This is a genomic window from Brachybacterium tyrofermentans, from assembly GCF_014897585.1.
Classification (GTDB): Bacteria; Actinomycetota; Actinomycetes; order Actinomycetales; family Dermabacteraceae; genus Brachybacterium; species Brachybacterium tyrofermentans.
The window spans coordinates 54000-94484 of sequence record NZ_JABUXW010000018.1 but is presented as its reverse complement, the minus strand read 5'-3'; the positions used below and the strand labels follow the sequence as shown (position 1 = coordinate 94484).

Here is a 40485-nt window from a genome sequence, read left to right as displayed (position 1 = left end):
AAGATCGGCAACGACGCCGACCGAGCGGACCTACCGACCCCATGAAAGATCGAGGCTAAGCGGGCGCGGGCGGCATACGTCCCCGGTGCGCAGTCGGACCGCTGGGACAACTTTCTCGCCTCCTCCCTGCCCGATACCGAGGTGCGCGGATTCCTCCAGCGCTACGCCGGTGTTGGACTGATCGGGCGGGTCCTGGAGCACGTACTAGTCGTTGCAACAGGGGAAGGGCGTAACGGCAAGGGCATCCTCGCCAACGCGCTATCCCACGCGCTCGGGAACTATGCGATCACGGCGTCGAACGACTTGCTGGTCGCATCACGCTACGGCGGGAAGTCCGCCGGAGAACTCGCCCAGATGATGCAGCTGCGCGGTGCCCGGTGGGCGGTCATGTCGGAGCTGGAGCGAGACGCGAAGCTAGCCGAATCGACCATGAAGTCGCTTACGTCCAGCGATCCGGTGAACGCGAAAAGCATGGGCCAGAACCCCATCAACTTTCCGCCGTCGCACAGCTTCATCATGCTCACCAATCACCTGCCGTCAGTCGATCCGAGAGCACAGGCGGTATGGGCGCGCATGCGGGTAGTCCCGTTCGATGTCTCATTCGAGGGGCGCGAGGACCTGACGCTGGAGATGGACCTGGAGACGCAGCTGGAGGCGATTCTCGCGTGGGCCGTCGAAGGTCTCCGGCAGTACCGGGCCGATGGTCGCCTGGTCACCCCGGAGCGCGTCAAGGCAACCACGGAGCGATACCGCGACGAGAACGACGTGCTCACCCGCTTCATCTCGGAAGAGTGCGTCCTCATTGACAGCGGCGAAGTACGGAAGTCCGATCTCGCCGACGCGTACTCCCGGTGGGCCATGGCGAACAAGAAGGAATCGCTCACCCAGGCAGCGGTCGGAAAGCAGATCAAGCACCTGATCGAGAACCGGCCCGAGACGTACGGGTCGCTCACGCCAGGCCGGACAGGCGCTGGTGAGACGTGGCGCGGAATCCGACTGCTGGAACCGCGAACCGCCGAAACTCCCTGACCAGCGGTTATGTAGTAAATGTAGTAATCACCCAGTCATCTCTACGGGAAGTAGTTCTAAGGAATGACCGGGAGACAACTGCATTTACTACATGGCACGCCCCGAGAGGACCACGCCCCATCACCTGGCAAACGCAATATCAGGGCAGAACCTACCTGCTCGCACCTAACGGACAACTCCACCCCGAACGAAAGGCGCACCCCATGAGCATTACCCCTAACACCGCAGCCGGAGTGCAGGCCCGCTACATCTGCCCGCACGTGAACGGTTTTGGCGAAACCGTAGATGACAGGTGGGACAGGTGGGGATTCCCTGTCGCGGCATGGGACGAGGAGGGCTACGCGCTTGTCCCGGCAGCGAACGGGCGACTTGTGCGCGCAGACCGTCGCTATCCGGACTCGGGCAACGTTGAATTCGTAGGCCTCTATGTTCCGCGCGATCAGGACTGACCCGCTAACACCCCGCTAGAAAACGCTACAGGTGCCCTCAGAAGCCCTGTAGCGACGAGCGCGACCACATATCGGGTTGCGCCACACGAAGCCCGTACAGGGCCACACAGAGAAGGGAGCAACCAATGCCCAGCATCAGCACGAAACGAATCGTAGAGGACGTGAAGCGGGAACTGCTCGCACCACCGATCCCCACCATCGATTTGATCGTCGCCCAGGAGTTGCACGAGCTTGCACTACGCCGAGAAGCACACCGACGAGCGCAGGAGAACCGATGACCGCTACCACGCCGGCCCCGCTCCGGTTTGCACGCCCCACCGTCTCCGGGATCAGGCTCCGCAACGGGGAACAGGGCGTGACCATCATCGCGGCGGATCAGCGCGTCATCGTCCGGCAGGAGCACCTGGCAGCACTGATCGACGACCTCACCGAGCACGAGGAGGACGAAAGCGCATGACGGAACCGCAGCCCGTGGGCGATCCCGTACGCGCCTTTAGAACGGCGCTCAGCAGGGCGCACAAGGCCGAGAACCGCGTCCGCGATCTACAGGCGCGCCTCGCAGAACTAGAGGCGCAGAGAGGCCAGGAATGACCGACGACAAGCACGCAGGCAGTCTCCGCGTCACAGCCCGCTACTCCGCGAACCACGGATGCTGGATTCTGCATTTCGCGCACGGAAGCAACGGCCCACGATTCGCGCTCCGAGCCGATCAAGGCGTAACGCTAGCCGATCGAGTCGTGGACCTGATCGAGCTAATCCGCGAAAAGAACCCCGACGTGGAACGCCTATGAGCACACCAGCACCGAGGTTCGAGCGCTACAGGTACGACGCTTCACGACCACTCCGAGGTTCAGGAATCAAGGTCGTCATCGGCAGCTCATACCTGCACATTCCGAACCACCACCTACGCGCCGTAGCCGATGCGCTCCACGACGCAGCAGACCAACACGAAAGCGAATGGACCCCATGACCGATGACGACAACCCGGACGACATGCCACTCAGTGAATGGCTGTTCTTCCGGAAGCGTGAACAGAAACGCTCACGAGCACGACACACGACACGAAGCACAACACGAGAGCAGGACGACCGATGAGCGATCAGCTCGCACAGGATTTCGCGGCAGCAGCCCAGGAAGCAGCACGACGCATCCGCGCCAAGCGTGAAGCGAAGGAACGACCGAAAGCAAACACGAAGGCAAACGGGGAACTGTTCGCCGCCGCAATGCAAGCCAAGCTCGACCAGCAGTCCCACGACACCGAAGCCATCTTCGGCTACAACATCTGACGAACAGGAATCACACCATGAGCTTCTACAACCACGCCCCCGCACACGCCAACAACGTCACCGCTCGCGTGTCCCGCGCTTACGTCGCGGCAGGACAGACTGCCCCCGCGTCTTTCGTGGACGCACTCAAGGCATTCACCCGCACGATCCCGGACGCCACCCAGGTCGCCGCGACACTCGCAGCAGAGGCCTACCAGGCACCCGCCGACACGGACATGACCACCTTCTGGGACGACGCTAAGGCCACCATGGCCGACGCGCTCGCAGCAGACGCGATCAAGGACCAGCTGACCAGCGCCCTGCACCACGAGCAGGCCCGCACCGCAGGCCGACAGATCGCCACCGCCCTCGGCGACGTGAAGCCCTGGGCCGACAAGCAGATCAAGGCCCTGGTGTCCTCCGGTAACGCACTGCCCAACGGCAGCACCGACCCCGAGACGGTACTCGCAGCCGATGCCGGGGCCGCGCTCGCCACCGCCCGCGCAGCCCTCGCCAACCTCGGCACCCTCGCCTCCGTTGTGGAGGTAGCCCACTACGCCAGCAGTGCACGCGGTCTCGTGTATCTCCTGCCCGTCCTCGACATTGGCAAGCCCACCACCGAGGTCGTGAAGCCGTTCGGTGACGGCCCGATCAACACTGCACAGCTCGGCGTCACGCTCGCAATCCGTGAGCTTGAAACCCTGGCACGTAAGGACCTGGACGCAGCCCTCATCCGGGTAGCACGCGGTGAGGTGGAGGGCATCACCCTGGCCCTGGCCACCAGTACCGGCGAGGTGGGCCAGCGTGCCGCCCATGTCCGCGAGGCGTACGAGCGCCGCACTGCCAGCGAGCGCGAGCAGTCGCAGCTCATGCACATGAGCTGATCACTAACCGCACATGAATGACGAGGTGAGCGTGATGGATAACGTCACGCTCACCTCACCTCTAATCGCATTCATAAACGACACGTCACGATGAATACGCGACACGACAATGCACGTTAAGGACATGCATCCGAGTGTCATTCCATGCATGACGATGATGACACGCGAGCATCGAGTCGTCACGACACCAGGGGGAGGACCCCTCTGACCTGCACTTTCCCGACCGCCGGGGAGGAGCGTATGGGGTCGACCAGGGCCAGAACCTCAATCGGGAACCACTCTCATCAAGCATATATGCAGGTCACACGCATATTTAGGAAGGGAACAACACCATGAATGCACGTCAAAATGCCGCTAAAACAGGCCTGGGAAGCTCTAAAGGGCTCACAATCCTACCGCTTTCGTGTGATTTGCCAGTGCCACCAGTGCCGCCTGGAGTCACTCTGGACGCTGACGAGCGCAAGCATTACCGCTCCATCTTCAAGGGTCCCATCGGTCATCTGCTCGACGATTCGCACGCGCACGAGATCGCCGTCTATATCAAGCTCACGAGCGCTGTCCTGTCCGGGAGTGCGTCGGCGTGGCAGGCAGCAGAGCGGGGGAAGCTCGCTATCCAGTTCGGCATGACTCCGGCATCGCTGCGTGCACTGGGCTATGCGTTGGAGGGTGCGTCGTGAGTGCCCGTCGTCGGAGCATGTCAGGTGAGGTAGAGCAGGGTGGCGCGCCCCGTGTCCTGCTGCGCGCTGGCCTCTCTGACCCGCTGTGGGAGTCTCCGGTGCAGGTTGCGGCCTGGTGCGAGCGTCACGGCCTGCCTGCCCCGCTGGACGAGTATGCGCCAGTTCCGCGTGCGCTCCGTGATCATGCGGCGTACTGGTGGGCTGTGAGGGAGCGGCCGCACCCTAGGTTCGCGGCACGTCCTGATGTTGGCGTGTGGGAGAAGCTCGGGATTCCTGGTCCGGGTCGTGCACGAATGCAGGCGCGGCTGAAGGCGCATGACGTACCGGGCGCATGGCAGTACGCAGACATACTCGACGCATGACCCCTTGCCCCCGCCTGATCTTCGGATCAGAGCGGGGGCATTTTCCGCGTTGTCGGACCCTCACCCTTGCCCGCTGTGACCATCTTGCGAACGTCCGCAAAATGGTCGTGACCTGGCAGGTGTACCAAATGAGACACCTGACGCCGAGCCGCGAACACTGTTCGCAAGGGTCTGCGGCAGGGGGGTGAATTTCACCCCCCTGCCGAGCCTCACGAGCAGCGGGGGGCGGACGGGAAGACGTACACGATCCCCGCACGCCCCACCGCCCCCGCGAACGTCAACACGGACACCGGCGTCAGGTGTTGCATCCGCAACAGGTGCGCGTCTACTGCTCGGAGCCTACGGCCAGAAGCTCAACCCCCTACCCCGGATTCTGCCCGTCGCCCCCTCACCGCCTACGACTGTTGGCACGACTACTAGGCCACCACCGTTGGGTGATCGCCTTTCGCCGCCCCTCGTCCCGACGCGCATCGGGTACGCCGCCCCGGCTCCGGGCGGTTCTGGTGGATCGTTCTCTAGCCGTCGCTGTCTGTTCGCCCGTGTACGCGGGTCAGGGGGAAGCGTGTAGAAGCCCCTGGGAGCGCCTGTAGCGCCCTAGAACGGCCACGGGTGCGGTGATGCCACCGTGGCCTATCTGGGGCGCTCAGTCGTCGCTGTAGGACTCGCTGATTGATCCGACGGGCACAACGTCGGACGCGGGGGAGTCCGAATGCGGAAATTCCGCATTCGCTCCGAGCAGGTAGCCGCCCATGCCGCCCCTGACGTGCACTGGGGGAGTAGGTGCGTCTGTAACATTTGATACAGACCCCGCTCCGAGCAGGTATCCGCCGATGCCGCCCGTGAGTGCCACGAGGGCGACACCGAGCACTGCGCGCCGCCTCATGCCTGCACCGGCTTGCAGCATCCGAGACGCTCGTGCATGTCGAACGCATCGCCAACGGTCGGGCCATACGGGCGGCTGAGAGCCTGCCCAACCTCGTCGGCTTCATCGGGGGACAGGATCAGTGCGACCTGTAGCCGCCCGCGCATCTTCACGGTGAGTTCGACGCGCCCTTCGATGTGCTCGATGTAGGCCACACCGTCACCGTCCAGGTTCACGGCACGCGTGGTCACGTCTCCGCTGGTGTCTGCCCTGGGTGTGCGGGTATCGTTCGTCATGGTGGTGCCTCTCAGGTAGGTGTTGCCCACGCCCGCAGATGTTGACGCATCGTGCGGGCACTTATCTCCCTGTTGCATGCCAGTCGCACGCACCGTTCCAAATCGTCCCTGACCTGCAATGGAGCTACTGGAATGCAGATCGTCCAGATCTTCGAGAACGCCATGGCGCCCTTCCTCGGCGGAAGCCTCTGAGCGCGAGAGTCCCGAGCCCATCGCCGTGATCAGCACCCCGCCTGCGCAGCGCGCTGCCCGTGCCCGTTCGGGCGGTCGCCGGCTCCGCGCACGTGGCGGCGCAGGGCGGCTCACCGGTGCCCTGCGACGTGACGACGGATCCGCCGTGGCGGAGTTCCCGATGATCGCGGTCCTGATCATCGTGATCGCGCTCGCCGTGGTGCAGGCGGCCCTGATCCTGCACACCCGCAACACCCTGATCGACGCGGCGGTGCAGGGCGCCCATCACGCGTCCCTGGTCGGAGCGACGCCCCAGGAGGGAGCCGCCCGTGCCGAGCAGCTGATCGAGGGCCGGTTCGGAGGCGCCTTCCAGGCCGAGGCGACGGCGACGCAGGGGGCGGACGGCACCATCGAGGTCGAGGTGAGCGCGACGCTCCCGCTGGTGGGACTCTTCGGGCCTGCCGGAGGCATCACGGTCGACGGCCGTGCACTGGATGAGGAGTCCTGGTGACCGGGACGCGCGGGGCGATGCTCACGACGCCTGATCTCCGGCAGGGGCGAGCACGGGGACGAGGTCGAGGACCGGGACGGCACCGGCCCCGGCCACCGATCTCGCCGCGCCACCGCCGCTCACCCGCGTTCCGGACGGGACTGCTGCGCCAGGACGCAGGGAACGCGCTCGTGGAGTTCGTGGTGCTCTCCGCGGCGCTGCTGATCCCGTCTCTGTACCTGGTGCTCACCTTGGGGTCCGTGCAGGCCGCCGTGTTCGCTGCGGACACCATCGCCCGCGACGCGGCCCGTATCCATGCCGTCGCCCCTGACCAGGTTGCCGCTGCCCAGCGGACGCAGCAGCACACGGCCATGATCCTCGAGGACTTCCAGCTCTCCGGAACCGATGTGGTGCAGATCAGCTGCAGCGAGACGCCCTGCTCGACCCCGGGAGGCATGGTCACGGCCGAGGTGCGCATCCCTGTTCCGGTCCCGGGGCTCGGCCCGATCCTCGGCGAGACCGGACCGGTCACCGTGGGAGCGGCGCACGCCGTCCAGGTCGATCAGTATCGGGCGGCCGGCTGATGCGTCTCCTTGTTCGACTTCGGGACTCCCGCGGGTCCATGACCATCCTGACCACCGGCGTCCTCGTGGTGATCCTCATGGTGATCGGCGTGGGCACCGCGGTGACGGGCGTCCACCTGGAGCGCACGGAGCTGCAGCACGCCGCAGACAGCGCCGCCCTGGCCGCGTCGCAGGCCATGGACCCCGCTCGTCTCTACGACTCCGCCGGGGGAGACGCCCTGCACGAGGGGTCCGCCCGCCGCGCGGCCGAGGACCACCTGCGCAGCTATCCGCTCGACACGACTCGCACCGAGAACCTCCACGTCCAGTCCGTCGAGGTCGACGAGGACCGCACCGTTCGCGTGGTCCTCTCTGCGCGCACACACCCACCCCTGGCAGGGTGGTTCACGCGAGGGACCGGCCTGTCGATCCCTCTGACCGTCTACGGAGAGGCCCGAGCCCGATGACCCCGACCGCCCCACCTGCTCCGAGAACTCCAGCGGCCCCGAGGACCACGCCGACCACCGTCCTGCTCGCTCCGGACAAGTTCAAAGGAACCCTCAGCGCCGCCGAGGTGATCGACGCCCTTGCCCGCGGCATCCGGGAGAGCGCGCCGCAGGTCGAGCTGCTGTCCTGCCCTATCGCCGACGGCGGCGACGGCACGGTCGACGCCGCGCTCGCCGCCGGTTCGGAACTCCGCTCGAGCACTGTCACCGGCCCGACGGGGGATCCGCGCACCGCGCGCTGGGCCCTCTCCGGCCAGACGGCGGTCCTCGAGCTCGCGGAGGTCGTCGGCCTGCGTGCGCTGCCGGGCAGGACCCTCGCCCCGGGGGCCGCCTCCACGCGCGGACTCGGCGAGCTGATCCTGGCCGCGGTCGAGGCCGGCGCGAGCACCGTCATGGTCGGGCTCGGCGGCAGCTCCTCCACCGATGCCGGAGCCGGGCTCCTGCAGGGACTCGGAGCCCACCTGCTCACCGCGGACGGCGCAGTCATCGCCCCCGGGCTCGACGGCCTCACCTCCCTCGCCTCCGTCGATCTCGCGCCGGCACGGACGGCGCTCGACGGCGTCGCCCTGATCGCGGCCAGCGACGTCACCAACCCGCTCGTGGGCCCGGACGGCGCCGCCGCGGTGTACGGACCGCAGAAGGGCATCCCGGAGGCGGATATCGACCACGCGGACGGCGTGCTCGCGGCCGCCGCCGAGGTGCTGGACCCCGACGCCGCCTTCCGGGACGCCCCGGGAGCAGGAGCCGCCGGAGGCACCGGCTTCGCGCTCTTCCTGCTCGGCGCCGAGCAGCGATCCGGCGCCGACGCCGTCTTCGAGCTGGCCGACGTCGACGCCCTCCTGGAGCGCGCGGACGTCGTCGTCACGGGGGAGGGGAAGCTCGACGAGCAGACCTTGCACGGCAAGGGCCCCGCCGAGATCGCCCGTCGGGCCCACGGCCGGGGCCTCCCGGTCGCCGCGGTGGCCGGCGCCGTCACCCTCGATGACGACCTGCTGCACGCGGCAGGCATCGTCCGTGCTTGGGATCTCACATCGCGCGCCGGCAGCGTGCAGGAGGCCATGGAGAACACCGGGACCTGGCTGACCGAGGTGGGCCGCGACCTCGGGGTCTGGCTCATGAGCGGGCCGACCGCCGAGGAGCTGGCCGCCGAGGAGCCGATCGCCGGGGCATCGAGCGCGCGGTAGCCGTTCGAGGATTCCGCTGCAGGCTGGGTCCCGGTGCGAGGAGGGCCGACGTGCTGCGCGAGCCCCCTGCGGCCGCGGCAGTCGGGCCGGATCTGTCGGCCCGTTCAGAGGACCTGCCGTAGACTCTGGCCTTGTGTCTTCCACCGACTTCTCCGTAGAGATCCCCCAGCTGCGCTCCACCCTGTCGTCGATCGAGCAGGTGACGGACGTCGAGGCGCTCGACGCCAAGATCGTCGACCTCGAGGCGCAGGCGTCGGCCCAGGACCTCTGGGATGACGTCGAGAACGCGCAGAAGGTCTCCTCCTCCCTGTCCCACGCGCAGTCGGAGCGTCGGCGGATCAGCGAGCTCTCCTCACGCATCGAGGACCTCGAGGTGATGGTCGAGCTCGCCGCCGAGGAGGACGACGCCGACACCCTCGCGGAGGCGGAGCGCGAGCTCATCTCCATCCACAAGACTCTCGACGAGCTCGAGGTGCGCACGCTGCTCGCCGGCGAGTACGACGAGCGCGACGCCGTGGTGACGATCCGCGCCGGAGCCGGCGGCGTCGACGCCGCGGACTTCTCCGAGATGCTCCTGCGCATGTACCTGCGCTGGGCCGAGCGCCACGGCTACGCCACCAAGGTCATGGACACCTCCTACGCGGAGGAGGCCGGGCTGAAGTCCGTCACCTTCGAGGTCTCCGCCTCGTACGCCTACGGCACCCTCTCGGTCGAGGGCGGCACCCACCGCCTGGTGCGCATCAGCCCCTTCGACAACCAGGGCCGTCGCCAGACCTCCTTCGCCGCGGTCGAGGTGATCCCGCTGATCGAGTCCACCGACGCGGTCGAGATCCCCGAGAACGACCTCAAGGTCGACGTGTTCCGCTCCTCGGGCCCCGGCGGCCAGTCCGTGAACACCACGGACTCCGCGGTGCGGATGACGCACCTCCCCACCGGCACCGTCGTCTCGATGCAGGACGAGAAGTCGCAGATCCAGAACCGCGCCGCGGCGCTGCGCGTCATGCAGTCCCGACTGCTGCTGCTGAAGAAGGCCGAGGAGGCCGCCGAGCGCAAGGAGCTCGCCGGTGACGTCAAGGCCAGCTGGGGTGACCAGATGCGCTCGTATGTGCTGAACCCGTACCAGATGGTCAAGGACCTGCGCACGGAGTACCAGGAGGGCAACCCCTCCTCCGTGTTCGACGGCGAGATCGACGAGTTCATCGACGCCGGGATCCGCTGGCGCGCGGAGCAGAACAAGATCCAGGACTGAACGCGATAGCCGGGCCGTCAGCCCGGCATGTCGACGTGAGCATCGGCACTCGGCCTTGACCAGGTTTTGACCAGGTCGGGGAGTGCTCCTCCAGAGAATCGCGCGGTATCGCCCCTACGCTGGGAACGCACGACTTCCCCGATGCGAACAGGCACCCGTGATCCGTTTCGACAACGTCACCAAGACGTACATGCGAGGCCAGCACCCCGCGGTGGAGAATCTCGACATCGAGTTCTCCCGTGGGGAGTTCGTGTTCCTCGTCGGAGCCTCCGGCTCCGGCAAGTCCACCATGATGCGCATGGTGCTCAAGGAGGTCGCCCCCACCCGCGGCACCGTGTACGTCGCCGGCCGCGATCTCTCCCGCATCCCGTCGTGGCGCGTCCCTGCGCTGCGCCGCGACATCGGCATGGTCTTCCAGGACTTCCGACTGCTGCCGTCCAAGACGGCCTATCAGAACATCGAGTTCGCCCTCGCGGTGATCGGCACCCCTCGCAAGGTGGTGCGGCGCCTGGTGCCCGAGATGCTCGAGATGGTCGGGCTCGAGGACAAGGGCAAGCGGCTCCCTCATGAGCTCTCCGGCGGCGAGCAGCAGCGTGTGGCCATCGCCCGCGCCTACGTCAACCGGCCCACGATCCTGCTGGCGGACGAGCCGACGGGAAACCTCGACCCGTCCACGGCCGAAGGGATCCTCGAGCTGCTCTCCGAGATCAACGAACGCGGAACCACCGTGGTCATGGCCACCCACGACCAATCAGCCGTGGACAGGATGCGCCGCCGCGTCGTCGAGATGGTCGGCGGCAAGGTGGTCCGGGACGAGCAGGACGGCCGCTACGAGACGGAAGGCGCGCTCAGCGTCATCTCCGGGAACCTGCCCGATGATTCGGCCCACCGCGAGGAGCACCCGCTGGACGATGTCGAGAGCCGAGACGGGTCCGGCGCCGGGCAGGACGTCTCCGCCCGGGAGGACGAGCCCGCCTCGGATGTCCTCGAGGAGGAGCTGATCGACGAACGGGAGGCGCGTCTCGCCCAGGAGGAGGACGCGTTCTCCGAGGACGAGGACGAGGAGGGTCTGCGATGAGAGCGCGGTACATCCTCGGCGAGATCCTGACCGGACTGTGGCGGAACGTCGCGATGGTCATCTCGGTCGTCATCGTCACCGCGGTGTCCCTGACCTTCGTGGGGGCCGGTCTGCTGATGCAGAAGCAGATCATGGATATGAAGGACACCCTGGTCGAGCAGTCCCAGGTGACGATCTTCCTGTGCTCACCGCATTCGACCGCGGCCTCGTGCGCGGGTGGGGCGGCGACCGACGCCCAGATCGACTCGGTGCAGCAGGCGCTCGAGGGCGACGTGCTCTCCCCGTACATCGCGTCCTACGAGGAACGCTCCCAGGAGGAGGCGCTCGCGATCTACCAGGAGCAGTTCGCGGGGGAGGGGTTCGTCTCGAACTTCACCGCCGAGGACATGCCCGTCTCCTTCCACATCACGCTGAAGAACGCCGATGAATCCGCTGCGGTGGTCGAGTTCTTCCAGGGCCGGGAAGGGGTCGACGAGGTCTCCGACCTGCTCAGCACCTTCGCGCCGTTCATCGACGTGCTCAACCAGTCCACGCTGTTCGCCCTCGGCCTCGCCGTGCTGATGCTCATCGCCGCCCTGCTCCTGGTGGCGACCACCATCCGGATGTCCGTGGCGGGTCGCCGCCGCGAGATCGCGATCATGCGGCTGGTCGGCGCGTCCAACCTCTTCATCCGCCTGCCGTTCCTGCTCGAGGGGGCGGTCGCCGCGATCATCGGCGGGGTGATCGCCTCGGGGATGCTCTGGATGGGACTGCACTACATTGTGCAGGGGTGGCTCGAGCCCACCCTCGGCGGGCAGCTGATCACCGTCGGGGTCGCCGACCTCCTCTGGGCGGCGCCCGTGCTGATCCTCCTGGGTGCCTTCCTCTCGATCGCCTCCTCGGTGGTCTCCCTGAACCGTTACCTGAAGGTGTGACCATGTCCCTGAGATCTCCGAGCGTCCTGCACCGGCCGCTGGCCATCGCCGCCACGGCGATGTTGGTGCTGACCACGATGGTGGCCGGGCCCCTCTCGCCGGCGACGGCCGACGGGGACAAGGATCAGAAGATCTCGGAGCGGGCCACCATCGACCAGCAGCTCGAGGATCTGCGCATCGACCTCGGCGGAGTCAACGACGACCTCGCGGACACCTACATGGCGCTGGCCGAGACCGAGCTCCTCATCCCGCAGGCCCAGCAGGACCTCGAGGACGCCCAGGCCGAGCTCGAGGCCGCGCAGGAGAACGACCGGGAGATCGGCGAGCGGCTCACCGCGGCGCAGGACGAGGAGGAGCTGCTCTCCGGCCAGGTCGAGAGCGGCCGGGACGAGGTGGACAGCAGCGACGAAGAGCTCTCGCAGATCGCGATGGATGCCTACAAGGGCGGCGGGATGCCCAGCCCGTCGAGCGTCTACATCGGTGGCGGATCCCCGCAGGACACCGTGGACCGGTCTATGAACTACCAGCTCACGCTCGAGTCCCAGGGCAGCAGGCTGGACACCCTGCGCTCTGATCAGGCCGTCACAGAGAACTCCGCCGACCGTCTCACCGCTGTCCGGGAGGAGATCGACGCCCTCAAGGCCGACGCCGAGGACGCCGTGGATCGCACCGCTGCGGCCGAGGATGCGGCGGCGACCGCGAAGCAGGACCTCGACGACCTCTACGCCACGCAGCAGACCCAGCGGGACGACCTCGAGGCCAAGAAGGCCACCTACGAGGAGGACGAGGAGAGCCTGGAGAGCCGCAGCTCGACCCTCGACGAGGAGATCCAGGAGCTCGCCCAGCAGGAGCGTGAGCGCGAAGAGGCGGAGCAGGCCAAGAAGGACAAGCCCAAGCCGGCGCCGGCACCGGCTCCCAACGGCGGCGGGGGCGGCTCCTCGAGCTCGAGCGGGGGATGGGTCTACCCGGTCAATGCCCGCCTGAACTCCAACTTCGGCTGGCGGTACCACCCGATCTACCACACCCGGAAGCTGCATGCCGGGGTCGATTTCCCGGTGGCCTGCGGGGTCCCGGTGGGTGCCGCACACTCCGGTCGTGTCCTCGCGCACACCTACAACAGCGGCGCCGGCAACAAGCTGATCCTCAGCCACGGCATCCAGAACGGCAAGCTCATCACGAGCTCGTACCACCACCTCCAGGGCTACGCGGCCCCGGTGGGCGCTGAGGTCTCCGCCGGCGACCCTGTCGGCTACGTGGGGACCACGGGCTCCTCGACCGGCTGCCATCTGCACTTCGAGATCCAGGAGGACGGCAACTCCGTCAACCCGGCCAACTATCTCTGATCCCCACCCATCTCCGATCCGCACCTAACTCCGTTCCCGCACGTGCCGGGACTGGACGGTCCGCAACTGGACGGGATGAGGCTGGACGGGGCGGCCGGGTCCCGGGAGCGTCGAGCAGGACATATTCGCTCGCCTGCCCCGGTGACCACGGCGTAAGCTGGGACATCGGCCGTGGCATGAGCCCGGCCTGCACACGAGCAGCAGAACCACTGCGGAGCGGAGGGACCCCATGGCGGCGAAGAAGTCGGCGGCGAAGAAGGCCGCCCCGGAGGACGGTCCTGCGAAGAAGCTCATCGCCTCGAACAAGCGCGCGCGTCACGACTACTACATCGACGCGACCTGGGAGGCGGGCATCGTGCTCACCGGCACCGAGGTGAAGTCGCTGCGCGACCGTGGTGCGTCCCTGATCGACGGCTACTGCTTCGTCGAAGGTCGTGAGGTGTGGATGGACGCCGTGCACATCGCGCCCTATGTGAAGGGCACCTGGACGAACCACGCTGCGCGACGCAAGCGCAAGCTGCTCCTGCACAAGTCGGAGATCGAGAAGCTCGCGAGCAAGTCCCGCGAGAAGGGCTTCACGATCGTGCCGCTGGAGATCTATTTCCTCGGATCGCATGCGAAGGTCGTCATCGGCCTGGCGCGCGGCAAGAAGGAATGGGACAAGCGTCAGACCCTGCGCGAGAAGCAGGACCTGCGGGAGACCCAGCGCGCGATCCGTCAGCGCGAACTGGTCTGAGTCGCGCGCGGTCAGCTCCTGCGCTCGAGCCGTGCCAGGGTCTGTCTGCTCGAGTCCAGGACGCTCTCGTCGTTCTCGCCGAGGCTCTCCCGCATGACCAGCGCCCTGCGAGCATCCTCGAGGGCGCTGTCCCACAGTGAGGCCGCGGTCCTGGGGGACCCGGCTTCCTGCGCGGCGAGGGCATGGTCGAACCGGCACTTCGCGCGGTGCTGGAAGACGGAGGCCAGCAGCGCCAGCGAGGACGGCGAGGTCGGGCCCTCGAGCCCGGTCTCCTCGGCTGCCAGGTCGAACTGCTCCTCGGCCGAGGTGAAGGCACCCTGCCACTGCAGGACATGGGCGTAACGGGTGCGCCGCACCGCGCGTACCAGTGCCGAGTGCTCCGCCTGCTCCAGGGACCTGCGAGCGGCGATCGCCGCCTCGTCGAGCCGCCCCAGCATGCGCAGGTAGGCGACGCTCCGGGGATCCTCCGGATTCTGCGCGCACCACCGGCTCAGCGCGTCGGGATCCTCGACGATCTCGCGCAGAGTGTCATCATCCAGGGTGACCTGCACGCCTGCAGCGGAGAATCCGACCATCCCCACATCATGCCATCTGTCATGGCGGGCAGTGGGGTGGGCTGACCAGGCCAGAGCCCGGAACAGGGCGTTCACCGTGAGCTGACGGATATTCGCTTCTGTTCGTGGGGCTGTCGCGGTAGAGTCGAGGACGACGCACGGGTTCGCCCGTCGTTCGTGGGTGTTTGACAACTGAAGAGTGAGTGCAAGGACGATCCCTCAGGATCGTCGATATCTGCTGCATACCCACGCTGGGGGCCGATCGGTTTCGACGGTAGTTGTCCAGCAAGGGGAAGCGGGCCGAGAACCCAGAGTCATCTCGTTAATGTCCTCTGGAAACCAATAAGTGCCGAAACCAAGCGCACTGACTTCGCTCTCGCTGCCTGATCAGCGATAGCAGTCTGGAACCCCGGGCTTGCTTCTGACCCGGATCGTTCCATCATCTAAGAAGCCACTGCTGCCGACCCTCGTCATCGGGGAAGGATGAACACCTCAGAGTGACTGAGTCCGTCGACGACGTGTCCGTGCGAACGTCGGGACTGAGAAAACGCTAATACGGACTGCGCCCGGAGAAGCCCTGGCTCCGCACTATCGGACGCGGGTTCGATTCCCGCCGGCTCCACCATTGCACTCACCACAAGAGGCCCCCTCACCTGCACTAACGTGCGGAGGAGGGGGCCTCTCTCGTGTCTGTACCCACATTTTACCCACACCTCGATTTGGACGCCCTCACACGTCAGCCCCCGGGAGGAGACTCCACGACATGAGCATCGATCTGGTCCGCACCCGCAACGGCTGGACCTACCCCGACCCCGGCCCCTGCGGCTGCGGGGAAACCGCGGCGTGGGTCAGCTTCCAGTTCTGCCAGTGCGACGGCGCGATCGGCGGCGGGCACCCGGCATGGCGGTGCAGAGCATGCGACACCGTGCGGACCCTCGGCTGCGTGGGCGCGATCGCGGTACCCAACGACTACGGCGGTCGGGCCGGAGCGCCCCGGACATGACGAAAGCGCCCCACCTCACATCGAGGCGGGGCGCTTTCTCTTGTCACCGTCACCGGTTCCATGTACACTAGTCAATGACAACAGAATAGAGAGGAGGAACCATCCACCACCCCCACTCCCCATGAGAGGAGGCGACGTGGACAAACGGACCAAGCAGCTCCTCAAAACCCTGGAAGCACAGGGCGCGAGGATCGAGCGAAGCAAGAACGGGTTCATCATCTACCCGCCGGACAAGAGCAAACCTCAGGTGTCGATTCACCTGACCTACTCCGACCGGCGATCCGAGAAGAACGAACGCGCTCAGCTCCGTCGCTCTGGATTCGACGTCTAGTCCAGAGGGGGCCGGGATACCACCCCGGCCCCCTCACCCTAGACCTCCTCTTCACACCCACCAAGGAGGACCATCATGGACACCTGGTACGTGCGGCTCGGCTGGACCGGGCCGACGACCGCCGAGCACCTCGGCACGATCATGGACGCGCTCACCCAGCACGCCCCCGCCGGCAGCATGCAGCAGGACGGCACCGGCGGCGACATTCGGTTCGTCGTCATGGGCGGCACGCTGCGCGACGCCGCGTTGGCAGCTCTCGACACCGGCACCCGGATCGTGCTCGACGCCATCCCCGGCGCCGTACTGGGCACGCTCTCGGTACAGGACGACGCTGCGATGAACGACGAGCTCGCAACCCCGCTCTACCCCGACGTCGTCGGTTATGCGGAGATCGCCGAACTCGCCGGCGTCTCCCGGCAGCGCGCGCGACAGTTCCGCGAACTGCCTGGATTCCCCACCCCGGTGATCGAGACCGGACAGGGACCGCTCTTCCACCGCGCCGCCATCGAAGTGTGGGTCGAACAGAGGAACCCCCGCCCGGGCCGGCCCCGGACCACCACCTGACCCACACCACGACGAAAGCGCCCCATCTCCCGAAGAAGATGGGGCGCTTTGCTGCGAGTCGTCAGGCTGGCTTGCCGGGGAGTCGCTCAGGGAAGGCATCGGCGGTGCGGTACGTCAGCTTCCCCTCGAGCCAGTCCGCGGCCGCGACCAGATCGCGGGCGACTGCCCGGGCTTCCTCGGCGGTCAGGATCGCGTCGCCCCCGTCGTACCCAGCTCCGAGCGAGATCATCCCGGACGCACCGCTCCCGGACGCACTGATCTCGACGGCGGCGACCCCCTCGAAGTCCTTAGCTCTCATGCGCTCACCATACCTGCGGCACACGACGAAAGCGCCCCGCCCTCCCGAAGGAGAGCGGGGCGCTTCGCTGCGCTTCGCTGCGCGACGTCAGTCGCCGTACTGGCGGTCGATCTGCTCGACGGTCGCGCGCATCGCGCAGTCCTTCGCCTCGAGCAGCTTGCGGAGCGCGGTGGTCTTCTCCGGCCCTGCCGGGAGGTCGGCGTCCAGCTCGGCGGCGAGGCCCGCGAACTGCTCGAAGCAGTCCATGAGCGGGCCGGGCCGGAGATGACCGGAGTCGAAGTGGCGCATGATCGGGCTGGTGTGCTGGTCCACGGCGGGACCTCCTTCGGGATTGAGTGATGCGGTGGTCAGCGTCGTCGTGCTTCGCGGTCAGCCTCGGCGCACTCGCGGCGGCATTCGTTCGCGGCCCACTGGGAGTTGAACGCGGACCCGCACAGGTCGCACTGCCAGTCGAGGCCGTCGGCCCAGTCATCCATCGGTCGGGGTGTCCCGTCCGTCCATGACGCCGTCGCGGTCGGCGCGGCGGCCGCTCAGCTCCGTGCTGAGGGCGCGGGTGATCGCTTCGGGATCGCCCGTGGTGTTCACGACGATCCTGGTGGGCCCGCCGGTCGGCTGCTCGGTTCCGTCGGGTATCACGTAGCCGAGCACGCCGTAGAGCGCCTTCGCGAGCACAGCGACTGCGGCGATCGACAGCAGCGCGGAGGAGATGATCTGGATGACGCTGTCGGGGATCCCGCCGATCAGGCCGAGCACCAGTGCAGCGAGCGCGCCGAGCACGGTGGCGACGGCGGCCGCGACCTGCTGGGTGCGGGCCTTGGACCACTGCTGCTGCTTCGCGAGCTGGGTGATGCCGACGGTCAGGATCGAGGCAATGACGAGCACCGCGCCGATCGGGGTGAGGTCTGTGAGGGATGCGATGGCTTCGGTCATGAGAGGTTCTCCTCCTCGGGAGCTGTGGGGGTGGGTGGTGGTGCGGGTGCTTCGGCGGTGGCGATGCAGGTGCCGCCGTCGCTGGTGGTGTCGTCGCTGTACCGGATGGTCCAGCGGCCGGTCTCGGCGGAGCAGGTCGCGGAGTCGATGCCGCGGCCGTCGGTGCCGTCCTCGCCCGCGGGCCCGGCCGGGCCGACGGGTCCGGTGTCTCCGGTGGCACCCTTCTCACCGGGCGGCCCGGCCTTGCCATCGGAGCCGTCCTTGCCTGCCGGGCCGGTGGCGCCCTGGTTGCCCTTCGCGCCCGTGGCCCCGGTGTCGCCCTTCGTGCCGGAGGGCCCGGACTTGCCGGGTTCGCCGGCGGCGCCCGCGCTTCCCGGTTCGCCGTTCACCCCGGGCTCGCCGTTCGTGCCTGGCTCCCCGTCGGTTCCGGGATCCCCGTCGGTTCCGGGGTCGCCTTCGCTGCCATCCGTTCCCGGGGCTCCTGGTGCGCCCTCGGGTCCGGTCGCGCCGGGTTCACCGTTCTCGCCCGGGGCTCCGGTGGCACCATCGGTCCCGTCCGTTCCGGCTGCGCCCGTTGGGCCGGCCGGGCCACGCGCGCCCTCGGGTCCGCGGTCGCCCTTCGCCGCGGCGACCGTCTCGGACGGGTCCTGCTCGGCCGCGCGCTGGGCGTCGTCGCACACTGCCTGCCCGGTCGCGTCCTGTTCGATCGCGCCGGACTCGCACAGCTCCCGGATCGTGCGGGCCTGCTGCTGGCGCTGCTCGGCGACCTCGACGGCCGCCGTGTCCGACTCGACCTTCTCGCCCCGGATCGTCGAGACCTGGTACTGGGTGAACCCTGCGACGGCGAGCGCGATCACCGCGAGGAGGATGACTACCACGCGGGTCTTGTACGCGCGGCGGTCGGCCCGCGAGGATTCCATCGCGGCGCTGCGCAGGGCGGGGTCCTTGATGCTCTGAGGGTCAGACATAGTCGGCCTCCCGCCATCCCGGATCGGGGTCGATCTTGTTGTCGCGCAGCTGCCAGTACCAGGCGTGCCGCTCCGCGTTCGCGGAGCGGAGCTCGGCGGTGAGGTGGGCGATCTTGTTGTCCCGCTCGGCGATGTCCTGGTCCTTCTCAGCGAGCCGTTCGTCGGCTGCCTTGAGGACTTCGTCGCGCTTCGCTTGCCGGGCCTTCTCGACTCGGTTCACGATCCACACCACCCCGCCGGCGAGCGTGGTGAGGAAGACGCCGAGCGGGCCGAGGAAGTTCCAGTCCATGCCATGTCCTCACCTCCACGGTTCCTCGTGGGCATCGCTCAGCCCTGGATCTTGTCCGGGACCTTCGCCTCGGTGGCGTCGACGTCGGCCTCGTCGAGGGACTTCTGGATCGCGGTGATCCCGCCGGCGTTCGCGATGGTGACGGTCTTTGCGTCGGCGAGCTCCTGGCGGAGGGAGATCTCCTTGCCGTGTCGGGTGATCGGGCCGGTCTGCGCGTTGCCCTTGTCGATGCGCTTCTGGTTCGCCTCCGCGACGCGGCGCACCCAGTCGAGCTCCTTGCGCAGCTCGAGGACGGTGGTCTTCGTGTCGGCGAGCTCCTGGCGGAGGGAGACCTGCTTGTCGTCCCGCGTGATCGAGGAGGTGTTCTTCTTGATCTCGGCGATGTCGCTCTTGATGGTCATGACTGCCTTCTCCGTTCCGGGTCCGTAGATCCCGTCTGTGGGGGTGATGTGGAGTTCTGCCTGCAGGGTCTGGACGGCCTCGCCGGTGGTGTCGCCGTACTTGCCGTCCGCTCCCCAGTGCCCGAGGTCGAGATCGAACCCGAGGAGCACGTTCTGGATGGACGTGATCTCTGCCTTCGAGAACCCGTTCACGCGGGGGCTCTCGGTCCAGGCCTTCCCGGCGCTGCCGGTCACGAGCGGAGACCCGCCCGAGAGGGGCTTGGATCCGCCGGCGAGCTTGAGCAGCCGGGCGATGGGGAACGCGCCCGGGTCCCAGTGGTCGTTCTCCGGGACGTGGGTGTGGCCCAGGACGCCGCGGTACTCGTTCCACGCCTTGTAGGAGAGGCGCTGCGGGGCGGTCCGGTAGGCGGCGTTCGTGGTGGGCCAGTCGAGGTTGCCGTCGATGACGAGGGGGACGCCGTGCTCGTCGTGGATCCACGCGAGGACGGCGGCGAGCGATGCGAGGTCGTCGTCGTCCGCGTCCTCGGTGAAGAACAGGCCGTGCTTCTTCGCGTACGCGCGGTCGCAGGAGCCGACGAACTCGATCTGGACGCATCCACCGTTGTTGGTCTCGACGCCGCCGGAGCGGTTCACGAGCGCCTTCGCCGAGTAGGCCGTGTCGATGTGCTGGCGGATGTTCGCCTTCGTCGCCTTCCCCGGCTTCACCGTGAAGTGCGGAGCGGAGCCGCCGCCGCCGTACCCCGGCCAGGACGAGCCTTCGGTGGTGTGGAGGACGATCTTCGTGACGGTCCGCTTGTGGCGGTTGCCGCTGAACTTCTGGACGCGCGAGGCGCCGGGCATGATCGCCATCAGTTCTCCTCCTCCTGGTCGTCCTCGCCGTTGTCGAGGTAGTCGAAATGGTCAGCAGACGTGGGCATGTGGTTCCTCCTCTGGGGCATGACGAAGGCCCCGACCAGGTAGTGCTGGACGGGGCCTTCGAGGGGTGTGGGGTCAGGCGGTGGGCTGAGGTTCGGCGTCGGGGAAGACCGTCGCCGCGACCTCATCCCAGGCTTGGGTGACGACGTACACGATCGCGTCGTCGCCCTCCGTGGAGTGCCCGCAGTCGGGGCACGCTGCCGCCGCGACGGCGGCGTTCACGGCGATGCGCGCCAGGAAGTGCGGCACCAGCGACGCCGGGTCGATGAGCGCCTGCGCGGCGAGCCGCCCCGCAGCACCACTGTCCTGGGACTTGCCGGGGGCGGTCTGGCGGATCGCGGCCGACGTCCTGGCCTGCATGGTGCGGTTGTCGATCGTGCGAGACGATCCGATCAGACTGGTCATCATTCCTCCTGGATAGACGCGGTCAGCTGGCCTTCGTGTAGGTGATCCGGATCTTCGCGCCGGATCCGTTGAACCGGGCGTACTGCTCGGCGAACGAGTTCGTCGGCTTCACGCCGATGCCGGCGATCGACCCGGACTTGAACCCGTTGAAGTACGACGAGTTCACGTTGATCCACTTCCCGGTGTTTCGCTTCCAGCCGGTGATGGTTCCGATGACGTTGAGGTTGTCCTTCATCACCCCGCCCCACCAGCAGACGTTCACGGTCGCGCCGGCGTAGTAGTTCGAGTGGTTCATGTACATGTAGACCTCGACCTTTTCGATGGTCGCGCCGGCCAGATCGCCCGTCATGGAGGGGAACGTCCAGCCGCCCTTGCGGAGCAAGCGCGACGGCCCGCCCGCGTAGAGACCCTGGACGACGTCCGGGTCGCTCCTGAGGTTCCCGTTGTTGTCGTAGGTGCGGAACCCGTTCGAGGAGTACGTATTCGTGTACCGCTTGATGACCGGTTCCGGGTCAGGGGTCGGTGTCGACCCGCCGCCGCCATTGCCCTCGTTCCACCGCTTCAGGATCCCGTCCTGCGCGGGCCCGAGGTCCTCCACCGTCATCGTGACGGGAAAGTTGTTCGCCGCATACAGGCGGACCGGGGTACCCGCGTTGTGGCAGGTGATCGAGTACATGACCCAGAACGTGCGGTTGTCCACGTACCCGCCCGTGGTCACGATGAACTCCATCGGCGGCGCCGTATAGAACGTCCCCGCCGGCAGATAGTGCCGCCCGGAGTTCGCCTGTGCGCTGCCTGCGACGGGCGCTTCGGGGAAGATCGGGGTGCCGTCCCACGAGTAGTGCAGTGCGTCGGTGACGTACGTGGTGGCGGTCCCGCTGTGCTGCAGGTACCGGTCCGAGATACGGATGCGGTAGGTGCGGTCCTTCTGCAGCGTAGTCTGCAGCTCCGCACGGCGGCGGGGCACATCGACCGTCGAGTCGTAGTCGCTGGACTGGCGGATCTGACCCCAGGCACGGACGCCACGGGGGAGGGCGGCGAGGATCGTCGACAGGTCGTCGCCGCCGACGGCGAGCTCGTCGAACGCTCCCGACGGTGCCTGGACACCGGCCGGTGAGATCGTTGTGTCACCGAGCGTGATGAGGTTGTCCCCGGAGGGGCCGATCCGCACCATCTCGTACTCGATGCCGTCAGCGTCGAGACCGATCATCACCATGCCGTTGGAGTCGATCTCCAGGCGCTGGCCCTCGTCGGCCGTGCGGAACAGGCCGGACGTGATGAGGTTCGCGGCGAGCTCACCGATCACGGCCTCGTCGATCACCGCGCCGTTCGTGCGGAGGTTCTGGATGTACGCGGTCTGGAACTCCGCGGTGGCCGAGGCGATCGACAGAGCCACGAGCTCGTTGATCGTGGCGCCCTCGGTCACGACCAGATTCTCCACGGACAGCTCGAGGATCTGAGCGACCCGCGCGACGAACTCATTCGTGACGATGAGGCGGTCGGCGGTGAGGTCGCCGGCGGTGCCGGTGCCGATCTGGATGATCGGGATCATCACCGGATCCATCGGCAGCTCTTCCCAGGCCTGCCCGGTCCAGCGCCACATCTGCTTCAGCAGCTGCGTCGCGGGGTCGTACTCGAGCCAGCCCGCCCCGGGTGCCTTCCCCTCCGCGTCCGCGGCGACCGGGGGACGGTTCGCGATCCTGGGCGCGTACTGCGCCATCGCGAACGCCTCGTTGGCCTTCTCCCGTGCTTCGAGCGCGTCCTGCGCTGCCTGGATCGCGGCGGGATCGGTGACGAGCTTCCAACACTCCCCATCGATCTGCACGTACTCGGGCGCCGGGGCATCAGGTTCCAGCGCGCGGCCCAGGATGGCCTGCCCCAGCTGGAGGGGAAGGATCGACGTGCTCGCCACGAGTCACCTCCCTCTCATCATCGAGCGTGCAGGATCAGGCGGTGGGGGACCAGCCGCCGGGATAGTTCGACGGGCGCGGCCCGTCGACGGTGGACATCGCGGTCCAGATCTGGCCGGCGTCTCGCGCCTGCTCGCCGGCGGCGTACTCCCGGTCCTCCCAGAAGTCGACCAGAGCGGTGTCGGCGTCGACCTCGACCCAGCCCGGGCCGGGCGGTTCCGCGGCCGCGCCGGGCACGATCGCCTCGTACGTGCCGCCGTTGTGCGTGACGCGCCAGCCTCGCGGGTACGCGCCGAGGAACCCCATCGGGGTCTCGAACGGCCCGCCGTTGATCCGGCCCGATGCCTGCAGGTACTCCAGGCACATCGTGTCGGTGCGCTGCTCGGCGTCGGTGATGACCGCGCGCCGGGAGCGTTCGGCCTCGATCTTCGCGCCCTGTGCGGCGAGCTCGGCGTCGGTCATGGTGGTCACGTCCTCTTCGGTCACGGCATCCATCGGGGCTTCTCCTTCGGGGTGGTCTTGGCGAGGTCGTGGGGGAAGGCCGCGACGGTGGTGAACTCGAAGCCGCCGCGCAGCTGCGCGGGCCTGGTGACGCCGATGCCGCCCTTGATCACCTGCCCCGTCCAGTAGAGGGTCCGGCCACAGTGCAGCGCGCACACGGACGGGTGGATGCTCGAGGCGTGGTCGTTGACCCAGTGGTACTGCTGGGGGATCGCGGCGGCCGCCCAGTCGGGCAGCTGGCCCAGGTTCGCCAGACCCGCCTTCTCGGTGTCGAGACGGAGGCCGGCGAGGTCGACGAGGATCGTCGAGTCGATGCGGCGGACGCGGAAGAACTGGATCGGGTCCATCGGGCCCTGCGGGGCGAGGCCCGCCGCTGCGGTCTGGATGACCTGCCAGTCGGTATCCATGGTCATCAGCTCACTCCCGGGTACGTCGAGGGCCAGGCCGAGTTCACGGCGTAGCAGTCGGCGACGAGGACGACATCGCTGGCCTGGTAGCCGATCACGGACAGTCGCGACGCGTAGTAGTTCAGCCGACGGATCTTCGGGGTCGTCTCCTCGGTCCACGCGAGCGCGGCCCCGTAGTCGTACGCCCCCTCGTGTGCCAGCGGCGGGGCGTTGAACCCCGCCGGCATGGACCAGGCCCCGGCTGCGGTCGCTCCCGCAGCGTTCAGCTTCCCTCGGAAGAACACGAGGGTGCCGACGCGGCGGACGAACAGCGTCCCCGTCCACCCGTTGGTGAGCTCGGCGGAGACATTGAGCCAGCCGGTGTCGGTCGGGGTGCTGCGCTTCAGCCAGGCCATCACGCGGCTCCCTTCGGCATCGGGTCGGCGGTGATGAATGTGAAGTGCAGGTAGTCCACGGAGAGCCCGGGTGCGTCCACGGCGAGCGCACCGCCGGTCAGGCACCGCGTGCGGTACCCGCGGAACGAGGTGCCGTACAGGTTCGCGGCAGGCCGGTACCCCAGTGGCAGGGCCAAGATCGAGACGGTCCCCGTGCCCACCTCAGTGCGGCTGATCGCCTGCACGTCGACCGTGACCACGTTGCCGGCGCGGCGCGCGGTCACGGTGCCGGGCTGCCATCCCGGCTCGATCACCGACGTGAGGTCCTGCGTGGCCGCTGCGGGCTTTCGGATCCATGCCATCACGCGACTCCCTTCGGGACGTAGGTGACGTTGAAGTGATCCAGGACGGTGCCGGGATCCATGACCTGCACGGCGCCGGCCGTGGTGATCCGTACGTTGTTCCCGCGGTAGCTCTTCGCTCCGTACAGCAGGAACGGCGGCCGCAGCTCTGCGGGGAGCGTCAGCGCGGTGACCGCTCCCGTGGCGGGGTCGGTCCGGGCGAGGTTCCATACCGAGAGGGTCACGGCCCCGCCCGCGGTGGTCGCCAGCTGGGCTGTCCCGCCGGACCAGGAGGAGTCGAGCTGGCCGGTGAGGTCTTGCACGGTCGCGGTGCGGGCGCGCTTCATCCAGCCCATCTCAGGTTCCCTTCGGCATCGGCGACGTCACCGGGTAGGTGACGGTGAAGTAGTCCAGCGCGGTCCCCGGCGAGGACACCTGCACGGTGCCGTTCGCCAGGATGCGCGCCTTCACGCCGCGCCAGGTCGTGAAGTACTGGTCCAGCGGGGGCCGGAAACCCGCCGGCAGCACGAGCACCGTGCGATACCCGGTGTGGGCCTCGGGCCGCATCAGGTCGATGACCGACACGGAGACGACGGACGCCTGCCGGAGCACCTGCACTCGGGTGCCCGCGGCCCAGCCCTGATCGGCGAGCACGGTGTCGTCGAGGCTGATCACGCCTGACGAGCCACGGCCGAGAAGATTCCATGCCATCAGAGCTGCACCTCGATCCCGGGGTAGGTCGACGGCCACACCTCGAGGCAGTCGAACGTCATGCGGGCCGTCATGGGCAGGCCCGCCGCCAGCTGATAGCCGACGACGTACCCCGATGCGGAGATGTTCAGGGTGCCGCCTGCGCTGTTGGCTGCCGCGTTCGGCTGCCACCAGGCGTCTCGCTCCACATGGAACGGACGGAATCCCGTGCCCAGCCGGAACAGCGTCGTGGTGCCGACCTTGTCGACGACCAGCTCGTCGAGGATCAGCGTGAGCTCGTCGTCACGGCGGCGGAGCAGCATCCGGCCGGAGACGTAGTTCGCGCCGGTCTCGATGCCCGCCGTGACGTCGAGGAAGCGGGTGTCGCGGGTCTTCTTGATCCAACCCATCAGAACCCCTTCCTGACTGCCTGCGGCCACGAGAGCGTGAAGTACATCGGCACGGTGTGCGCTGATCCCTGACGGAGCGTGAGCGCGCCGCCTGGAGTCGTGAGGGAGAAGTGAGCGAACAGGCCCGAGCCGGTCCGGCCGATCAGCCCGTAGAGCGGGGAGTACACCGGGCGTGCCTCCTCCGGGAGGACCGCGACCACACCGTTCCCAGACGGCACCGTGATCTCGCGGCCGTTGAGGAACACCCAGCCCGACGCGATCGACAGCTGCACGGACCCCGTCACGCCAGCAGCGAGCGGAATCTCTTGGTAGGTCTGAGGGGTCTTGCGGAGGCTCCAGGCCATCACGGCACCGCCTTCCCCATCGGATCGACCCAGCCACGCCAGGAGCCCTGGTAGTAGGTCCGCTTCGCGATCCCACCGGTCCAGGTGGTGAACACGGCGATCACGGCACCGTTCGCGGGGTTCCACGGCAGGATCTCCATGTGGCCGGCGATGCCCTCGAACGGGTACCCCTGAGCCTTCGTCGCACGAGACGCGAAGATCTGCGTGTACTCGTCGGGCGTGACCACCTCGTCGAGGTGCGTCGTGCCGAGATCGATCGGCGCGCGTCGCGGCCGCTTCAGCCAAGCCATCACGCACCTCCTGTCGGGGTCGGGTCGAGGGTGTCCCACGACGCGGATCCGTAGACCGGCGAGGACACGGCCACCGGGCTCGAGAACGCATCGCCCGAGCACCACCAGCGCGAGACTGCGGATGCGGTCGTGTGGAGCAGTCCGCGCTCGTTCACCGTGCCCTCGGCGCGGAAGCCCGACGGCACGATCGCGACCACCGTCGACGTCGCCGACGCACCGTTGAGCGCTTCGGCCTTCACGAACACTGTGGAGCCGACGCGCTTGATGAGCAGCCGCCCCGTCCACCCATTCGAGAGCGGGAGCTCCTGCCAGCTGGTGCGCTGCCGCCGCTTGATCTGCCAGGCCATCACGCCTCCATCCGGTAGTGGTCGCCCGTGGCGAGATCGATGTACCGCCACCCGACAGGTGCGGCACCCGCCGGGGCACCCTCGCCCGCCGAGACGTTCGCCAGCTTGATGTTGTCGACAGTCGCCGCCGTGGACGCACCGGCCGCGGTGGTGGCCGCGAGGTCCGTCTCGACACCGTCGACGCGGGTCGCCGTGCCCTCCGCGAGCTCGGACGTCGCCTGTAGGCCCTGCTCGATGCGGGTCAGGTCCTCAGCGGTGACGAGCTCACCGTCAGCCCACTGCCTGGATTCATACGCCATCAGGCACCTCCTCACACGGGACACGGACGTACAGGTGGTCCTGCGGAGTCACCCACTGCGTACCCATCGGGGCACCCTTCGGCGGGGCCGCGCCCCGCGTCGTGAACGGACGATCGACCACGTCATCGACCCGCATGTCCAGCGAGTCGAGCAGCTCGCGCGCCGCATCCAGCCGCTCCTGCTCCTGCTCGATGAGCTCCTCCGCCAGCCGGAGCTTCTCGGCGAGCGCTTCGGCCTGTGCGGTGGTGTCGTCGAGCTCGACCTGGAACCGCTTCACCGACTTCTGGGCAGGTTGGCCGTTCTCGTCGATCGTGTCCCAGACGACGTCGCCGTTCTCGCCGAGGTCCTTCACGCCGGCGGCGCCGGTCTTCGACGCCTCGGCCTGCTCGCGCAGCTGCCGGACGATGTCGGCCATCTTCCGGCCCGGTGGGGCGTTGAGGTCACGGCGCTGAACCATCAGGCTCCTCCTCGTATTCGATCGGGCCGTCGTCCTGGAATTCCAGGTCGACGAGGTTGGAGTCCCAGGAGCCCTTCGCGGCGATGATCCGCTTCGTGGTGGTGCCGGCGGGGACGGTCAGCCACTCGTCACCGAGGGTGAGGAGAGCGGCGTCGCCGACCCGCCACCGGCCGATCTCGCACCGCTGGTCGGAGCCGTCGATCTTCACCGAGATCTGGGTGATCGACGAGCGGCCGTCGTCGAGCTGCGCCTGCGCGTGGGAGAGCAGCAGGTCGGGGTTGTCGGAGTCGGAGGTGGAGCCGACCGATTCGAGCAGCGGCATGTGGTCCGCGAGCCGGGGCTCGTCCTGGACCATGCGGATCAGCGTCCCTGCGCCTTCGCCGGCGCCCGTCCAGTACACCCGGTTGGTGACCTCGCTGGCATCGGTCGACACGGACGTCGAGGCGACCGGCGACGTGGACGACGTGGTGTCGAGGTCCATCGTCCACGCTTGCTCGATCGCGGGCTGCGCACGGGTGCCGTGGACCATCACCCACTCGAGCATCCCGCCGTCGGTCCACGCCGGCCGGAACGCGATGTCCGGTCCGCCGCGGACCCCGGTCAGCTCGGTGAGCCGCTTCCACGTGACGTTGTTCGCGAGGTTGTACCCGTAGTAGGTGCGCTGGTTCAGCTTCGACCCGGTCTCGCGGGGAGACCCGTACCGGATCGGGAGGTACCCGCCCAGCTTCCGGGTGGTGGACAGCTCGACGATGTCCTGCGCGATCGACCCGAGCGACATACCGGTCCGGGTGACGTTCGCATGGGCCAGCTGCCACATGTCGCCCTGGTAGTCGCCCGGCATGCCGTAGTCGCGGGAGAGAGTGACCCTCGCGGAGAGGATCGCGCCGATGCCCTTACAGGTCAGCGTCGCGGTCGACGGCGTCTCCGACGGCGGGCCCATGATCGGGCCAGCCACCCAAGCGTCCAGGGTGCCGTCCTCGTGCCGCCACGACACCGCGATCGAGGTGCGGTGGTGGCCCCACCACTCCGGCTCGAGGCCCCGCAGCTGTGCCTTGTCGACGGTGACCGTGAAGTCCTCGAGGCCGTTGAGGGGGATCGACCACGTCCCGGACGCGGCGAGCTTCAGCTGCGCGCCGCGCTCCCCGGTCATGGTGCGGACGAGGTGAGCTACCCACGTCACCGGAGGATCCCCGCATCCCAGAGGTTCATCTGCGTCACGTAGGACGAGTCCGAGGAGTACGTCCACGTCCCGCCGGAGTAGGCGCGAGATCGGACGGTCACGGTCCAATCGCCCTCGGATGCGACGAACGACCACGTGGTGCCCCACGAGTTCCAGTCCTTCGTGTGGGAGCACAGCATGCGCCGTGTCGAGCCGGGGCCCGAGGAGTGGACGAACTGGACGGACAGCTCGGACACACCCGGCTCGGACGCCACGGTCGACTTCAGCGTGGTGGTCATGTCGAGGCGGAGCAGCCGATCGGACGGCAGGAAGAACCGCGACACGTTGCGGACCGTCTCGTTGCCGCCCACGTTCCCGACCGAGGAGTTGTTCCACTGGGCGAGGCGTCCGAGGGTCCCGCCCGTCGCGATCGCGAAGTTCCGGTCGATGGACTGCTGCGCCGCCGTGGTCGCCGTGATTCCCGCGGGGACCGTGAAGCGAGCGATCGCGACACCGCTGGGAATCGCAGTGCCCTGCACGACCCGAACAGCACCGTCACCGTCGACGTACACGGTGTCGATCCGGGAGCCGGTCGACGGGGCCGCCACCGTGTTGACGGTCGTGGCATCGACCGGGACCAGCATCCCCAGCCGCGACGCGTACGACGTCCACATGAAGCACGCACCGGAGTTGACCTTGTACGCCATCCCCGAGGTGCCCTCGACGGTGAGACCACCGTTGGGCAGCACCCCGGAGGACATGTACTGCGAGCCGATGATGCGCTGCATGTCGGTGGACGTGGTGCCGGTTCCGTCGGCGAGGGGGGCCTTCGGCCAGGGGTAGCCCATCAGGGGGCCTCCTTCACATGTAGGTGTCGCGGTGCTGGACGGTCGCCCAGCCGGTGCCGCCCTGCAGGAACTCGAAGTGGGGCGTCTCGATGGACTGCGGGGGGATGCTCGCCCAGCCCCGTTCTCCGAGGAGATGGGATTGGTCGAAGCCGCCGACGGTGACTGCGCCGGCCATGTCGACGGTGACGGGGATGTCGGGGAAGGTGGGCCACGGATAGGTGACCCGCTTGTCGCCGAGGGCGACTGCGAACCCGCTGGGCGCGTTCGCGGTCACCGTGAAGCGAGGCCAGGAGTGAGCTGTGCCGTCGTTCCACACCCACTCGTCGGTCGAGATCGCAGTCCCGAACGTGGCGACTGGACCCTTGCCGAGGTCCCGCGAGAACGGCGGAAACTCGAAACCGACTCCCGCCCCGATCGGCCGCAGTGTCGACTCGCGCCACGGCGCGTACTTCCGAGGATCCGGGGCGAGCAGGGGTATCGAGAAGTCGAACGTGAAGGGATTGACCCGAGCGAACAGCACCTCGCCGTTGCGCTGCACACCCATCGACAGCGGGGGCATGCTGTACGACTGCACGGTCAGGGTTCCGAGCTCCCCGTCGGCGAGCGCTGCGGACAGCAGGACCTTCTCCCACTCCGCGGCTTCGACGTTGTCGAGGTGGATGCGGACGCGCAGCTCGAGCGAGCGGCCGCCGGGGTGCCGCTTCTGGAAGAACAGCCCTTCGCTCTCGCGTTCCTCCAGGCTTCCTTTCTGGGAAGTTCCTCCGTTCCATCCGGTGGGGCTGTCGCCGGAGAGCCAGTACTCGCGAGACACATCGGTCTCGCGAGTACTGGCCGCGATGAGCAGCGATCCGTCCGGGCCGTCGAGGGTGACGTGCCTTGAATCCATCGGTGCTCCTCTCAGGCCATGGCCATGTCGAGACGGCGGAGGACCTCGTCCGCGAGGCGGTCCACCTCGTCGTCGGACAGCTGAGCCTTCTCGAACGTGAGGTTGTTGCCCCCACGGTTGCCGCCGCCGGACTCGAGCATCTGGATGATGCTCTGGCCCTGCTTGCCGGTGAACACCGGCTCCGGGACCCCGGACTTGTTGTGCACGAGGGACAGGCCCGGCTTCAGCCAGCCGCCGTCGTCGTACACCAGCGGCGAGACGATCCCGCCGTCGGCGTATCCGCCCTTGCGATCCCAGCCCTTCTGCAGGTCGCCGTAGGTGGCCCTGGTGTACCGGATCGAGGCCAGCATGTTCGACAGCGGATCCCAGATATTGGTGTCATACCCGGGGCGGGCGTACGCCCGGAACGTCGGGTCGATGACCTGCATCAGTCCCTTGGACGGGGTGCCCTTCGCCGCGTTGCTGTCCCAGGTGTTCTTCGCCTGGGGGTTGAAGCTCGATTCCTGACCCATTCGGTTCAGCATCGAGTTCAGGCGCAGCGGCCCCGCCTCGCCCTCCATCGCGAGCGCTGTGCCGGCGAGGCCTGCCCAGCGGGCGCGGCCGCCGACTCCGGTAGCCACATCCGATGCGAAGTCGCCGACGGCGGCCAGCTTGTCGGTCACCCACGTCATGGCGCCGCTGATCAGCTTGTTCGGCATCTCGTAGGCGAGATCACCGAACTTGCTGTCACCGACACCCGCACGCACGGTGTCCTTGATGGTGGACCAGAGGTCGGCGAACGGATTCCATCCGCCGCCGCCACCGGATCCCGCCTCACCACCAGCACCCAGGTACGGCGCCGGGTTCACGTAGCTCCCGTCCTTCTTGAGCGAGAAGTGAAGGTGAGGTCCACTGGACCGACCAGTGGAACCGACGTAACCGACGGTCGACCCGGGGCCGACCTGAGCCCCGGTCTGCGCTGCGAACCGCGACAGGTGGTGGTAGCCCGCCACGAGCCCATTGCCCAGCGACAGCTCGAGCTTGTTGCCCGCAGCCGAGTTGCTGGTGCGATTGGCTGTGCCGGCACCCACAGCGACCAGCGCCGTCCCCGAGGGGATGGGCCAGTCGATGCCCTTGTGCTTTCCTCCGCGAGCTCCGAAGCCATCGCCGCGCGGGTACGAACCCGTGAACGGCATGCCGAGCTTCACCAACCCGCCGCCGGCGTAGCCGGTGCCGAGGAAGTCCGCGAAGCTGGTGCCGCGCTTGGCGGCCTCGTTCGCACCGAGGAAGGCCTGCTGAGACCTCCGGTCCCGGAGACCCTCGGAGACGAGCACGCCTTCGCCCGATCGCATCGGGGTGAGCACGTCGTCGCCCTGGTGCCTCGGCGTGTAGCCGGGGAGGATGCCACCGCCCGCGTACCCCTTCAGAGCTGCAGGCATGGACACCGGATCGACCGGGTCGATATCGAACCAGCCCGCGACGGTATTGAACGGGTCGATGATCGACTTGTTGATCACGTCTTCGATCACGAACTTCACCGGCTTGGCGGCAGCTGACTTCAGCTTGTCCCAGGCCGTGCCGATCGCATCGACACCCTTGGAAAATCCGGGCGCGACGCTGTCGGTGATGAAGTTCTTCAGGGGGATGAACACCTTGTCCCGGACGAAGACCCAGCCCGCCTGCAGGACGTCCTGCACGTTCTTCCACACCGGCTTCACGATTTTCTCGTACAGCCAGGAGAAGACCGGGCCGACCACATTTCGGACGGTCCAGTCGATGATCGCGAAGATGACCTGGATGACCTTCCAGGCTGTATCGATCGCCCAGGAGATGCCGTTAAATGCCGGACTCACGACGTTCTTCCACAGCCACACCACGGTCGGCGCGAGGACGTTGAGCAGGAACCACTTGAAGGCGTCCAGGGCCGGGAAGATGACGCTGTTCCATGCCCAGCCGATGAACGATCCGATGGCCGAAAACGCCGGAGAGACGACGTTCTGCCAGAGCCACACGATGGTCGGCGCCAGGGTCTCCGTCATGAAGAGGAAGAAGGCACCCAACGCGGGCTTGATCGCGTTGTTCCAGGCCCAGACCACGAACGCGCCGATGGCAGCGAACACGGGCTGGACGTAATCGGTCCAGAGCCGCTGGATGATCGGGAACATCGTGTCGCGGACGTAGCCGACGAACTGCTGGATCGCAGGGATCACGACGCCCATGACGATCTGCGACCAGTAGTCTCCCAGCGCCTGCACGTACTGGATCACGACCGGGATCACGGCGCCGGCCACGGCCGACAGGATGCTCCAGCCGGTCTGCAGCGCGGGCCACAGGGTGGTCGTGAACCAGTCGCCGACCGCGCTTGCTGCGGCCTGCAGCCACTGGAACCCGGTGATGAGAAGCGGCAGTGCCGTGGTGGTGAACCACTCGGACACAGCTGCGATCGCGATCTGGATCCCGGACCACACGGTCTGCAGGACCTGTCCGCCGAGCTCCGTCTCGGTGAAGAACCACGTGAGAGCACCCACGGCCGCGCCGACCGCGAACGGGATCCACCCGATCGCGCCCAGTGCGGTGCCGATGACGCCGCCGAGGGCGACGATCGCGCCGACCACGGCGCTGCCGCCGAGGTACAGCAGGAACCCGCCCACGCCCGAGAGGATGGGGATCAGGTTGTCCCGCAGCCAGCCGCCGACGCTGATCGCCGTATCGCGCAGCGTGAGAAGCATGCCGACGGCGGGGGAGTCCTCCTCCCAGCCGAAGACGTCGCGCAGCGCGCTGGTGAAGTCGCCGCCGACGAGGAGGTCCCAGAGGCCCTTCACGCCCTCGCGGACGTCGAACAGGAAGTCGACGATCGGGGCGTCTTCCTCCCAGCCGAACACCTCGGTCAGCGCACCGGTGAAGTCGCCACCGACGAGGAGGTCGTAGATACCCTTCGCGCCCTTGGTGAACGCCTCGATGGCAGGGGTCGCCTTCGACGCGATGCCGTCGACGAACCCGGTCACGCCGCGCAGCGCGGGGGCGATCAGGGGGTAGAAGCTCTCCAGTGCTCCAGCACCGAGGCGGGAGACTGCGGCCTTGAGGTTCGCGAAGGAGCCGCGGACGGTCTCGCCTGACTTCAGTGCGGCGCCACCGAGGTTCTCCTCCATCGCCTTCGCGAAGACGTCGAAGCCAACCTCGCCATCGGAGCCGAGCTTCTGGGCCTCTGCGGCAGTGACGCCCATGACGTCGCCGATCATCTGCCAGATCGGGATGCCCGATTCGAGCAGCTGCATCGCGTCGTCGCCCTGGAGCTTGCCCTTCGATGCCACCGAGGACCAGATGAGGCCCATGTCGCCGAGGTCGCGCTTCGCGATCGTCGCGGAGTCCGCCACGAGGGACAGCGTCTTCGTGAGGTCCTCGCCGGGCTTGATCCCGGCTGCGGTCATCGTGGCCGCGACGGAGGCCGCGTCACCCATGCCGAAGGCGGTGCCCTTGACCGAGGCGAGCGCAGACTCCATCACGCCGTCGACTTCGGCGCCCGACATCTTCAGACCCTCGAGCGATGCCCGAGCGTCCTCGATGTCAGCGAGCCGGGTGAAGCCCCCATACAGGGCCCCGCCGGCGAGCGCCGCGCCGCCGGCTGCGACGCCGGCTGCTCCCCACTTGATGCCGGAGCCGATACCGGAAAGCAGTGCGTCGCCGCGGGAGCGGATCCGGCCGGCTTCCTTCTCGATCTCCTTGCCGATGCCCTTCATGCCGCGGACGATCTTGTTCTTCAGACCGCCGGTGCCGTCCATGCCCTCCCAGAGGCGCTTCCACGCCGGGGTGGCCTTCTCGGCTTCCTTGGCAGCGACTCCGGTCTCGCGTGCGAGGTCTTCCTGCGCGCGGGCGTGGTCTGCCGCTGCGTCGCGTGCCTCCTGGTGTGCGACCTTCGATTCGGTGATCGCGGCGCGCAGCGCGGTGTCTTCGTCTTCGACCTTCCCGGTGGCCTGGCCCAGCTTGGTGCGGGCCGTCTCGAGCTTGGCGGAGGACGCAGTGACCTCGGCGTCGGCCTTTGCGGCGTCCGCGCGCTTCGCGGCGAGGTCCTGCTCAGCCTTGGCGAGCTCGTCGGCAGACAGCTCACCCTTGGTGCGCTTGTCGGTGATGTCGCGCTCGGCGCGCTCGACCTCGCTGGACTTGCCGGCGGCGGTGGTGCGGCGCTTCTCCAGGTCGGCCTCGGCGCGCTCAACCTGCGCGGCCGAGGAGCGGGCCTTGTCGCGGGCGTCGATGATACGGGTCTGGGACTTCCCGACCTCGGAGGCGGCCTTCTTCGCGGAGCTGGCCTGCTCGTCGGCGGTCTTGCGTGCGGCACGCTCGACGTCCTCGAGCTGCTTCACGACGGGGGAAGTGTTGACCTTCTTCGCCTCGGCGTTCATGCCGTCGACGAGTGCGCGGCCGCCCTCGGTGCCGGCCTTCTTCGAGGCTTCCTTCACGTCCTTCATGAGGGGGGCGGCGAAGCCCTTCATCTGCGGGAGAACATCCACCCAAGCGGCATCTGAGCGCGCCATCGCCGCCCCCTCTCTATGAAGTTGTGCTCGGGGGTCAGGACCCCCAGAGGCGCTCCATGTTGGAGCGGATTTCTTGCTGTTCGACCTCGTCGAGAACGTCGCCGTCCTCGTACCCGCCATCCACGCCCGGGGCGGGGAGGAAGTCGGGTGTTACGGGGTTGGCACCCTTCTCACGGAAGAGGTTCGCCAGGGCCGCATTCAGGGCGCGCAGCTGCGAGGAGATGTCCCACTGCAGGAGCGTCTCGTCGGTCCACGCGTGCCCAGCGGCGGCTCGGTATGCCGGTGCGTTCAGGGGCAGCCACTCGACCATCAGTCTCAGCTGGCGGAGAGTGAGCTGTCCCCGGAAGTACTCGCGCAGAGGATCCCTGGGTGCATAGGTCTGCAGCAGGGACGCCTCGACCGCTTCGGGGTGCTCCCCGAGGAGGCTCAGCGCCGAGTAAGACGCACCTTCTGGGCTTTTTCCTGCGCCTCCCGGGAGACCATCCCGAACAGCATCCCGAGGTCATCGAGGCTGTTGCCGGCGGCCACGAAGTCCTCGTACTGGTCACCCAGGAGGACCTCGCTGATCTCGTACTTCGTCGACGCGCCGTCCATTGCTTCCTGCTGGTCATCGTCCATGAACAGCGGATGCGGGAACGTGTAGGTCTTTCCGTCCGTCCCCTCGAACTCGACGACTCCGCCTTCGGAGCCGACGGCCTCTTCGTACGCGGGGCGGACCTCGGCGAGCTTGTACACCTTGCGGGTGTTCTTCTTCGACATGCTGGGATTCCTCCTGGAGCTGGTGTGCTGGTTGGAGAGTCGGCGCGCGCCGCACCAGCGAACGACGCGCGCCGACGATCAGGGGCGGCTCAGCCGCCGACGGGGGGCTCGACGGGCAGGTAGAACGGACCGTTCTGCGCGCGGCGGTAGGTCATGTTCGTGGCCGGGTCCTTGTAGAGCCCGAACGTGAACTGGAACCCTTCAGCGTCCGCACGCGAGAGGGTGCGCTCACCGAGGTTGGTGACCTTGGCGCGGTACGCCTGCTCGACGCGGTACTTCGTCTGCGAGCCGGTCCCGTCCTGGGTCAGCAACAGCAGACGGTAGAACGGCGGGTCGGAGACCTCACCGAACGTGTAGTCCCAGGCGGCGGACTTGGAGGCCGCCCACTCTGCGACGGGCAGGCCGTGGTAGAGGCCGTTCACCCAGGCGTTCGCCTCACCGAAGGTGACGGCGAGGGTGCGGGCGATCGACTCGATGTCCGAGCGGACCGGCTCGACGTCCTGGTCCATGTTGGTGTCGGTCGAGGAGACGTCGTTGCCCTGGGTCGCACCATCGGTGGTGATGTAGCCCATCTGCCGGAAGTAGGCCGGCAGCGGCGAGGGCTCACCCTCGGCCGTGAAGAGCTCCTCGACAGGAGGCTCGTCGTAGTCGGCGAGCGCCAGGATCTTGTTGCCATGCTTGAGGACGAGCCGGTTGTCGGTCTCGATGTTGTCGGTCACGAATGCCATGACGGGGGTTTCCTTCCATCAGAAACAGCCCGCCACGGAGTCGTGACGGGCCGGAGCGCACGGGGCGCGCGGGGGGATTACAGGGCGGGCTGGGGGCGGACGGTGATGTCGAACGAGCCGACGGACCGTTCGAGGTCGATGTCGTCCGCGGGGACGTCAGCGAACTCGGCCGTGCACTGCACGTCGTCGACCTGGTGTCGGGTGTCGGACTCCGACGGCAGGGTGAACAGGTACACCTCGAGCATCTGCACCAGCGATCCGAGGTCGTCGGGATCGGTGTGCATCGCCTCGATGTCGAAGGTGTACGTCTTCGAGTAGCCGTCCGAGGGTGGGCCCGGGAGGCGGTCCACCCAGATGCACGGGGCGGCACTCATCCACCCATCCTCGGGACGACGGGAGTACACCGGCAGACCGGTGCGGTCGGTCAGGTACGCGATCAGCAAGCGCGTGGTGTTCGGCCACACGCCGATCACCTGGCTCATCGTCTGCTCACCGCCCTGGACGCGCGCAGCATCAGCCGGTACTTGTTGAACCGGCTGGTGCCCATCTCGTACTTCGCGGCCCCCGGAGCGACGACCCTGGCGTACGGGCGGCGGAAGCCCTGCGCCTTCGTGCCGGGACGAGTGCCCTCGACGACACGAATGTCAGCCGACAGCTCCCGCAGCCCTTCACGGGCCGCCATCGCCTTCGCCCGGGCCGCGACCTGGTTCGCTCGGGCCCGCAGCCGCCGGCGGACAGCCGGTGAGTGCGAGGCCTGCTGCACGATGTCTCGGACGTCCATGCCTCACCCCCGATCCAGCTGTAGAAAGAACTCGGTGTGCGGGAACGCCCCGTAGAACGACCGCGGGTGGCCGTCCACCTTGTACTCGTCGCCGCGCCAGAGGACTCGATCGTGTGCACGCACAAGATCAGTCGACGGGCCAGAGACCCGGTACCGGGAGGTGATGACCTTCTCGTTGCCGACCGACTCCTCCGAGCCGACAGGTACCACCGAGAAGCCCGACAGGACATGGTCGACGGGAGTCTCCGTCGCTCGCCCGTTCGCATCCGGCTTCCCGGACGTGATCTGGCGGACGGTGATCTCCTCGCCATGGATCTGCTCGTCGAACCACATCATCGGCGCCCCTCCGGCCAGCGGGGGAACAGATCGTCGTACGGGCCTGCCGGAGGGAATGACCCCTGCGGTGTGGCCTGTCGAGCATCCGGGACACCGTCGAGGATCTCGAGCATCCACTGGGCGTAGACCCACGGAGCTCGAGGATCCGACGACTGGTCCAGCGTGATCGCCCGCGACTCCGACCCAGACGTCACCTGCCACGACTTCGCGCCCGGCGCCGGCGGGCCGCCGAGCACTGGAAGCACCAGCCAGGTGATGACGTCCGCGATGTCCGCCTTCATGACCGACCCGGCAGCAACCCGAGCACGCAGCCCTGGCCAGCGCCGGTCGATGTCGCGCGAGACCGACGCGATCAGGGCGGTCGCCCGCTGCTTCTCAGCAGCGGTCAGGGGGCGCCACGGTGCCGAGACATCGTCGGGACTCACCCAGGATTCCTCGTCAGCCATGACGCCCCCTCTCGATCACTTCTGCGCCGGAGCGCCACCGTTGCCGGCGGCCTTGTCGGCCTTGCCCTGATCGGCCGCAGCCTTCGCGGCCGCTGCCTTCTCAGCGGCGGCCTTCTCGGCAGCGGCCTTCTCGGCCGCCGCCACGTCGGCCGCGGAATCAGCCTCGGGGACTGCGACCTCGACCTCGGCGACGAGGCCGGTGTTCTTCAGCCGCGTGATGTCCTTGCGCTCGACGCTGGACGGAAGCACGGCCCCCTTGTAGAGGTAGCGCTCCTGTCCACCGACGTTCACGACGACGCACGCCGCGATGACCTTGAGCTGCTTCGCCATGTTCAGACTCCCGTTCCGGTGATGCGGATTCCCGCGTTCGGCTCCAGCACCACCGGGACGGTGATGCGGCGCGCCTGGATGACGTACTTGTCGGCGCTGTTCTCGCGGTCCGAGCGGACCTCGAGACCGTCGTAGCCGACGTATCCGGGCGACTGGATCTTCTCGTCGGCCATGCCGCCGAGCTGGTCGCGATCGACCAGGATCGGGTCCGAGAAGGGGACGTGGTTCGACGTCACCCAGGTCAGACCGAGGTACGAGGGGATGACCCCCGAGAGCGCGAAGTTCTGCGACTCGCGCGGCACCAGATCGGACTTGATGAGCGCGGCCGCGACCTTCGCGAACTGGGTCGGCTTCAGCACGACGGTGGAGTAGTCGAAGTTCTCCTCGACGTGGGTCTCCTCCGCCTTCGCCTTCACCGCGAGCACGGTGTCGACGATCGCGCCCGCATCAGCCCACGCGGCCGAAGCCGCCTCGGACTGCGTGACCTTCGAGGCGATGACGCCGAGCGCCACGCCGTCGATGTAGCGGATCATCGAGTTCGCGAGCTTGCGCAGGCCGCTGTCGACGGGGTTGATCAGCAGACGGCTGATCGCCTCGTCGGTGACCTCGGTCCCGCGACCGAACTTCGTGGTGCGCGCGGTGGCGAGCTCACCCGAGGTCATGACCGAGCGCGGGTACTCCCCGCCGGGGGCGATGGCCTCCGGGTCGTCGGCCGAGAAGATCGTCTCGCCCGTCTCGTACAGGATCGCGCCGCCCTCGGCGGTGAAGCGCCCTGCGAGCAGGTAATCGGAGATGAACTTGTGGTCCAGGATGGTGCCCAGGCGCTTCCGCAGAAGCGACGGGGTCTTCATCAGGTGGTGGATCTCGGTGGTGGTCAGGTCAGACCCGACCCTCACCGGCGCACCGGGGTAGGTGAACGACATGAGCGGACCTCCTTTCAGGCCAGGTGGAAGCGGACCTGGGCGGTCTCGCCATCTGCGGCAGCCGCGAGCGCGACGCCGATCGTGCCGGTCTCCGCAGTGGAGACCTTGCCGTCGGCGGCGGCCGCGACACGGTCACCCGCGGCGATCGCACCCGAAGCGGTCGGGAGCTGCACACCGCCGGAGTACACAGTCACGAGCTCTCCCGCGGCAGTGTTGAAACCGGCGACACCGGCGACCTTTCCGGAGCCGATTGCCGCGTGCGCGACGCTGCGATCTCCGGTGATCTCGACCAGGCGGCCACCGATCAGGTCGTCCGACGCCGTGAACGTGACAGCGGTGCCGGGGTTGAACAGGGGCAGGTAGTCAGCCATCTCAGGCCTCCTTCTCGGTGGTCGGCCAGTACTTGGCGTACACGGCGTCCTCGTCGTTGGACTCGTCGACGCCGCCCGTGAAGCCCGCAGGGGCGAGGGGGATGGTGCCGGCGGTCAGGGAGGCGAGCACCTCGGTGGCGCCCTCCTCGTCGGCGTTCAGCTGCGCGACCCAGTGGTCGCGCCGGGCCGGAGCGATCCGGCCATCGGTGATCGCGGCGTCGACGATGCCGGCGCGGCGGTCGGAGATCTGCTGGGCGCGCGCGTCGGCGCCGGCCCGGGCGTCAGCACGCAGCTGCTCGACCTGGTCGGAGTCCATGAGCACCGTGCCCTCGGGCGGGGAGAACTTCGGGGCGGGCTCGGCACGCTCGGCGAGCGCCTCGTCGACGGCGGCGAGGATGGTGTCCTCGGTCGCCTCGGCGTCGGTGATGCCGAGCCTGTCGATCAGCCCCTTCTTGATGGTGTCCGACATGAGGTCGGCTCCTTCCTTCTGGGTGTGGGTGGGTTCCACCGGCTCGGCCGGAGGTCTGTGGTCGCCGGCGGCGAGCGCCGCGGCGAAGCTCTCGGGGATGACCTGCATGAGGCCGCCCCGTTGGTAGTCGGTCTGGCGGTTCAGCCAACCGCCCTTGTCGTACGGCGGTGAGTTGCCGAGGTTCGGTGCGGGGGCGTCGGCGCGGCCGGCGTGGGCGAAGATCGAGAGGTCCAGGCTGTTCTTCGCCTCGGACTTGTCACGGTCGCCGTCGACGCGGTCGGCGAGGCCCGCGGTCACGGCCTCGTCTGCCGTGTACCAGGTTTCGGCGAGCATGGCCTCGCGCCAGGTGGAGGCGTCGCCGCCCGCCTTCTCGGCGTAGATCGAGGCGATGTTGTCGCTGATCCGGGCGAGGTCGTCGGACATCTTCTGCATGTCTTCGGCGGGTCCCCAGCAGAGGCCGGAGGCGTCGTGGATCATCAGCTCGCTGTTGCGGCCCATCACGAGCTCGTCGGCGCCCATAGCGATGAACGACGCTGCGGACGCTGCGATCCCGTCGACGTGCGCGACCACGCGGGCCTCGGTGCGCCGGATGACGTTCAGGATCGCCAGGGCGTCGAAGACGTCGCCGCCGGGGGAGTTGATGAACAGATCGATCTGGTCGACGTCCAGCGCGTTCCAGTCGCGCGCGAAGTCCTTCGCGGTGACACCGAACCAGCCGGAGATCGCGTCGTAGAGGTAGACCTGCGCGGTGCGGGTCTCCTCGTCGGCTGCCATGCGGAACCAGCGGTCCGTCTGCGGCAGCGGGGGAGTGCGGCGGGTGTCGGTCATGTTCCCTCCTCGGGGTCGGCCAGAGTG

At 67.9% G+C, this 40485-nt stretch carries 56 protein-coding genes and 1 other RNA gene (1 of these 57 cut by a window edge); 19 read left to right on the top strand and 38 right to left on the bottom strand.

The window, feature by feature from the left end:
* Nucleotides 1–48 precede the first annotated feature (48 nt).
* From INT49_RS14190 to INT49_RS14165, 6 genes are all read left to right on the top strand, one after another.
* A complete protein-coding gene (locus INT49_RS14190; RefSeq protein ID WP_193118404.1) occupies nucleotides 49–1029 on the top strand; it encodes a DNA primase family protein in 981 nt (326 codons plus the stop codon).
* Nucleotides 1030–1232: 203 nt separating this feature from the next.
* Complete coding sequence (locus INT49_RS14185) at nucleotides 1233–1478, top strand: hypothetical protein (RefSeq protein ID WP_193118396.1); 246 nt, start codon at nucleotides 1233–1235, stop codon at nucleotides 1476–1478.
* A gap of 274 nt (nucleotides 1479–1752) precedes the next feature.
* Nucleotides 1753–1935 (top strand): hypothetical protein, encoded by a 183-nt coding sequence (locus INT49_RS14180; protein ID WP_193118395.1) that lies wholly within the window; start codon nucleotides 1753–1755, stop codon nucleotides 1933–1935.
* A 634-nt stretch (nucleotides 1936–2569) separates the two neighbouring features.
* Nucleotides 2570–2764, top strand: coding sequence for a hypothetical protein (locus tag INT49_RS14175; RefSeq protein ID WP_193118394.1), 195 nt, complete (start codon nucleotides 2570–2572; stop codon nucleotides 2762–2764).
* A gap of 17 nt (nucleotides 2765–2781) precedes the next feature.
* The gene (locus INT49_RS14170) at nucleotides 2782–3627 is read left to right on the top strand and encodes a hypothetical protein (protein ID WP_193118393.1); all 846 of its coding nucleotides are present in this window, start codon (nucleotides 2782–2784) and stop codon (nucleotides 3625–3627) included.
* A gap of 332 nt (nucleotides 3628–3959) precedes the next feature.
* On the top strand, nucleotides 3960–4304 hold the full coding sequence (locus INT49_RS14165; protein ID WP_193118392.1) for a hypothetical protein: 345 nt from the start codon (nucleotides 3960–3962) through the stop codon (nucleotides 4302–4304).
* A gap of 1241 nt (nucleotides 4305–5545) precedes the next feature.
* Here INT49_RS14165 and INT49_RS14160 read toward each other — a convergent pair.
* Nucleotides 5546–6052, bottom strand: coding sequence for a hypothetical protein (locus tag INT49_RS14160; RefSeq protein WP_193118405.1), 507 nt, complete (start codon nucleotides 6050–6052; stop codon nucleotides 5546–5548).
* Here INT49_RS14160 and INT49_RS14155 point away from each other — a divergent pair.
* From INT49_RS14155 to smpB, 9 genes are all read left to right on the top strand, one after another.
* A complete protein-coding gene (locus tag INT49_RS14155; RefSeq protein WP_319021629.1) occupies nucleotides 6042–6506 on the top strand; it encodes a TadE family protein in 465 nt (154 codons plus the stop codon). The genes INT49_RS14160 and INT49_RS14155 overlap by 11 nt on opposite strands.
* A 170-nt stretch (nucleotides 6507–6676) precedes the next feature.
* Nucleotides 6677–7069: a hypothetical protein gene (locus INT49_RS14150; protein WP_319021628.1), complete on the top strand. Its 393-nt coding sequence runs from the start codon at nucleotides 6677–6679 to the stop codon at nucleotides 7067–7069.
* Nucleotides 7070–7107: 38 nt separating this feature from the next.
* Nucleotides 7108–7515, top strand: a complete 408-nt coding sequence (locus tag INT49_RS14145; protein WP_264298768.1) for a pilus assembly protein TadG-related protein — start codon at nucleotides 7108–7110, stop codon at nucleotides 7513–7515.
* Entirely contained in the window at nucleotides 7512–8738 is a 1227-nt protein-coding gene (locus tag INT49_RS14140) for a glycerate kinase (RefSeq protein WP_193118389.1), read from the top strand. Before INT49_RS14145 ends, INT49_RS14140 begins: the two co-directional genes overlap by 4 nt.
* A gap of 133 nt (nucleotides 8739–8871) precedes the next feature.
* On the top strand, nucleotides 8872–9987 hold the full coding sequence (gene prfB, locus INT49_RS14135) for a peptide chain release factor 2 (protein ID WP_193118388.1): 1116 nt from the start codon (nucleotides 8872–8874) through the stop codon (nucleotides 9985–9987).
* A gap of 157 nt (nucleotides 9988–10144) precedes the next feature.
* Nucleotides 10145–11065, top strand: coding sequence for a cell division ATP-binding protein FtsE (ftsE, locus tag INT49_RS14130; RefSeq protein ID WP_193118387.1), 921 nt, complete (start codon nucleotides 10145–10147; stop codon nucleotides 11063–11065).
* Nucleotides 11062–11979: a permease-like cell division protein FtsX gene (gene ftsX, locus INT49_RS14125; protein ID WP_193118386.1), complete on the top strand. Its 918-nt coding sequence runs from the start codon at nucleotides 11062–11064 to the stop codon at nucleotides 11977–11979. Before ftsE ends, ftsX begins: the two co-directional genes overlap by 4 nt.
* A gap of 2 nt (nucleotides 11980–11981) precedes the next feature.
* A complete protein-coding gene (locus tag INT49_RS14120; protein WP_193118385.1) occupies nucleotides 11982–13322 on the top strand; it encodes a M23 family metallopeptidase in 1341 nt (446 codons plus the stop codon).
* A gap of 229 nt (nucleotides 13323–13551) precedes the next feature.
* Nucleotides 13552–14058 (top strand): SsrA-binding protein SmpB, encoded by a 507-nt coding sequence (smpB, locus tag INT49_RS14115; RefSeq protein WP_193118384.1) that lies wholly within the window; start codon nucleotides 13552–13554, stop codon nucleotides 14056–14058.
* An 11-nt stretch (nucleotides 14059–14069) separates the two neighbouring features.
* On the opposite strand, the gene INT49_RS14110 is transcribed toward smpB, so the two are convergent.
* Nucleotides 14070–14633 (bottom strand): hypothetical protein, encoded by a 564-nt coding sequence (locus INT49_RS14110; protein WP_193118383.1) that lies wholly within the window; start codon nucleotides 14631–14633, stop codon nucleotides 14070–14072.
* 233 nt (nucleotides 14634–14866) lie between these two features.
* On the opposite strand from INT49_RS14110, the gene ssrA reads away from it, so the two are divergent.
* The 4 genes from ssrA to INT49_RS14090 all read left to right on the top strand — a co-directional run bounded on the left by ssrA (nucleotide 14867) and on the right by INT49_RS14090 (nucleotide 16510).
* Nucleotides 14867–15237, top strand: a transfer-messenger RNA (tmRNA) gene (ssrA, locus tag INT49_RS14105).
* Between the two features lie 138 nt (nucleotides 15238–15375).
* Nucleotides 15376–15615 carry a hypothetical protein gene (locus INT49_RS14100; RefSeq protein WP_193118382.1) on the top strand — a complete coding sequence of 80 codons (240 nt, stop codon included), beginning with the start codon at nucleotides 15376–15378 and terminating at the stop codon, nucleotides 15613–15615.
* 136 nt (nucleotides 15616–15751) lie between these two features.
* Nucleotides 15752–15946, top strand: coding sequence for a hypothetical protein (locus tag INT49_RS14095; RefSeq protein ID WP_226850565.1), 195 nt, complete (start codon nucleotides 15752–15754; stop codon nucleotides 15944–15946).
* A 75-nt stretch (nucleotides 15947–16021) separates the two neighbouring features.
* Entirely contained in the window at nucleotides 16022–16510 is a 489-nt protein-coding gene (locus tag INT49_RS14090; RefSeq protein WP_193118380.1) for a hypothetical protein, read from the top strand.
* A 61-nt stretch (nucleotides 16511–16571) separates the two neighbouring features.
* Here INT49_RS14090 and INT49_RS14085 read toward each other — a convergent pair whose 3' ends face one another.
* The 36 genes from INT49_RS14085 to INT49_RS21580 all read right to left on the bottom strand — a co-directional run.
* Nucleotides 16572–16808, bottom strand: a complete 237-nt coding sequence (locus tag INT49_RS14085) for a hypothetical protein (protein WP_193118379.1) — start codon at nucleotides 16806–16808, stop codon at nucleotides 16572–16574.
* An 87-nt stretch (nucleotides 16809–16895) separates the two neighbouring features.
* The gene (locus INT49_RS14080; protein ID WP_319021627.1) at nucleotides 16896–17120 is read right to left on the bottom strand and encodes a ferritin family protein; all 225 of its coding nucleotides are present in this window, start codon (nucleotides 17118–17120) and stop codon (nucleotides 16896–16898) included.
* Between the two features lie 156 nt (nucleotides 17121–17276).
* Nucleotides 17277–17738 (bottom strand): hypothetical protein, encoded by a 462-nt coding sequence (locus INT49_RS14075; RefSeq protein WP_193118378.1) that lies wholly within the window; start codon nucleotides 17736–17738, stop codon nucleotides 17277–17279.
* Entirely contained in the window at nucleotides 17735–18706 is a 972-nt protein-coding gene (locus INT49_RS14070) for a collagen-like domain-containing protein (RefSeq protein WP_193118377.1), read from the bottom strand. Before INT49_RS14070 ends, INT49_RS14075 begins: the two co-directional genes overlap by 4 nt.
* On the bottom strand, nucleotides 18699–18995 hold the full coding sequence (locus tag INT49_RS14065) for a hypothetical protein (protein ID WP_193118376.1): 297 nt from the start codon (nucleotides 18993–18995) through the stop codon (nucleotides 18699–18701). Before INT49_RS14065 ends, INT49_RS14070 begins: the two co-directional genes overlap by 8 nt.
* Before the next feature lie 38 nt (nucleotides 18996–19033).
* Nucleotides 19034–20245: a peptidoglycan-binding protein gene (locus tag INT49_RS21215; RefSeq protein WP_226850563.1), complete on the bottom strand. Its 1212-nt coding sequence runs from the start codon at nucleotides 20243–20245 to the stop codon at nucleotides 19034–19036.
* A gap of 141 nt (nucleotides 20246–20386) precedes the next feature.
* The gene (locus INT49_RS14055; RefSeq protein WP_193118375.1) at nucleotides 20387–20716 is read right to left on the bottom strand and encodes a hypothetical protein; all 330 of its coding nucleotides are present in this window, start codon (nucleotides 20714–20716) and stop codon (nucleotides 20387–20389) included.
* A gap of 22 nt (nucleotides 20717–20738) precedes the next feature.
* A complete protein-coding gene (locus INT49_RS14050) occupies nucleotides 20739–22628 on the bottom strand; it encodes a hypothetical protein (RefSeq protein WP_193118374.1) in 1890 nt (629 codons plus the stop codon).
* Between the two features lie 34 nt (nucleotides 22629–22662).
* Nucleotides 22663–23121, bottom strand: coding sequence for a hypothetical protein (locus INT49_RS14045; RefSeq protein WP_193118373.1), 459 nt, complete (start codon nucleotides 23119–23121; stop codon nucleotides 22663–22665).
* Nucleotides 23109–23540 carry a hypothetical protein gene (locus INT49_RS14040; protein WP_193118372.1) on the bottom strand — a complete coding sequence of 144 codons (432 nt, stop codon included), beginning with the start codon at nucleotides 23538–23540 and terminating at the stop codon, nucleotides 23109–23111. The genes INT49_RS14045 and INT49_RS14040 overlap by 13 nt, the downstream gene beginning before the upstream one ends.
* On the bottom strand, nucleotides 23540–23929 hold the full coding sequence (locus INT49_RS14035) for a hypothetical protein (RefSeq protein ID WP_193118371.1): 390 nt from the start codon (nucleotides 23927–23929) through the stop codon (nucleotides 23540–23542). Before INT49_RS14035 ends, INT49_RS14040 begins: the two co-directional genes overlap by 1 nt.
* Entirely contained in the window at nucleotides 23929–24270 is a 342-nt protein-coding gene (locus tag INT49_RS14030) for a hypothetical protein (RefSeq protein WP_193118370.1), read from the bottom strand. The genes INT49_RS14035 and INT49_RS14030 overlap by 1 nt, the downstream gene beginning before the upstream one ends.
* On the bottom strand, nucleotides 24270–24605 hold the full coding sequence (locus tag INT49_RS14025) for a hypothetical protein (RefSeq protein ID WP_193118369.1): 336 nt from the start codon (nucleotides 24603–24605) through the stop codon (nucleotides 24270–24272). The genes INT49_RS14030 and INT49_RS14025 overlap by 1 nt, the downstream gene beginning before the upstream one ends.
* A gap of 1 nt (nucleotide 24606) precedes the next feature.
* Nucleotides 24607–24960 carry a hypothetical protein gene (locus tag INT49_RS14020; RefSeq protein ID WP_193118368.1) on the bottom strand — a complete coding sequence of 118 codons (354 nt, stop codon included), beginning with the start codon at nucleotides 24958–24960 and terminating at the stop codon, nucleotides 24607–24609.
* Entirely contained in the window at nucleotides 24960–25349 is a 390-nt protein-coding gene (locus INT49_RS14015; protein WP_193118367.1) for a hypothetical protein, read from the bottom strand. The genes INT49_RS14020 and INT49_RS14015 overlap by 1 nt, the downstream gene beginning before the upstream one ends.
* Nucleotides 25349–25693 (bottom strand): hypothetical protein, encoded by a 345-nt coding sequence (locus INT49_RS14010; protein ID WP_193118366.1) that lies wholly within the window; start codon nucleotides 25691–25693, stop codon nucleotides 25349–25351. Before INT49_RS14010 ends, INT49_RS14015 begins: the two co-directional genes overlap by 1 nt.
* Nucleotides 25693–25983, bottom strand: a complete 291-nt coding sequence (locus INT49_RS14005) for a pyocin knob domain-containing protein (RefSeq protein WP_193118365.1) — start codon at nucleotides 25981–25983, stop codon at nucleotides 25693–25695. The genes INT49_RS14010 and INT49_RS14005 overlap by 1 nt, the downstream gene beginning before the upstream one ends.
* A complete protein-coding gene (locus INT49_RS14000) occupies nucleotides 25983–26330 on the bottom strand; it encodes a hypothetical protein (protein WP_193118364.1) in 348 nt (115 codons plus the stop codon). The genes INT49_RS14005 and INT49_RS14000 overlap by 1 nt, the downstream gene beginning before the upstream one ends.
* Nucleotides 26330–26629, bottom strand: a complete 300-nt coding sequence (locus INT49_RS13995) for a hypothetical protein (protein WP_193118363.1) — start codon at nucleotides 26627–26629, stop codon at nucleotides 26330–26332. Before INT49_RS13995 ends, INT49_RS14000 begins: the two co-directional genes overlap by 1 nt.
* A complete protein-coding gene (locus INT49_RS13990) occupies nucleotides 26619–27086 on the bottom strand; it encodes a hypothetical protein (protein ID WP_193118362.1) in 468 nt (155 codons plus the stop codon). Before INT49_RS13990 ends, INT49_RS13995 begins: the two co-directional genes overlap by 11 nt.
* A complete protein-coding gene (locus tag INT49_RS13985) occupies nucleotides 27070–28266 on the bottom strand; it encodes a hypothetical protein (RefSeq protein WP_193118361.1) in 1197 nt (398 codons plus the stop codon). Before INT49_RS13985 ends, INT49_RS13990 begins: the two co-directional genes overlap by 17 nt.
* Nucleotides 28263–29093, bottom strand: a complete 831-nt coding sequence (locus tag INT49_RS13980) for a hypothetical protein (RefSeq protein WP_193118360.1) — start codon at nucleotides 29091–29093, stop codon at nucleotides 28263–28265. The genes INT49_RS13985 and INT49_RS13980 overlap by 4 nt, the downstream gene beginning before the upstream one ends.
* Nucleotides 29094–29106: 13 nt before the next feature.
* Nucleotides 29107–29979 carry a phage tail family protein gene (locus tag INT49_RS13975; RefSeq protein WP_193118359.1) on the bottom strand — a complete coding sequence of 291 codons (873 nt, stop codon included), beginning with the start codon at nucleotides 29977–29979 and terminating at the stop codon, nucleotides 29107–29109.
* Nucleotides 29980–29990: 11 nt separating this feature from the next.
* Complete coding sequence (locus tag INT49_RS13970; protein ID WP_193118358.1) at nucleotides 29991–34487, bottom strand: peptidoglycan DD-metalloendopeptidase family protein; 4497 nt, start codon at nucleotides 34485–34487, stop codon at nucleotides 29991–29993.
* Nucleotides 34488–34521: 34 nt separating this feature from the next.
* Nucleotides 34522–34797 (bottom strand): hypothetical protein, encoded by a 276-nt coding sequence (locus tag INT49_RS13965; protein WP_193118357.1) that lies wholly within the window; start codon nucleotides 34795–34797, stop codon nucleotides 34522–34524.
* A gap of 116 nt (nucleotides 34798–34913) precedes the next feature.
* Complete coding sequence (locus tag INT49_RS13960) at nucleotides 34914–35246, bottom strand: hypothetical protein (RefSeq protein ID WP_193118356.1); 333 nt, start codon at nucleotides 35244–35246, stop codon at nucleotides 34914–34916.
* Between the two features lie 89 nt (nucleotides 35247–35335).
* Nucleotides 35336–35974 carry a hypothetical protein gene (locus INT49_RS13955; RefSeq protein ID WP_193118355.1) on the bottom strand — a complete coding sequence of 213 codons (639 nt, stop codon included), beginning with the start codon at nucleotides 35972–35974 and terminating at the stop codon, nucleotides 35336–35338.
* A gap of 77 nt (nucleotides 35975–36051) precedes the next feature.
* Nucleotides 36052–36456, bottom strand: a complete 405-nt coding sequence (locus INT49_RS13950) for a hypothetical protein (protein WP_193118354.1) — start codon at nucleotides 36454–36456, stop codon at nucleotides 36052–36054.
* Nucleotides 36453–36755, bottom strand: coding sequence for a hypothetical protein (locus INT49_RS13945; RefSeq protein WP_193118353.1), 303 nt, complete (start codon nucleotides 36753–36755; stop codon nucleotides 36453–36455). Before INT49_RS13945 ends, INT49_RS13950 begins: the two co-directional genes overlap by 4 nt.
* 3 nt (nucleotides 36756–36758) lie before the next feature.
* Nucleotides 36759–37091, bottom strand: coding sequence for a hypothetical protein (locus tag INT49_RS13940; protein ID WP_193118352.1), 333 nt, complete (start codon nucleotides 37089–37091; stop codon nucleotides 36759–36761).
* Nucleotides 37088–37537, bottom strand: coding sequence for a hypothetical protein (locus tag INT49_RS13935; protein ID WP_193118351.1), 450 nt, complete (start codon nucleotides 37535–37537; stop codon nucleotides 37088–37090). Before INT49_RS13935 ends, INT49_RS13940 begins: the two co-directional genes overlap by 4 nt.
* A 15-nt stretch (nucleotides 37538–37552) precedes the next feature.
* A complete protein-coding gene (locus INT49_RS13930) occupies nucleotides 37553–37867 on the bottom strand; it encodes a hypothetical protein (RefSeq protein WP_193118350.1) in 315 nt (104 codons plus the stop codon).
* Between the two features lie 2 nt (nucleotides 37868–37869).
* Nucleotides 37870–38790 (bottom strand): phage major capsid protein, encoded by a 921-nt coding sequence (locus INT49_RS13925; protein WP_193118349.1) that lies wholly within the window; start codon nucleotides 38788–38790, stop codon nucleotides 37870–37872.
* A gap of 14 nt (nucleotides 38791–38804) precedes the next feature.
* A complete protein-coding gene (locus tag INT49_RS13920) occupies nucleotides 38805–39161 on the bottom strand; it encodes a capsid cement protein (protein ID WP_193118348.1) in 357 nt (118 codons plus the stop codon).
* A gap of 1 nt (nucleotide 39162) precedes the next feature.
* The gene (locus INT49_RS13915) at nucleotides 39163–40458 is read right to left on the bottom strand and encodes a head maturation protease, ClpP-related (RefSeq protein ID WP_193118347.1); all 1296 of its coding nucleotides are present in this window, start codon (nucleotides 40456–40458) and stop codon (nucleotides 39163–39165) included.
* Nucleotides 40455–40485 carry the end of a phage portal protein family protein gene (locus tag INT49_RS21580; RefSeq protein ID WP_193118346.1) on the bottom strand. It continues 1409 nt past the right edge of the window, so the window shows 31 of its 1440 coding nt (coding positions 1410–1440); the start codon falls outside the window, past its right edge; the stop codon is at nucleotides 40455–40457. The genes INT49_RS13915 and INT49_RS21580 overlap by 4 nt, the downstream gene beginning before the upstream one ends.

What these genes read in the sequence shown, in the direction of transcription:
- INT49_RS13935 (WP_193118351.1), bottom strand. Translation starts at nt 37,537, where the DNA reads ATGGCTGACGAGGAATCCTGGGTGAGTCCCGACGATGTCTCGGCACCG.
- INT49_RS13955 (WP_193118355.1), bottom strand. Translation starts at nt 35,974, where the DNA reads ATGGCATTCGTGACCGACAACATCGAGACCGACAACCGGCTCGTCCTC.
- INT49_RS13940 (WP_193118352.1), bottom strand. Translation starts at nt 37,091, where the DNA reads ATGATGTGGTTCGACGAGCAGATCCATGGCGAGGAGATCACCGTCCGC.
- INT49_RS14175 (WP_193118394.1), top strand. Translation starts at nt 2,570, where the DNA reads ATGAGCGATCAGCTCGCACAGGATTTCGCGGCAGCAGCCCAGGAAGCA.
- INT49_RS14170 (WP_193118393.1), top strand. Translation starts at nt 2,782, where the DNA reads ATGAGCTTCTACAACCACGCCCCCGCACACGCCAACAACGTCACCGCT.
- INT49_RS14185 (WP_193118396.1), top strand. Translation starts at nt 1,233, where the DNA reads ATGAGCATTACCCCTAACACCGCAGCCGGAGTGCAGGCCCGCTACATC.
- INT49_RS14005 (WP_193118365.1), bottom strand. Translation starts at nt 25,983, where the DNA reads ATGGCTTGGCTGAAGCGGCCGCGACGCGCGCCGATCGATCTCGGCACG.
- INT49_RS14165 (WP_193118392.1), top strand. Translation starts at nt 3,960, where the DNA reads ATGAATGCACGTCAAAATGCCGCTAAAACAGGCCTGGGAAGCTCTAAA.
- INT49_RS13925 (WP_193118349.1), bottom strand. Translation starts at nt 38,790, where the DNA reads ATGTCGTTCACCTACCCCGGTGCGCCGGTGAGGGTCGGGTCTGACCTG.
- INT49_RS13945 (WP_193118353.1), bottom strand. Translation starts at nt 36,755, where the DNA reads ATGGACGTCCGAGACATCGTGCAGCAGGCCTCGCACTCACCGGCTGTC.
- INT49_RS13920 (WP_193118348.1), bottom strand. Translation starts at nt 39,161, where the DNA reads ATGGCTGACTACCTGCCCCTGTTCAACCCCGGCACCGCTGTCACGTTC.
- INT49_RS13990 (WP_193118362.1), bottom strand. Translation starts at nt 27,086, where the DNA reads ATGGTTCAGCGCCGTGACCTCAACGCCCCACCGGGCCGGAAGATGGCC.
- INT49_RS13965 (WP_193118357.1), bottom strand. Translation starts at nt 34,797, where the DNA reads ATGGTCGAGTGGCTGCCCCTGAACGCACCGGCATACCGAGCCGCCGCT.
- INT49_RS14035 (WP_193118371.1), bottom strand. Translation starts at nt 23,929, where the DNA reads ATGGCCTGGCTGAAGCGCAGCACCCCGACCGACACCGGCTGGCTCAAT.
- INT49_RS21215 (WP_226850563.1), bottom strand. Translation starts at nt 20,245, where the DNA reads ATGGCGATCATGCCCGGCGCCTCGCGCGTCCAGAAGTTCAGCGGCAAC.
- INT49_RS14030 (WP_193118370.1), bottom strand. Translation starts at nt 24,270, where the DNA reads ATGGCATGGATCCGAAAGCCCGCAGCGGCCACGCAGGACCTCACGTCG.
- INT49_RS14145 (WP_264298768.1), top strand. Translation starts at nt 7,108, where the DNA reads ATGACCATCCTGACCACCGGCGTCCTCGTGGTGATCCTCATGGTGATC.
- INT49_RS14180 (WP_193118395.1), top strand. Translation starts at nt 1,753, where the DNA reads ATGACCGCTACCACGCCGGCCCCGCTCCGGTTTGCACGCCCCACCGTC.
- INT49_RS14075 (WP_193118378.1), bottom strand. Translation starts at nt 17,738, where the DNA reads ATGACCGAAGCCATCGCATCCCTCACAGACCTCACCCCGATCGGCGCG.
- INT49_RS13975 (WP_193118359.1), bottom strand. Translation starts at nt 29,979, where the DNA reads ATGGATTCAAGGCACGTCACCCTCGACGGCCCGGACGGATCGCTGCTC.
- ftsX (WP_193118386.1), top strand. Translation starts at nt 11,062, where the DNA reads ATGAGAGCGCGGTACATCCTCGGCGAGATCCTGACCGGACTGTGGCGG.
- INT49_RS13950 (WP_193118354.1), bottom strand. Translation starts at nt 36,456, where the DNA reads ATGAGCCAGGTGATCGGCGTGTGGCCGAACACCACGCGCTTGCTGATC.
- INT49_RS14015 (WP_193118367.1), bottom strand. Translation starts at nt 25,349, where the DNA reads ATGGGTTGGATCAAGAAGACCCGCGACACCCGCTTCCTCGACGTCACG.
- INT49_RS14055 (WP_193118375.1), bottom strand. Translation starts at nt 20,716, where the DNA reads ATGACCAGTCTGATCGGATCGTCTCGCACGATCGACAACCGCACCATG.
- INT49_RS14025 (WP_193118369.1), bottom strand. Translation starts at nt 24,605, where the DNA reads ATGGGCTGGATGAAGCGCGCCCGCACCGCGACCGTGCAAGACCTCACC.
- INT49_RS14040 (WP_193118372.1), bottom strand. Translation starts at nt 23,540, where the DNA reads ATGACCATGGATACCGACTGGCAGGTCATCCAGACCGCAGCGGCGGGC.
- INT49_RS13995 (WP_193118363.1), bottom strand. Translation starts at nt 26,629, where the DNA reads ATGGCGTATGAATCCAGGCAGTGGGCTGACGGTGAGCTCGTCACCGCT.
- INT49_RS14070 (WP_193118377.1), bottom strand. Translation starts at nt 18,706, where the DNA reads ATGTCTGACCCTCAGAGCATCAAGGACCCCGCCCTGCGCAGCGCCGCG.
- INT49_RS13970 (WP_193118358.1), bottom strand. Translation starts at nt 34,487, where the DNA reads ATGGCGCGCTCAGATGCCGCTTGGGTGGATGTTCTCCCGCAGATGAAG.
- INT49_RS14090 (WP_193118380.1), top strand. Translation starts at nt 16,022, where the DNA reads ATGGACACCTGGTACGTGCGGCTCGGCTGGACCGGGCCGACGACCGCC.
- INT49_RS14140 (WP_193118389.1), top strand. Translation starts at nt 7,512, where the DNA reads ATGACCCCGACCGCCCCACCTGCTCCGAGAACTCCAGCGGCCCCGAGG.
- INT49_RS14085 (WP_193118379.1), bottom strand. Translation starts at nt 16,808, where the DNA reads ATGAGAGCTAAGGACTTCGAGGGGGTCGCCGCCGTCGAGATCAGTGCG.
- INT49_RS13980 (WP_193118360.1), bottom strand. Translation starts at nt 29,093, where the DNA reads ATGGGCTACCCCTGGCCGAAGGCCCCCCTCGCCGACGGAACCGGCACC.
- INT49_RS14065 (WP_193118376.1), bottom strand. Translation starts at nt 18,995, where the DNA reads ATGGACTGGAACTTCCTCGGCCCGCTCGGCGTCTTCCTCACCACGCTC.
- INT49_RS14000 (WP_193118364.1), bottom strand. Translation starts at nt 26,330, where the DNA reads ATGGCCTGGCAGATCAAGCGGCGGCAGCGCACCAGCTGGCAGGAGCTC.
- INT49_RS14010 (WP_193118366.1), bottom strand. Translation starts at nt 25,693, where the DNA reads ATGGCCTGGAGCCTCCGCAAGACCCCTCAGACCTACCAAGAGATTCCG.
- INT49_RS14045 (WP_193118373.1), bottom strand. Translation starts at nt 23,121, where the DNA reads ATGGATGCCGTGACCGAAGAGGACGTGACCACCATGACCGACGCCGAG.
- INT49_RS14100 (WP_193118382.1), top strand. Translation starts at nt 15,376, where the DNA reads ATGAGCATCGATCTGGTCCGCACCCGCAACGGCTGGACCTACCCCGAC.
- INT49_RS14110 (WP_193118383.1), bottom strand. Translation starts at nt 14,633, where the DNA reads ATGGTCGGATTCTCCGCTGCAGGCGTGCAGGTCACCCTGGATGATGAC.
- INT49_RS13930 (WP_193118350.1), bottom strand. Translation starts at nt 37,867, where the DNA reads ATGGCGAAGCAGCTCAAGGTCATCGCGGCGTGCGTCGTCGTGAACGTC.
- INT49_RS13960 (WP_193118356.1), bottom strand. Translation starts at nt 35,246, where the DNA reads ATGTCGAAGAAGAACACCCGCAAGGTGTACAAGCTCGCCGAGGTCCGC.
- INT49_RS14020 (WP_193118368.1), bottom strand. Translation starts at nt 24,960, where the DNA reads ATGGCATGGAATCTTCTCGGCCGTGGCTCGTCAGGCGTGATCAGCCTC.
- INT49_RS13915 (WP_193118347.1), bottom strand. Translation starts at nt 40,458, where the DNA reads ATGACCGACACCCGCCGCACTCCCCCGCTGCCGCAGACGGACCGCTGG.
- smpB (WP_193118384.1), top strand. Translation starts at nt 13,552, where the DNA reads ATGGCGGCGAAGAAGTCGGCGGCGAAGAAGGCCGCCCCGGAGGACGGT.
- INT49_RS14120 (WP_193118385.1), top strand. Translation starts at nt 11,982, where the DNA reads ATGTCCCTGAGATCTCCGAGCGTCCTGCACCGGCCGCTGGCCATCGCC.